This window comes from Halostella salina (genome assembly GCF_003675855.1).
Taxonomy (GTDB): Archaea; Halobacteriota; Halobacteria; order Halobacteriales; family Natronoarchaeaceae; genus Halostella; species Halostella salina.
In genome coordinates this window covers 55,700-111,417 of record NZ_RCIH01000008.1, presented here as the reverse complement: position 1 = coordinate 111,417, position 55,718 = coordinate 55,700, and the positions used below count along the sequence as shown (strand labels likewise).

At 67.3% G+C, this 55,718-nt stretch carries 56 protein-coding genes (2 of these 56 running past the window's edge); 38 read left to right on the top strand and 18 right to left on the bottom strand.

Annotated features, from left to right (window positions below; genetic code table 11):
• Both D8896_RS15655 and D8896_RS15650 read left to right on the top strand, forming a co-directional pair.
• A protein-coding gene (locus D8896_RS15655; RefSeq protein WP_205596851.1) for an ABC transporter permease crosses the window boundary here: on the top strand, window positions 1–76 show its 3' end. 1,133 nt of this gene lie to the left of the window's left edge; only the last 76 of its 1,209 coding nucleotides appear in the window; the start codon falls outside the window, past its left edge; it ends in the stop codon at window positions 74–76.
• Window positions 69–1,121, top strand: a complete 1,053-nt coding sequence (locus tag D8896_RS15650) for an ABC transporter permease (RefSeq protein WP_121823055.1) — start codon at window positions 69–71, stop codon at window positions 1,119–1,121. Before D8896_RS15655 ends, D8896_RS15650 begins: the two co-directional genes overlap by 8 nt.
• 36 nt (window positions 1,122–1,157) lie before the next feature.
• Here D8896_RS15650 and D8896_RS15645 read toward each other — a convergent pair whose 3' ends face one another.
• Window positions 1,158–2,063, bottom strand: coding sequence for an NAD-dependent epimerase/dehydratase family protein (locus tag D8896_RS15645; protein WP_121823054.1), 906 nt, complete (start codon window positions 2,061–2,063; stop codon window positions 1,158–1,160).
• An 85-nt stretch (window positions 2,064–2,148) separates the two neighbouring features.
• On the opposite strand from D8896_RS15645, the gene D8896_RS15640 reads away from it, so the two are divergent.
• Window positions 2,149–3,084 carry a nucleoside hydrolase gene (locus D8896_RS15640; protein WP_121823053.1) on the top strand — a complete coding sequence of 312 codons (936 nt, stop codon included), beginning with the start codon at window positions 2,149–2,151 and terminating at the stop codon, window positions 3,082–3,084.
• On the opposite strand, the gene D8896_RS15635 is transcribed toward D8896_RS15640, so the two are convergent.
• The 4 genes from D8896_RS15635 to D8896_RS15620 all read right to left on the bottom strand — a co-directional run bounded on the left by D8896_RS15635 (window position 3,081) and on the right by D8896_RS15620 (window position 6,381).
• Complete coding sequence (locus tag D8896_RS15635) at window positions 3,081–3,986, bottom strand: EamA family transporter (RefSeq protein ID WP_121823052.1); 906 nt, start codon at window positions 3,984–3,986, stop codon at window positions 3,081–3,083. The two genes, D8896_RS15640 and D8896_RS15635, sit on opposite strands and share 4 nt — an antisense overlap.
• Window positions 3,987–4,074: 88 nt before the next feature.
• Window positions 4,075–5,001, bottom strand: coding sequence for a nucleoside hydrolase (locus D8896_RS15630; RefSeq protein ID WP_121823051.1), 927 nt, complete (start codon window positions 4,999–5,001; stop codon window positions 4,075–4,077).
• Window positions 5,002–5,653: 652 nt separating this feature from the next.
• Window positions 5,654–6,070: a hypothetical protein gene (locus D8896_RS15625; RefSeq protein ID WP_121823050.1), complete on the bottom strand. Its 417-nt coding sequence runs from the start codon at window positions 6,068–6,070 to the stop codon at window positions 5,654–5,656.
• Between the two features lie 95 nt (window positions 6,071–6,165).
• Window positions 6,166–6,381, bottom strand: a complete 216-nt coding sequence (locus tag D8896_RS15620; protein WP_121823049.1) for a hypothetical protein — start codon at window positions 6,379–6,381, stop codon at window positions 6,166–6,168.
• Window positions 6,382–6,464: 83 nt separating this feature from the next.
• Here D8896_RS15620 and D8896_RS15615 point away from each other — a divergent pair, with 83 nt between their 5' ends.
• Complete coding sequence (locus D8896_RS15615; RefSeq protein WP_121823048.1) at window positions 6,465–6,704, top strand: hypothetical protein; 240 nt, start codon at window positions 6,465–6,467, stop codon at window positions 6,702–6,704.
• A gap of 24 nt (window positions 6,705–6,728) precedes the next feature.
• Here D8896_RS15615 and D8896_RS15610 read toward each other — a convergent pair whose 3' ends face one another.
• Window positions 6,729–7,922 (bottom strand): CobW family GTP-binding protein, encoded by a 1,194-nt coding sequence (locus D8896_RS15610; protein WP_121823047.1) that lies wholly within the window; start codon window positions 7,920–7,922, stop codon window positions 6,729–6,731.
• 99 nt (window positions 7,923–8,021) lie between these two features.
• Here D8896_RS15610 and D8896_RS15605 point away from each other — a divergent pair, with 99 nt between their 5' ends.
• The 3 genes from D8896_RS15605 (at window position 8,022) to D8896_RS15595 (ending at window position 11,394) form a co-directional block, all read left to right on the top strand.
• Entirely contained in the window at window positions 8,022–8,318 is a 297-nt protein-coding gene (locus D8896_RS15605; RefSeq protein WP_121823046.1) for a hypothetical protein, read from the top strand.
• An 86-nt stretch (window positions 8,319–8,404) separates the two neighbouring features.
• Window positions 8,405–9,379 carry an ArsA family ATPase gene (locus D8896_RS15600; RefSeq protein ID WP_121823045.1) on the top strand — a complete coding sequence of 325 codons (975 nt, stop codon included), beginning with the start codon at window positions 8,405–8,407 and terminating at the stop codon, window positions 9,377–9,379.
• 140 nt (window positions 9,380–9,519) lie between these two features.
• Window positions 9,520–11,394 (top strand): carbon starvation CstA family protein, encoded by a 1,875-nt coding sequence (locus tag D8896_RS15595; protein WP_121823044.1) that lies wholly within the window; start codon window positions 9,520–9,522, stop codon window positions 11,392–11,394.
• Window positions 11,395–11,537: 143 nt separating this feature from the next.
• Here D8896_RS15595 and D8896_RS15590 read toward each other — a convergent pair whose 3' ends face one another.
• From D8896_RS15590 to D8896_RS15575, 4 genes are all read right to left on the bottom strand, one after another.
• Entirely contained in the window at window positions 11,538–12,152 is a 615-nt protein-coding gene (locus D8896_RS15590; RefSeq protein WP_121823180.1) for a hypothetical protein, read from the bottom strand.
• Between the two features lie 194 nt (window positions 12,153–12,346).
• Window positions 12,347–13,192, bottom strand: coding sequence for an ABC transporter permease subunit (locus D8896_RS15585; protein WP_121823043.1), 846 nt, complete (start codon window positions 13,190–13,192; stop codon window positions 12,347–12,349).
• Complete coding sequence (locus D8896_RS15580; protein ID WP_121823042.1) at window positions 13,189–14,175, bottom strand: ABC transporter ATP-binding protein; 987 nt, start codon at window positions 14,173–14,175, stop codon at window positions 13,189–13,191. Before D8896_RS15580 ends, D8896_RS15585 begins: the two co-directional genes overlap by 4 nt.
• Window positions 14,176–14,254: 79 nt before the next feature.
• The gene (locus D8896_RS15575; protein WP_162991597.1) at window positions 14,255–15,106 is read right to left on the bottom strand and encodes a hypothetical protein; all 852 of its coding nucleotides are present in this window, start codon (window positions 15,104–15,106) and stop codon (window positions 14,255–14,257) included.
• Between the two features lie 111 nt (window positions 15,107–15,217).
• Between D8896_RS15575 and D8896_RS15570 the strand changes: the two genes are divergently transcribed.
• Window positions 15,218–15,670, top strand: coding sequence for an ArsR/SmtB family transcription factor (locus D8896_RS15570; RefSeq protein ID WP_121823040.1), 453 nt, complete (start codon window positions 15,218–15,220; stop codon window positions 15,668–15,670).
• Between the two features lie 24 nt (window positions 15,671–15,694).
• Here D8896_RS15570 and D8896_RS15565 read toward each other — a convergent pair whose 3' ends face one another.
• Window positions 15,695–15,964: a DUF7576 family protein gene (locus D8896_RS15565; protein WP_121823039.1), complete on the bottom strand. Its 270-nt coding sequence runs from the start codon at window positions 15,962–15,964 to the stop codon at window positions 15,695–15,697.
• A 433-nt stretch (window positions 15,965–16,397) separates the two neighbouring features.
• On the bottom strand, window positions 16,398–17,231 hold the full coding sequence (locus D8896_RS15560) for an aldo/keto reductase (protein ID WP_121823038.1): 834 nt from the start codon (window positions 17,229–17,231) through the stop codon (window positions 16,398–16,400).
• 350 nt (window positions 17,232–17,581) lie between these two features.
• Here D8896_RS15560 and D8896_RS15555 point away from each other — a divergent pair, with 350 nt between their 5' ends.
• From D8896_RS15555 to D8896_RS15545, 3 genes are all read left to right on the top strand, one after another.
• On the top strand, window positions 17,582–18,184 hold the full coding sequence (locus tag D8896_RS15555; protein WP_205596850.1) for a metal-dependent hydrolase: 603 nt from the start codon (window positions 17,582–17,584) through the stop codon (window positions 18,182–18,184).
• Between the two features lie 84 nt (window positions 18,185–18,268).
• Window positions 18,269–18,712 (top strand): universal stress protein, encoded by a 444-nt coding sequence (locus D8896_RS15550; RefSeq protein ID WP_121823037.1) that lies wholly within the window; start codon window positions 18,269–18,271, stop codon window positions 18,710–18,712.
• A 131-nt stretch (window positions 18,713–18,843) separates the two neighbouring features.
• Window positions 18,844–19,398, top strand: a complete 555-nt coding sequence (locus D8896_RS15545) for a hypothetical protein (RefSeq protein WP_121823036.1) — start codon at window positions 18,844–18,846, stop codon at window positions 19,396–19,398.
• A 3-nt stretch (window positions 19,399–19,401) separates the two neighbouring features.
• Here D8896_RS15545 and D8896_RS15540 read toward each other — a convergent pair whose 3' ends face one another.
• On the bottom strand, window positions 19,402–20,316 hold the full coding sequence (locus D8896_RS15540; protein WP_121823035.1) for a DUF7551 domain-containing protein: 915 nt from the start codon (window positions 20,314–20,316) through the stop codon (window positions 19,402–19,404).
• A 323-nt stretch (window positions 20,317–20,639) separates the two neighbouring features.
• On the opposite strand from D8896_RS15540, the gene D8896_RS15535 reads away from it, so the two are divergent.
• On the top strand, window positions 20,640–22,019 hold the full coding sequence (locus tag D8896_RS15535) for an aspartate aminotransferase family protein (RefSeq protein ID WP_121823034.1): 1,380 nt from the start codon (window positions 20,640–20,642) through the stop codon (window positions 22,017–22,019).
• A gap of 24 nt (window positions 22,020–22,043) precedes the next feature.
• Window positions 22,044–22,436, top strand: coding sequence for a Rid family detoxifying hydrolase (locus D8896_RS15530; RefSeq protein WP_121823033.1), 393 nt, complete (start codon window positions 22,044–22,046; stop codon window positions 22,434–22,436).
• 23 nt (window positions 22,437–22,459) lie between these two features.
• Here the strand turns inward: D8896_RS15530 and D8896_RS15525 are convergent, their stop codons facing one another.
• Window positions 22,460–23,923 carry an ATPase domain-containing protein gene (locus D8896_RS15525; RefSeq protein WP_121823032.1) on the bottom strand — a complete coding sequence of 488 codons (1,464 nt, stop codon included), beginning with the start codon at window positions 23,921–23,923 and terminating at the stop codon, window positions 22,460–22,462.
• A gap of 73 nt (window positions 23,924–23,996) precedes the next feature.
• Between D8896_RS15525 and D8896_RS15520 the strand changes: the two genes are divergently transcribed.
• The 20 genes from D8896_RS15520 (at window position 23,997) to D8896_RS15425 (ending at window position 46,213) form a co-directional block, all read left to right on the top strand.
• Window positions 23,997–25,475 carry a PAS domain-containing protein gene (locus D8896_RS15520; RefSeq protein ID WP_121823031.1) on the top strand — a complete coding sequence of 493 codons (1,479 nt, stop codon included), beginning with the start codon at window positions 23,997–23,999 and terminating at the stop codon, window positions 25,473–25,475.
• A gap of 88 nt (window positions 25,476–25,563) precedes the next feature.
• Window positions 25,564–26,598, top strand: a complete 1,035-nt coding sequence (locus D8896_RS15515) for a two-component system sensor histidine kinase NtrB (protein WP_121823030.1) — start codon at window positions 25,564–25,566, stop codon at window positions 26,596–26,598.
• A gap of 95 nt (window positions 26,599–26,693) precedes the next feature.
• Complete coding sequence (locus D8896_RS15510; RefSeq protein WP_121823029.1) at window positions 26,694–27,173, top strand: hypothetical protein; 480 nt, start codon at window positions 26,694–26,696, stop codon at window positions 27,171–27,173.
• 314 nt (window positions 27,174–27,487) lie between these two features.
• Window positions 27,488–28,105, top strand: coding sequence for a hypothetical protein (locus D8896_RS15505; protein WP_121823028.1), 618 nt, complete (start codon window positions 27,488–27,490; stop codon window positions 28,103–28,105).
• Entirely contained in the window at window positions 28,102–28,809 is a 708-nt protein-coding gene (locus D8896_RS15500) for a QcrA and Rieske domain-containing protein (RefSeq protein ID WP_121823027.1), read from the top strand. The genes D8896_RS15505 and D8896_RS15500 overlap by 4 nt, the downstream gene beginning before the upstream one ends.
• The gene (locus tag D8896_RS15495) at window positions 28,806–30,317 is read left to right on the top strand and encodes a cytochrome b (RefSeq protein WP_121823026.1); all 1,512 of its coding nucleotides are present in this window, start codon (window positions 28,806–28,808) and stop codon (window positions 30,315–30,317) included. Before D8896_RS15500 ends, D8896_RS15495 begins: the two co-directional genes overlap by 4 nt.
• The gene (locus D8896_RS15490) at window positions 30,314–30,511 is read left to right on the top strand and encodes a hypothetical protein (protein WP_121823025.1); all 198 of its coding nucleotides are present in this window, start codon (window positions 30,314–30,316) and stop codon (window positions 30,509–30,511) included. The genes D8896_RS15495 and D8896_RS15490 overlap by 4 nt, the downstream gene beginning before the upstream one ends.
• Entirely contained in the window at window positions 30,504–33,401 is a 2,898-nt protein-coding gene (locus D8896_RS15485; protein ID WP_121823024.1) for a nitrate reductase subunit alpha, read from the top strand. The genes D8896_RS15490 and D8896_RS15485 overlap by 8 nt, the downstream gene beginning before the upstream one ends.
• Window positions 33,398–34,456 carry a nitrate reductase subunit beta gene (gene narH, locus D8896_RS15480; protein ID WP_121823023.1) on the top strand — a complete coding sequence of 353 codons (1,059 nt, stop codon included), beginning with the start codon at window positions 33,398–33,400 and terminating at the stop codon, window positions 34,454–34,456. The genes D8896_RS15485 and narH overlap by 4 nt, the downstream gene beginning before the upstream one ends.
• Window positions 34,453–35,271 carry an ethylbenzene dehydrogenase-related protein gene (locus D8896_RS15475; protein ID WP_121823022.1) on the top strand — a complete coding sequence of 273 codons (819 nt, stop codon included), beginning with the start codon at window positions 34,453–34,455 and terminating at the stop codon, window positions 35,269–35,271. Before narH ends, D8896_RS15475 begins: the two co-directional genes overlap by 4 nt.
• Window positions 35,272–35,273: 2 nt before the next feature.
• Window positions 35,274–35,984 carry a molecular chaperone TorD family protein gene (locus D8896_RS15470; RefSeq protein WP_205596849.1) on the top strand — a complete coding sequence of 237 codons (711 nt, stop codon included), beginning with the start codon at window positions 35,274–35,276 and terminating at the stop codon, window positions 35,982–35,984.
• Window positions 35,977–36,933, top strand: a complete 957-nt coding sequence (locus tag D8896_RS15465) for a phosphate ABC transporter permease (RefSeq protein WP_121823020.1) — start codon at window positions 35,977–35,979, stop codon at window positions 36,931–36,933. Before D8896_RS15470 ends, D8896_RS15465 begins: the two co-directional genes overlap by 8 nt.
• On the top strand, window positions 36,930–37,766 hold the full coding sequence (locus tag D8896_RS15460) for a HEAT repeat domain-containing protein (RefSeq protein ID WP_121823019.1): 837 nt from the start codon (window positions 36,930–36,932) through the stop codon (window positions 37,764–37,766). The genes D8896_RS15465 and D8896_RS15460 overlap by 4 nt, the downstream gene beginning before the upstream one ends.
• Complete coding sequence (locus D8896_RS15455; protein ID WP_121823018.1) at window positions 37,763–39,064, top strand: P-loop NTPase; 1,302 nt, start codon at window positions 37,763–37,765, stop codon at window positions 39,062–39,064. The genes D8896_RS15460 and D8896_RS15455 overlap by 4 nt, the downstream gene beginning before the upstream one ends.
• A gap of 137 nt (window positions 39,065–39,201) precedes the next feature.
• Window positions 39,202–40,500: an amidohydrolase gene (locus D8896_RS15450; RefSeq protein ID WP_121823017.1), complete on the top strand. Its 1,299-nt coding sequence runs from the start codon at window positions 39,202–39,204 to the stop codon at window positions 40,498–40,500.
• A 188-nt stretch (window positions 40,501–40,688) separates the two neighbouring features.
• Window positions 40,689–41,339 (top strand): hypothetical protein, encoded by a 651-nt coding sequence (locus tag D8896_RS15445; RefSeq protein WP_121823016.1) that lies wholly within the window; start codon window positions 40,689–40,691, stop codon window positions 41,337–41,339.
• A gap of 387 nt (window positions 41,340–41,726) precedes the next feature.
• On the top strand, window positions 41,727–43,370 hold the full coding sequence (locus tag D8896_RS15440; RefSeq protein ID WP_121823015.1) for a BCCT family transporter: 1,644 nt from the start codon (window positions 41,727–41,729) through the stop codon (window positions 43,368–43,370).
• A gap of 227 nt (window positions 43,371–43,597) precedes the next feature.
• On the top strand, window positions 43,598–44,938 hold the full coding sequence (locus D8896_RS15435; protein WP_121823014.1) for an aminotransferase class III-fold pyridoxal phosphate-dependent enzyme: 1,341 nt from the start codon (window positions 43,598–43,600) through the stop codon (window positions 44,936–44,938).
• 104 nt (window positions 44,939–45,042) lie between these two features.
• Window positions 45,043–45,723 carry a nucleotidyltransferase domain-containing protein gene (locus D8896_RS15430; protein WP_121823013.1) on the top strand — a complete coding sequence of 227 codons (681 nt, stop codon included), beginning with the start codon at window positions 45,043–45,045 and terminating at the stop codon, window positions 45,721–45,723.
• Window positions 45,716–46,213, top strand: a complete 498-nt coding sequence (locus tag D8896_RS15425; RefSeq protein WP_121823012.1) for a hypothetical protein — start codon at window positions 45,716–45,718, stop codon at window positions 46,211–46,213. The genes D8896_RS15430 and D8896_RS15425 overlap by 8 nt, the downstream gene beginning before the upstream one ends.
• Before the next feature lie 56 nt (window positions 46,214–46,269).
• On the opposite strand, the gene D8896_RS15420 is transcribed toward D8896_RS15425, so the two are convergent.
• Entirely contained in the window at window positions 46,270–46,902 is a 633-nt protein-coding gene (locus tag D8896_RS15420; protein ID WP_121823011.1) for an HAD family hydrolase, read from the bottom strand.
• A gap of 164 nt (window positions 46,903–47,066) precedes the next feature.
• Here D8896_RS15420 and D8896_RS15415 point away from each other — a divergent pair, with 164 nt between their 5' ends.
• A complete protein-coding gene (locus D8896_RS15415) occupies window positions 47,067–48,323 on the top strand; it encodes an RNA-guided endonuclease InsQ/TnpB family protein (protein WP_121823010.1) in 1,257 nt (418 codons plus the stop codon).
• 168 nt (window positions 48,324–48,491) lie between these two features.
• On the opposite strand, the gene D8896_RS15410 is transcribed toward D8896_RS15415, so the two are convergent.
• A complete protein-coding gene (locus tag D8896_RS15410) occupies window positions 48,492–49,625 on the bottom strand; it encodes a serine hydrolase domain-containing protein (protein ID WP_121823009.1) in 1,134 nt (377 codons plus the stop codon).
• A gap of 126 nt (window positions 49,626–49,751) precedes the next feature.
• Between D8896_RS15410 and D8896_RS15405 the strand changes: the two genes are divergently transcribed.
• The gene (locus tag D8896_RS15405) at window positions 49,752–51,173 is read left to right on the top strand and encodes an amidase (protein ID WP_162991596.1); all 1,422 of its coding nucleotides are present in this window, start codon (window positions 49,752–49,754) and stop codon (window positions 51,171–51,173) included.
• Window positions 51,174–51,315: 142 nt separating this feature from the next.
• On the opposite strand, the gene D8896_RS15400 is transcribed toward D8896_RS15405, so the two are convergent.
• A complete protein-coding gene (locus D8896_RS15400; RefSeq protein WP_121823007.1) occupies window positions 51,316–51,729 on the bottom strand; it encodes a DUF302 domain-containing protein in 414 nt (137 codons plus the stop codon).
• 7 nt (window positions 51,730–51,736) lie between these two features.
• The gene (locus tag D8896_RS15395; protein ID WP_121823006.1) at window positions 51,737–53,371 is read right to left on the bottom strand and encodes a SufS family cysteine desulfurase; all 1,635 of its coding nucleotides are present in this window, start codon (window positions 53,369–53,371) and stop codon (window positions 51,737–51,739) included.
• Between the two features lie 395 nt (window positions 53,372–53,766).
• On the opposite strand from D8896_RS15395, the gene D8896_RS19885 reads away from it, so the two are divergent.
• The 3 genes from D8896_RS19885 to D8896_RS15380 form a co-directional block, all read left to right on the top strand.
• Window positions 53,767–54,582 carry a hypothetical protein gene (locus D8896_RS19885; RefSeq protein ID WP_121823005.1) on the top strand — a complete coding sequence of 272 codons (816 nt, stop codon included), beginning with the start codon at window positions 53,767–53,769 and terminating at the stop codon, window positions 54,580–54,582.
• Between the two features lie 25 nt (window positions 54,583–54,607).
• The gene (locus D8896_RS15385; RefSeq protein WP_121823004.1) at window positions 54,608–55,075 is read left to right on the top strand and encodes a GNAT family N-acetyltransferase; all 468 of its coding nucleotides are present in this window, start codon (window positions 54,608–54,610) and stop codon (window positions 55,073–55,075) included.
• 219 nt (window positions 55,076–55,294) lie between these two features.
• On the top strand, window positions 55,295–55,718 hold the 5' portion of the coding sequence (locus tag D8896_RS15380) for a hypothetical protein (RefSeq protein ID WP_205596848.1). 131 nt of this gene lie beyond the right edge of the window; 424 of the gene's 555 nt are visible here — the first part of the coding sequence; it begins with the start codon at window positions 55,295–55,297; its stop codon lies beyond the right edge, outside the window.

Genomic DNA, 55,718 nt, shown 5'->3' with positions numbered 1-55,718 from the left:
CATGATCGGACGCAACCTGGGGCTGGGCGACTCCTCGTCTACGGCCCCTGCGGGAACGGAGGCTAACGATGATTGAGAGCGAACGACTGACCCGGCGGCGTATCGGTCTGCTAGCCATCGCGGTGCTCCTCGTCGGCGGGCTGCTGGCCACGCCGTACCGGAGCGAACTGATCGGGATCCTCGGCGTCGGCTTCTTCAACACGGCGCTGACGCTGTCCGTGCCGATCACCCTCGCCGGCGTCGGTGGCCTCTATGCGGAAAAAAGCGGCGTAATCAACATCGGCATCGAGGGGCTGCTGATCGCCGGCGCGTTCACGAGCGTGCTGGTCACTGGCATCAGCGTGGACGCCGTCGGTGCCGGTAGTGCGGTGTGGCTCGGAATGCTGGCAGCAGTCGTCGTCAGCACGCTCGGGGCGCTCCTGTTCGGCGTCATCTGCATCCGCTACAAGGCCGACCAGATCATCGCGGGGCTGGCCGTCTGGTTCGTGTTCCTCGGCCTGGCACCGTTCTTCAGCCGCGTGTACTGGGGGCAGATCAACAGCCCGACCGTGGCGACGTTCAGCGAGGTGCCGATCCCGGTCCTCTCGGAGATCCCGGTGCTCGGCCGGATCCTGTTCACCAACTACCCGACCACGTACCTGATGCTGGTCATCGTGCCCGTCGCGTGGTACGTACTGAAGTTCACCTCCTTCGGGATGTGGGTCCGCGCGAGCGGCGAACACCCGGAGGCGCTGGACACCGCCGGCGTCAACGTGAACCGCGTCCGGTACATCAGCATCATGATCTCCGGCGCGCTCTCCGGGATCGGCGGGTCGGCGCTGACCCTCTCGACGGTCGGCCAGTTCATCGGCCAGGGGCAGACCATCGTCAGCGGCGACGGGTTCATCGGCATCGTCGCGTACCTGATGGGCAACTACAACCCGCTCGCAACGTTCGGCGCGGCGGCGCTGTTCGCCGGGCTCGACGCGTACCAGGTCCGCATGCAGCAGATCGGGCTCGACATCGCCCCGGAACTGTTCGGGGCGATCCCCTACGCGGCCGTCATCGTCGTGCTGGTGCTGTTCGGCTACACGCGGATCCCCGAACGCGCCGGCGAGAACTACGAGAGCGGCGACGAGTAGCGCCGGATTCCACCCCCTTTTCGCTGTGCGGTTGGTTCAGTCGAACGAGGGCGGCGCAACCGACTCGTCCTCGGCGGAGCGCCACCCATGTCTTGGCTCCCAGCCGAGGACCGACCGCGCCTTCGCCGACGAGAACGCGGACTCGTCGCCCTCGATTTCGCAGTCGTCCGGGAGGTCGCCGTAAACCGATTCGATAGCCGACGCAGTCGGGCGGTCGAGGCAGTTGTCCGCGGCCGCGACGAGGAACGCCTCGTGCCCCCCGAGGTCGGTCGTGAGCGCGGCCTCGACGGCGCGGGCGACGTCACGGACGTCGACGTAGGACCAGTACTCGCCGTCCCGCTCGGCCGTCTCGGGGTCGAACGCGGCCCGTCGCTCGGCGCTCCGGTACTCGCCGGGGACCTCGATGAGCGGCGGGCGGAGCGACGCCACGTCGACGCCGTGCTTTCGCGCCGTCATCGCGGCGACGTTCTCGCCGACCTGCTTCGACGTGCCGTACGGGTCCGTCGGCCGGCACGGGTGGCCCTCGTCGACCGGGAGGTAGTCGGGGAGCCACGGCGGGTCCGCGAACACCGACCCGTAGACGGCGTCGCTGGAGGTCCAGACCACGTCCGCACCCACCCGGCCCGCCGCAGTCAGCACGTTGTACGTGCTCGTCACGTTCGTCTCGAAGGTCCGGCTCTCCGACACGATCCCCGCCATCGGGACGGCGGCCATGTGGACGACCGCGTCGGGGTCGCTCTCGGCGACCAGCTCCCACGCCTGCCCGTGGTCGGTCAGGTCCCCCTTCCGGAACTCGACGCCGTCGACGACGGTGCCGCCCGGCCCCGCGCCCGCCGGGGTCCCGAGGTCGATACAGGTGACGTTCCAGCCGGCCCGGTTCAGGTGGTCGACGACCCACGTTCCCGCAGTGCCGAGCCCGCCGGTGACGACGACGTTGCGCATGCCGATCGGGTTCTCGGAGGGGGTACAAAGGGGTTCGGCCGTCGCCGACCCACAGAGCAATGTGGCTCGCGCGTCTCGGTGGCGTATGGCAACGAACGTCGTCCTGGACGTGGACCCGGGCCACGACGACGCGATCGCGCTGCTGCTGGCGCTGGGCCACGAGGCGGTCGAGGTGGACGCAGTCACGACTGTGGCGGGCAACGGGACGCTCCCGAAGACGACGCGGAACGCCCGGCGCGTGCTGGCGCTGGCCGACCGGGCGGACGTGCCGGTGGCCGCCGGGATGGCCGAGCCGCTGGTCCGCTCGGACGACGTGATCGCCACCCCGGAGGTGCACGGCGAGTCGGCGCTCGACGGCCCGGACCTGCCGGAGCCCGACCGCGACGCGGTCGATGACCACGCCGTCGACGTCATCCGCGACGCCGCGAGGGAGGGGTCGGTGACGCTCGTACCGACGGGCCCCCTCACTAACGTCGCCACGGCGCTCCGCCAGTACCCCGCGGTCGAGGACGGCATCGACGGGATCGTGTTGATGGGGGGCGCGGCCGGGACGGGGAACTACACGCCGGCCGCGGAGTACAACATCCTCGTCGACCCGGAGGCCGCCGCGGTCGTGTTCGACGCGGACGTGCCGGTCACGATGGTCGGCCTGGACGTGACCCGGGAGTCGCGGCTCGGCCGCGCCGACATCGAGCGCATCCGCGGGTTCGGCGACCCGGTCGGTCCCACCGTTGCCGCGTGGCTCGACTACTTCATCGGGTGGCACGAGGAGCAGTACGGCCGGGAGAGCGTCCCGGTCCACGACGCGCTGGCGGTCGGGGCGGTCATCGACCCGGGCCTCGTCGAGACGGAGCACCTGCACGTCGCCGTCGAGACCTCCGGGGACCACACCCTCGGGCGGACCGTCTGTGACCGGTACGGCGTCCGCGACGCGGAGCCGAACGCCCACGTCGCCCTGGGCGTCGACAGGGGCGGGTTCGTCGACCTGCTGTGCGGGACGCTGGAGGCGTACTCCGCTTAGCCGGAGAGGGAGACGATGGTCGCGCCGAGGATGATGATCACGGTGGAGACGAGCACCGCGGGCGTGACGCGCTCCAGCCGCGACGAGAGGAACAGCGCCGAGAGCCCGATGACCAGCAGCGGCGAGGTCTGGATGAGCGGGACGGCGATGACGACGGGGGCCGTCTGGAGCGCCGTGAAGGCCGCAAGGAGACCGAAGGTGGTCGCGACCCCCGCCGCGATGTACCACTTCATGTAGGGCTGTCGGACGATCGAGGGCGAGGGCAACCCCGTCGTCGCGCGGGTGTACACCGTGAATCCGATGAACGCGGTCGTGACGACGACCGCCGTGCCGGGGATGATCGACCCGCCCGCCCCCAGCGCGAGGGAGATGAAGATCGGTTCGATGCCGAGAAACACCGCGCCGAGGATCGGCACGAAAAACAGCAGCGCCAGTTCGCGCCGCGACACCTCGACGCGCTGGCTCTCGGCGGTCTCGTAGGAGATCACCGCGACGCCGGCGACTATCAGCACCACGCCGAGGAAATGCACGGCGGTCAGCGACTCGTCCAGCACGACCACCGCCAGCAGCGTCGCGAACAGCGCGTTCGACGCCACGATCGGCGAAGTCCGGCTCGCCCCGAGTCGCTCGATGCTGGTGAACATACAGATCCGCGCGAACAGCGACCCCGACAGCCCCGCGCCGGCGAAGGCGAGCAGGGCCTCCGTGGACATCGAAACGTCGTAGAGGACCAGCGCGGGCGGGACGAGGATGACGACGTTGCTCAACAGCGACACCCAGATCACCTCGGACACCGACCCCTCCCGGGTCCCGAGGCGGACGAACAGGTACTGGAAGGCGAACATCAGGGAGGCCGTGGTCGCGAGTATCGTCCCTAGCAGGGCGTCGGAGAGCTGAAGCATTCGGTTACTGTCACCACGGTTCGGCACCCAATAAGGCCATCCTTTCCGGAGCCTCCAGCCGGGACGGAACGGCGGACCCGACGGCCGGTCAGTACTTCGCGACCGCGTCGACGACAAGGTCGACGAACGCTTCGCGGTCGATGTCGACGCCGACGCTCGCGTTCGGCTCCGTGTCGAGCACGTCCCACTGGTCGCAGACGGTCCGACCGGCGGTGTGGTCGCCGGCGGTTTCGACGGCGACGTGCATCGCCTCGGTCTCGACGATGTCGTCGTCGATCAGTTCGGCCACCGCGCAGGCGTCGTGAAGCGGGACCCCGTCCCAGCCGAAGCGGTCCTCGTGGAAGCGGAGGAAGTAGTCGAGCCACTCCGCGACGGTCACGCCGACGTCCGTCCCGAGGTCCCGGAACCGCTCGAACTCGTCAGTGCGGACCCGGGCCGCGCGGGTCACGTCAAGACCGACCATCGTGACCGGCACGTCCGACCGGAAGACGATGTCGGCCGCCTCCGGGTCGACGAGGATGTTGAACTCCGCGGCCGGCGTGTAGTTCCCCATCCCGACCGCACCCCCCATCAACACGATCTCGTCGACGTATCGGTCGATGTCGGGATACCGCTTGAGCAGCATGCCGACGTTGGTGAGCGGTCCCGTCGGCACGAGCGTCACGCCGCCGGCCTCCCGCGCCGTGCGGGCGATGCAGTCGACCGCGTGCTCGTCGAGCGTGTCGACGGCCGGGTCGGGGAGGTCGGGACCGTCGAGGCCCGACTCGCCGTGCACGTCCTCCGCGACCATCAGGTCGCGGACCATCGGCTCGTCCATCCCGCTGGCAACGGGCACGTCGGTCCGGTCGGCGAGCGTGAGCACCTGCCGCGCGTTCTCCGTGGTCTTCGCCAGCGTCTGATTGCCCGCCACCGTCGTGACCGCGCGGACGGAGAGGTCGGGGGCAGTCAGCGCGAGCAGCGCCGCTATCGCGTCGTCGTGTCCCGGATCGCAGTCGAGAATGACATCTGTCGTCATGTGTGAGTTCCGTACCCGGCTGTTCGCCGAGCGGGGATTAATAGTATGGGATCTTCTGACAGACCACACCCGTCGGTCGACGGGCAGCCGCCCGATCCGAAGTCGACGAAGGGAGGCGTCAGCAGCGACCAGACGAGGAGAGCCGGCAACACGGCAGCCGAAGGACGTGGAGAATGTATTTCTGTTTTACTACAATATTGATCCGTCCGGGACGGCGTGTTCGTGCCCAGCGGTCGAAGCACGGCGGCCGACCCGGAGCGCAGCGGTTCGTGGCGAACGCTCCACAGTCGGCGTCGTGTTCCCCTGCTCGTCGGGTCCGTCTCGAACTCCTGTGTTCGCTGGTCTAGCCCGGCGTACCAGTCGTTGAGCAATCATTGCATGTCGTCGGCGATGTTCGCCGGATGGGTCGCCGATACGCGTGGTAGACGCCGGCCTGTTCGTAGTAGACCTGCTCTACGAACGCATTCGCGGTTGGGTCGCTCGAACCGGGCTCTCGCGGGACGTTCTTTAGTAATGTTCGAAACCCCCAATATACATCACGAAAGCAGAACGACAGACGCGCTGGTTTCGACAGTCAGGAGGGCCTGTGAACCGGCGTATCCTGTCGGACCCGGTACCACGAACTGCCGGCTCACCTTGCGAAGCCTGCTGTTCACCCACCCATCAGTTCGGACGCCACGACCGGGACCGTAAGCGCGACTGCGACGGCCGCGACGGTGCCCGATACGAAGTCCGGTTCGGCGAGGGCGAACCCGATAGCGAGCATGGTGATCCCGCCGAGTTCGAGGCCGAGTCCGACCAGACCCAGTCGGGAGGTGTCGCCGTCCCCACCGCCGGTTTCGGTGGGCAGGTCGTCCGCTGACTGGTTCTGTGCGGCCGAGTACTGGAGGAACCATGGGAGGAACAGGCCCGTGCCGATTCCCGCGAACACGCCGGCGAGGGCTCCGTAGGCGACGTTTTCCAGGGCGATGTAACCGATCACGGTGAAAGCGGCGAGGTTCATCACCGCCGACGACCCACCGATGATCTTCCGGACGTTGTCGTTGAGGTTCGAACCGTCGCTCGACATACAGTGAGACGGGGTCCACGGGCCGAAAGTAGCTGACGGATCTCTGTCGGGATTCGGACCGCCCTGCTGCAAGGGGACGACCCGGCGTGGCGTCGCTACGACGTGACGAGGTACGTCACGGCAAACAGGAGGATCGCGAGCGTCGCCACGTTCACGGCGGTGAACTCCCACACGTCGACGAACGCCAGCCCCCACGTGATAAACAGCGCAAAGCCCGTCGACAGGACGGCGTTCATCGCAAACAGGACTCGGGGGTCGCCCGCCGACCGGTCGACGCCCTCGCCGAACCCCTCCTCCGGGTCGTCGCTCATGGGTCACATGCCGGGCGACTGGTACTTATCTCTTGCCGGAACGCAGCCACAGAGTTAATATCGTTCGGTTGGTAGCACGTGACATGGGACTGCTCAGTACCGTTTCGTCGGCGCTGTCCGCGGGGGAGACGGACGACGGGGAGGCGGGCAACGGGACCGACTCGAAGGGCGCGTACTGGTGTGACGACTGTGCTGTGCGCGTCCGCGACGTCGCCGTCGACGACGAGGGGCTGGACCGGGACGGGGACGACACCCCGCTGTGTCCGGACTGCGGCGACGCGATGCGCTTCGAGCGGAACCACGCGGACGGCTGCGCCTGCTGACCGCGCGGCCGGCGGGAACGACGCCTACGGCTCACGGAGCACGGCGTCCTCGCCGGTGCTCCCCGGGAACGGGCCGGCCGGAAGCGACGCCGACTCGGACCACTCCGCGTCCGTGACGAGCGCGTCGTCGAGCCTGTCCCGGACGTTCGCCTCGTCCATGTCGACGCCGATGACGACGAGTTCGGTCCGCCGGTCGCCGTGCTCGTCGTCCCAGTCCAGGTCTGGCCGGTTCGACCGGTAGAGGTCCTGTTCGACCGCCGGGAGCGACGCGACCCACGGTCCCTCGGCAGTGACTCGCACCGACGACCCGGCCTGGCCGAGCGTCTGTCGCTGGTCGTTGTCAGCGACCCAGAGCGTGCCCTTCGAGCGCACGACGCTCTCCGGAAGCGAGCGCAGGAGGTCGGCGACTCGCTCGGGGTGGAACGGCCGACGGCGGCGGTAGGTGAACGACGAGACGCCGTACACCTCGTCGGGGTGGCGGTGGTCGCCGTCCCCGCCGTGACCGTCGTCGTCGAGCGCGCGCTTCCAGCCGGGCAGGTCGCTCACGGCGTCGGGGTCGAACCGCTCCACGTCGAGCAGCCACGCCGGGTCGACGGCGGAGAACTCCGTCCGTGCCGTCTCGGCGTCGGGCTGGAGCGCCGCCACGAGGCCCTCGGCGGTCTCCAGTTCGGCCTCGGTACAGAGGTCGGCCTTGTTCAGCAGGACGACGTTCGACACCTCGACCTGTTCGACGAGCAGGTCCGAGAGGGGGCGCTCGTCCTCGCCGGCCGCGCGGCGCTCGGGCACCTCGTCGCCGCCGAACGCGTCCACGAACAGCCGGGCGTCAACGACCGTCACGAGACCGTTGACGCGGTACCGGGCCGCCGCGCGGGACTCCGTCGTGAACAGGCGTGCGACCGGAGCCGGCTCGGAGATCCCGGAGGACTCGACGACGAGGTGGTCGAAATCGCGCTCGCGGGCGAGCCGGGTGACGGCCGATTCGAGGTCGTCCTGTAGCTCACAGCAGATACAGCCGTTCGACAGCTCCGCCACGCCGTCGTCGACGTCGAGGTCCGAGCCCGCCGCGACGAGGTCGGCGTCGACGTTCACGTCGCCCATGTCGTTGACCAGCACGGCGAGTTCGCGGTCCCCGGAGCGTTCGAGGAGGTGGTTCACCAGCGTCGTCTTCCCAGCACCGAGGTTCCCCGAGAGCACCGTGACCGGGATCCGATCGCCCATGCCCGTGGGTTGGTACCGGGTAACTTGAACGTCCGGGTCCCGGCCAACCCCGACCACCCACCCGCAGCTTTTTGTCGGCGAACGCATTCGTGGGACACGATGACGCTCGCCAGCCGAATCAGCGCCTACCGGGAGGTCATCGACGAGTGGCTCCGCGGCCTGTACCACGGCATGATCAGCCACCCCGCCTACGAGAAGATCGAGGACGAGGCCGAGGACCTGGAGGACGCGTTCATGCTGGCCTGCTTCCCGGATGCGTTCGGCATCCCGTCGCCGGTGTCGTACTACACGGCCGAGCTACTGCCGTTTCTCGAAGACGAGTTCGAAGCCTGGGAACGCCGCCTCTGGGACCGCGAGACGCCGCTCGCCGGGAAAGCGGAGGGGTATCACTTCTGATGACTGCGACCAGTCATCGGCCGCGATTCCGGGGTCGTTCGGGCGTTCGGGGCCGCCCGACCCCGCGGGACGGAGGTGCCGTGTAGATGGAGCCGTTCGTGTTCTTCGGAGGGAAGGGCGGCGTCGGCAAGACGACCGTCTCCTGTGCGTACGCCCGAAAATGCGCCGACGAGGGCGTGGAGACGCTGGTCGTGTCGACGGACCCGGCCCATTCCGTCTCGGACGTGTTCGACCAGTCGTTCGGTGACGAACCGGAACCGGTCGACGGTATCGACCGGCTCTCGGCCCTGGAGATCGACCCGGAGGCCGAAGTGAGCGAACACCTCGGGGAGATCCGCGGTCGGCTCTCCGACCAGGTGTCGACCCCGATGGTCAACGAGATCGACCGACAGCTGGAGATGGCCCACCAGACGCCCGGCGCGTACGAGGCCGCCCTGTTCGACCGGTTCGTGGACGTGATGCGGGAGAGAGACCCCTACGACAGGGTCGTCTTCGACACCGCACCGACGGGGTCGACGCTGCGGCTGTTCGCACTCCCGGAGTTCCTGGAGTCGTGGATCGAGCGGCTGATGCACAAGCGCAAACAGAGCATCGACCGCTTCGAGAAGGCTGCGATCGGCAACCGGGAGCCCCGTCGCGTGATGGACGGCGACCCGGTGCTGGCGCATCTGCAGGACCGCAAGGAGTTCTTCGAGTTCGCCGGCGGTGCGCTCCGGAACGACGCGGCGTTTTTCATCGTGCTGAACCCCGACCAGCTCTCGGTGAACGAAACCGGCCGCGCCATCGAGGACATGCAGGGAGAGGACCTGGGCGTTCGCGGCCTCGTCGCGAACAAGCTCACGCCGAGTCCGGACGCCGACGAGGACGGCCGCGGGGCGCGCTACCTCCGCGACCGCGTCGAGACCGAGCGGGAGCGGCTCGACGCGGTCCGCGACCGGTTCGACCCGCCGCTGGTCGCGGAGATAGAGACCAGAACGCGGGAAGTGAAAGGGGACCTGCTGGCGGAGGTGGCCGCGGAACTCGACGTGGAAGTGCGCGCGGACGCCCCCTCGTTTGTTTAGTTCTGATCAGATTGACCCGCAAGCATGCCAAAACTAGTTGGACAGCTTGCGTTTTCCCGCCGAAAACCCGCAGTTCGATTCGCCGCGAGGGAAATAATTAACTAGTTGAATATAATGGCTATTGATGAGCGTGTTTACCAATGACACAGGTCATCTGGATCGTCGCGGCAGTCCTCGTAACGTTTACCGCCGGCTACATCGGGTATTCGAGCTACCTCTCGCGGTTCGTCGACCTCGACGACTCGCGTGAGACGCCGGCACACAAGTACGAAGACGGACAGGAGTACGTCCCGGCGAAGAAGCCGGTGTTGCTCGGTCACCACTTCTCCAGCATCGCGGGAGGTGCGCCGATCGTCGGTCCCATCACCGCGGGTGCGATCTGGGGGTGGGTCCCGGCGCTGGCGTGGGTCGCCATCGGCAACCCGCTGATGGGCGCGGTCCACGACTTCATCTCACTGTCCGGGTCGATGCGCCACGAGGGGAAGTCGATCGGCTACATCATCGGCGAGTACGTCGGCGAGCGCGGCAAGGACATGCTGCTGTGGTTCGCGTTCCTCACCATCATCCTCGTGGTGGCGGTGTTCGCACTCGTCGTGGGCATCGTCCTGAACGCGTATCCGCAGGCCGCCACGGCGAGCCTGCTGTACATCGGGCTCGCCGTGCTGTTCGGCGTGTACCTCTACCAGCTCGACGGGCCGTTCATCCCCGGGACGGTCGCGTTCGTCGCGGGCGTGTTCGCGAGCGTCTGGGTCGGCGTCCAGTACCCGGTCGCACTGTTCCCGGCCGTCGAGGCGGGGACCTACCCCGAGGGGACGATCGTTCTGCTGGAGTTCCTCGGCGACGGCGCGTGGCTCCCCGGCGCGGTGATGGACGCCAGTGCGACCATCACGCCGAACGTCGGCGCGTGGGTGCCGGTGATCCTGCTCTACGCCGCGGCCGCCAGCGCCCTTCCGGTGTGGGTGCTGCTCCAGCCCCGTGACTACCTGTCGTCGTTCCTGCTGTACGCGGGCGTCGGCGGCGCGCTGCTGGCGATCATCGTCGGTACGCTGTTCGGCACGGCCAGCCAGCCGCTCGTCGTCGCGGACAGCATCGAACCGTTCACCGGGTTCCTCGGCGTCGACGCCGTGTCGCCGTACCCGCTGTTCCCGCTGCTGTTCGTCACCATCGCCTGCGGGACGATCAGCGGGTTCCACTCGCTGGTGTCCTCGGGCACCACGGCCAAGCAGTTGAACAAGGAGAGCGACGCGCGGCTCATCGGCTACGGCGGCATGCTCGGTGAGGGCCTGCTCGCCTCGGTCGCGCTCTCGACGCTCGCGGTCGCCGGCGTCGCCTCCGCCGCTGCGGGCGGCGGCATCGGCGGCGCGCTCCCGAACTTCGCGGCCGGCGGCGGGATCATCCTGACGAGCCTCGGTCTCTCGACGGAGTTCGGCGGGCCGTTCATGGCGCTGGTGCTCGTGAGCTTCCTGCTCACGTCGACTGACACGGCTGCGCGCCTCGGCCGCTACATGATGGAGGAGATCGTCGGCACCGAGGGGAGCGGCACGGAGACCGGCTTCGGCGGCGGCATCGGGTCGCTCGCCCGTGGCCGGTACACGAACCCCGTCATCCAGATCCTCCCGGCGTACGTGCTCATCATCTCGGGCGAGTGGGCGACGCTCTGGGCGCTGTTCGGCGGCGCGAACCAGCTGCTCGCCGCACTGGCGCTGCTGACCGCCACGGTCTGGCTCGCCAACTGGGACGAGTCCAAGCAGCTGATCAGCACGGGCGTGCCGATGGCGATCATGGTCACCATCACCGTGCTGGGGCTTGGCTGGGTCGCGTTCTACGAGAACCTCTACAGCAGCCTCATCCAGGGCGGCGCGACCGGCATCGGCGGACAGGCCTCGGCCGTCGTCCAGCTCGTGCTCGGGGTGGTGCTTATCGGCCTCGCGCTGTCGCTGGTCCGGATCAGCTACGGGAACATCACGGACGCCCGCGGCGGCACCGGGCCGGCGGCCGAACCGAGCGACGACTGATGGTGTTCGCTCTCACCGGTAACCGGTGAGAGCAACCACTACGAACGACTGCCCGTCAACGGTCCCCCGGAACACGCTTCCTCCGCATCACGTCGCCACACAGTTGCGTAGCGGCGTCGCCGTCCTCGTGACGGCGGTCCCGGCTACGTCCAGAACCGCTTAGCGAACCGCGAGAAGAAGCCCTCGGGGTTGCGTTCCACCTCGCCCCAGAGCGCGAACGCGTCAGCGATGTCCGCCGCTTCGCTCTCGACGGCGCGCTCGGGCTCCGGCGCGACGACGACGAGGTTCACCTCGTAGTGGCCGTAGTAGCCGAACTTGAGCAGGGTCCGGTCCCGGAAGCCGTCGACGAACGACCGCACGGCTTCGGGGATGGCGTCCGCGACGACCACGAACGTGAAGTTCGTCTCGAAATGCTGTTCGTCGGCGTCGACCCAGTCGTCCGCCAGGTCGTTGCCGAAGTCGGCGAGGCGCTCCAAATCCGCCACCGTCACGTCGCTGTTCCGGCGCGCGAACAGGTACTCCTCGGTGTCGTGGTCCGCGTAGGAGAGCGCCGGGTGGAGGAACTGCTTCTGGTTGCGCATCCGGAACTCCCCGTAGAGGTCGAACCGCTCGCCCCGGACCCGGTGGTCGCGTTCGAGGTCGTAGCTGTACATCAGCCGGTCGCTGACGCGGTCGATGTACTCGTCGTCCCAGTCGGGGACGTTCTCGCGGATCTCCGCGGGAAGCTCCTCCGGCTCCCGGGGTTCGGCGTCGGTCATCGTCGCCCGTTGCCCGCACTCGCCGTCGGCGACGGTGCCCCCTGCGGCGGTGCCCCCTGCGGCGGTCGAGGCGCTGCCGGCCGGTTCGACGCGGTATCGCGTGCGCTCCGTTGGGTTCCGGAGTGGACGACACGGTATCCCATACCACCAGATACAGTACGTGCCGTATAAATTCGTCGCGTCACCGCCCGCCGTCATCCCTGGGACCGCCGGAACGCCACGTAGCCGACGAGAGGGGCGCCGACGACCCACGCCAGCAGGACGGGCACGGCAGCCGCGTCGGACAGATAGAACGGGACGTCGCCGGCGACCTGCGCGGCGGTCGGCCGATTGGAGACGTACGCCCCGTTCCGCATCCACTCGAACTGCGCGACGGTGAGGTCCCCGATCGCCGCGCCCGGGTTCAGCCGCTGCAGCAGCGCGAACCAGGCCGGACGCGTCCCGCCCGTGGGAACGGTCCCTTCGACGAGCCAGTACACGGCTTGCGGAATCCGCTCCCAGAGGAAAAACAGGAGGGCGTACGCGCCGAAGGCCCCGCCGACGGCTTTCGTGCTCGACCCGACGCTCGCGGAGATCGCCACGCCGACGACGGCGTAGACGACGCCCATCGTGGCGAGACCGAGCACGACGACGAGGGGGCCGGCGAGCGCGGTCCCGTCGTAGAGCGCCACGAGCGCCACGAGTCCGGCAGCGCCGCCGACGGCGACGACGGCGAGCGTGGCCGCGACACGCGAGAGCACGCGGCCGACGACCACGTCCAGTCGCCGGTTGGGGAGGCCGAGCAGGAACCGCATCGTTCCGGACTCCCGCGCGCCGACGACCGCACGGTACCCTAGCCCGAGCGCGACGAACGGAACGACGGTTCCGAGGGCGATGAACAGGGTCTCGACCCCGAGCGTGTACGCCGGGTCCTCCCTGACCAGGGACGGAACGGCCGCACCGGCCGCACACAGGATCCCCACGACGGCAGTCGCCAGCCACAGGAGTCGGGAGCGACAGAGTCCGAGCAGGTCGGTGCGGGCGACGTAGCGCCAGTTCATGCGTCACCCTCCGCGTTCGCTGATGCCCGGTCAGGCTCGTCGGCGGCGGCCTCCGTCCCTGCCCCGCCGTCGGTCGTCGCGGCCGCGAAGACGTCCGCCAGCGACGGCTCGCGCACGCCGATGTCCACGACCGCCGCGCCCGCTGACTCGACGGCGTCGACGACCGCGGCTTTCCCCCGAGTCGTGGTCAGCGACACGATGACGTCCCGGTCCTCGATGGACACCCCCGAAACGGCATCGACGCGTTCGAGCCGGTCGGCGAGGTCGTCCGAGACACGGTCCACGGTAACGACCAGCCGCCGGTCGTCCAGTTCCCCGATCAGGGTGTCGACGGTGCCCTCGGCGACCAGCCGACCGTCACGGAGGACGCCGACCCTGTCACAGACCGCCTCCACCTGGGACATGCTGTGGCTGGAGAAGAAGACGGTCGTGTCGCGCGCGGCCGCCTCGCGGACGATCGACCGCACCTCCCGAGCGCCGTTGGGGTCCAGGCCACGCGTCGGCTCGTCGAGGATCAGCAGGTCCGGGTCGCCGGCGAGCGCCATCGCGAGCGCGAGCCGGCGCTGCATCCCGGTCGAGAACCCCTTCGTCCGCCTGTCGGCCGCGTCGGCGAGACCGACGCGGTCCAGCAGCGCGGCTGCTTCGCCGGACGCGCGCTTGCAGTCCAGCGCGAACCGGACGTGCTCCCGTGCGGTCAACTGCTCGAACAGCCCGAACTCCCCCGGCAGGAGCCCCGTCGATGACCTAACTGCGCGGGAGTCGGTCGCCACGTCGCGGTCGAGGACCGTCGCGGAGCCGGCGGTCGGCTCCAGCACGCCGACGAGCACGTCGATCGTCGTCGACTTGCCGGCCCCGTTCGGGCCGAGGAAGCCGTACACCTCGCCGGCGGCGACGGACAGGTCGAGGTCGTCGACCGCGAGCGTCCCGTCGGGATACCGTTTCGTCAGCTCGTGGGTCTCGATTGCCGGTGTTCGGTCCGTCATCACCCGGATCGTGGGTGTCGGTGGAAGTAGCGGTACCGTAAGCTCAAAACCGATTTTGAACGACGGGCGTGCGGCCGGGTCAGTCGACGGTGGACCGGGCGTACACCTGAACCCCGACGCCGTACCAGACGACGGTCGACAGCCACTGCCAGAGGTCGACGAGGACATTCGTCCCCGGGACGGCGGAAACGGACCCACCGCCGAGAGCCGCGAGCGCGGCGGCGACGGCCGGCGGTCCCCCGACCGAAACGACGAAGCTCAGAAGGAGGACACACACCCGTCGCCAGTGTGCGGTCGTGACCCGCCAGCTGACCCGGAGCGCGGTCACCGGTCCCGTGCCGCCGACGACGCAGACGTCCGGGGCCATCCAGCACTTGTAGAACACGACCGCCAGGATCGAACCGAACAGCAGCGTCGGCGTCAGCCCGTCGAACACGCCCGGCCCCAGCAGGCCGACCTGAAACACGAGGAGCGAGACGACGGCGATCGCAAGCACGAACGCGAGCAGCAGGACGAGCAGTATCGCGAGGACCGTCGCGAACAGCGGGACCCCCCGTCGACCGGTGTGTGCCAGTGCGTCGCGAACGCTCGGCCGGTGGCCGGTCAACTCGCCGGCGACGACTGCACCGACGTACCCCCGGAGGAACACGCCGAGCAGCAGGACGGCGAGCGCGGTGTGGGCCGGCGCGCCGATCCAGCTCGCCGGCCCCGTCGACGGCTCGACTGACGCCGTGACGGGCTTGATCGCGGCCATTCCGGCCACCAGTCCCACGACGATGACGGGGACGGAAGGGTGTCGCTGCAGGAGCCGGACCGTCCACCAGACGTCGTCGGCGACGGAGTGCCGGACGACCGCCGCGTCGAGGTCGCGACACCTGACACAGCCACAGCCGTCGGCCGCGTCGCGCCGCCGTATCGTGTCCACCGTCATCGTGCCGACGGGACGGGCGGACGGAACCAGGGGACTGCGGTCGGTGAAAACGAGTTTTGAGCCTCCCGAACCCATAAACGGCCCTCGGCTGTTGATCGAACTAATCGGATCATGTCAGGGCTGTTGCCCACGGAATCGGACGTTGCGATCGATCGAAACGAGGATCCAAAACTGCTGTGCATCGACGACGACCGGACGGACGAAGTCCTCGCGACGCTGTCCTCGGACACGAGTCGAGCGGTGTTCCGGGCGCTGAATGATGAACCGCGGACGGCGACCGACGTGGCGGCCGAACTCGACACGTCGGTCCAGAGCGTCTCGTACCACATCGAGAACCTGCAGGAGGTCGGTCTCATCGACGTGCTGGACACGTGTTACTCCGAGAAGGGGCGCGAGATGGCCGTCTACGGAGCGGCGGAGGAACCGTACCTCGTGTTCCTCGGACCCGCCGACGACCAGCCGGGGTTGACCGCCGCGTTCAAGCGGTTCGCCAACGCGCTCGGACCGGTCGGCATCGTCTTCGCGGTCGGCGGAGCGGTGTCGCGACTGATCGGCGGGGAGTAGCCGGGTCGGCGTCGCGGAACCCGATCAGACGAACCCGGCGGAGAGACACTCCTCGTTGCAGAACGCGTAGTCCGATATCTCGCCGGGACGTTCACGGACGGTGACGTTTCGGTACCGGGTTCCTTCGTTGATCTCCTCGCCGCAGTGGTCACACCGGTGGGAGGCGTTGGAGTCGAGCAACACCCGGATCGACCGGTTCACCACGCGTTCGGCGGCCCGGTCGCGGGGGGTGTTCGTGTCCGGCGTCGACGGTGATCGTACGTCTCGGTTCTCCTGCGTGTTTTCTGCGTTCATTGGTGGTGGGTGGGATGTCGTAGCTGGTGGTAGATCAGTGCGATAACCTTCGGCCCTGCCGGAACGGCGCAGTCGGAGGACTCCGGGGCTGGGCCACGACTGACGTTTTCTGCCCGGGCGCGGGCGGTCACCCGCGCTGTGGCAGTCTACGCCAGTTTAGATGTGAAAAATGTGAAAAATTTAAACTGCGCAGAAAAGGAACTCGTGTCGGTCGGGCGCCGGGACTGGTGGCTTGAATCACAAGCCGATCGGTCGGGACCCGGATGCATGTTCCCACAGTGTCGTACCGCTCACTTAGTGTTTGTGCGATATTCGTTGACACACTCTGCCGGGACCCGTCCGGGAAGCGACCGGCCGCGGGGAGCCGCCGATACCGGGTCCGAACACCGGACGGAACCACAGAACGCTGCCGAACGAAGTCTCAAGGGAGGGCTCAGAGCGGGAGGCGGCGCACGAGCGACGGGAGGCGGTTGCGGAGTCGGACGCCGAGGCTACCGCTGCGGTCGTCGATCCGCGCCATCTCGGCGTCGGTAAGGGAGATCTCGAACGCCGCGAGGTTCTCCTGCAGGTGGTCGCGGCTCGTGGACTTCGGGATAGCGACAACGCCGTCCTGCTGGACCAGCCAGCGGAGCGCGACCTGCGCGGCGGTGCTGTCGTATCGCTCGCCGATCCGCGCCAGCAGGTCGTCGTCGAGCACGCTGCCCCTGGCAAGCGGGCTGTACGCGGTCAGCGCAACGTCGTTTTCGACACAGTACTCGCGGAGCGCCGACTGGTCCTTGTACGGATGGTACAGCACCTGATTCGCGACGATGGGGGCGTCGGCGACGGCCATCGCCTCGCGCAGCTGCGACCGGGTGAAGTTGCTGACGCCGATGTGGCGAACCAGCCCGTCATCCCGCAGGTCTGCCATCGCCTGGAGCGTCTCGGCGACGGGGACGCGAGGATGGGGCCAGTGGATCAGGAGGAGGTCGACGTAGTCGACGCCGAGTTCGTCGAGGCTCCCGCGGAGGGATTCGCGGACTTCCTCCCCCCGAAGGTTCGAGCGCCACACTTTCGTCGTGAGGAACACGCTCTCGCGGTCGACCGATGACGCGGCGATCCCCTCGCCGACCGCCGCCTGGTTGTCGTACGCCTCGGCCGTGTCCACGTGCCGGTACCCCAGTTCGAGTGCGGTCCGCACCGTCTCCGTGCACGTCTCCCCGGTGTTCTGCCAGGTTCCGAGGCCGAGTTTCGGAATGCTCGCGCCGCCCGCGTCCACGGTCTCCATAGTCCGGCCTCGGGGGGCAGTGTAAAGAAAGCGTGCGGTCGAGGCTTCCGGCTACGTCGAGGCCGCCCGCTGAGCTTCGGGACCGACGCTGTCGGCGGTTCAGCCGCGGTGGTCGAAGTGACCGAATACCCCGGGGCATCGCCTGCAGGTATCGAGTCGTGGCGACGCTACTCCCGTTTCGAATCCGATTTCGCTGCCCCGAGCGGGGAGACGCCACCGGCGACGCTCCGCGGCACCGGCGGGCGATTCCTCGGCCCGGGACGGCGGGAATACGGGTCCGCTCGTAGTTCCGGCTCCGGGGCGGTTTACGAGAAACCATTATATCGTCCCGTCCTCTACGAAAGGTCACGATGATGGCAACGACCCATGCGCTGTGGGGAATGGTGCTCGCCGTCCCCGTCCTCGTCGTCGCTCCGGAGTACGCGCCGTCGGCGTTCGTGGCGGGTCTCGCCGGCGGGCTGGCCCCCGACCTCGACCTCTACGCCGGCCACCGGAAGACGTTGCACTACCCCGTCTACGCGACGCTCGCGACCGTCCCTGCGGTCGGGTTCGCGATCGCGTCACCGTCGGATCCGTCCGTCGCACTCGGCGTGGGACTCGCCGCCGCAGCACTGCACGCGGTGACCGACGCCGCGGGTGGCGGCCTGGAGTTGCGGCCGTGGCTAGCCAGTTCCGAGCGGGCTGTCTACAGCCACTACCACGGCCGCTGGATCGAGCCGCGCCGATGGATTCGCTACGACGGTGCCCCCGAAGACCTTGGACTCGCCGGTGTCGCAGCGGTCCCGCTGGTCGTAGCGGGAGACGGCCCCACTACCGCCGCCGTCGCGCTCCTCTCGGTGTCCGCGCTCTACGTCCTGCTCCGAAAGCCCCTCGCGGCGCTCGCCGAGTCCCTCGTTGGCCTCCTGCCGGGGCCCGTGCTCCCGTACGTCCCCGAGCGCTATCGGGACGCCTGACCGACGGGTCGCACCATCGTGGAACACCCCCGATCGGTGGAACGGCACCCCGATTTATCACGCTCCCGTGAGACGATCTAGGTGATGTACGACCGATTGCTTCTCCCCACCGACATGAGCGCCGGCGTCGACCGAGCGATCGAGCACGCGATCGACGCCGCCCGGCGGTACGATGCCGAACTGCACGTGCTGTACGTCGTCGACGCCGACGCGTACAGCTCGTACCCCGGCGACGAGTACGTTCACGAGTTCGAGGGGCTCGAACACGCCCTCGAAGAGGCGGGGCGGGACGCCGTCGAGGCCATCGTCGCCCGGGCCGACGACGCCGGAATCGACACGGAGACGGAGATCCGACACGGCACCCCGCACGAGGAGATCCTCGCGTACGGTGATGAGGCGGACATCGATCTCACGGTCGTCGGGTCGAAGAACCGGTCCGGCGAGTATCGTCGGTTGCTCGGCAGCGTCGCCGAGCGCGTCGCTCGGCTGTCCGAAAAGCCGGTGACGGTGGTGAAAACGCCCGTCTGACGGGTATCGGAACGCGTGGAACGGCCGTGGTACGGCTGGTTCGGCTGTCGCCGGGAGCTGGCGAGCGCCGGAACCGGGGTTTCGGTCTCTGTCGCGACACCCCTATGTATCTCGGCTGAGCATCCCCTACAATGGCAGGTACTGAACGCGCGGCAAAGCGGGGCATCCGATACGCGCTCGTGACGGTTTTTCTCGTCGGCGTCCGCCGTCGGGACCCCGGTGCGGCCGCGAACGCCGTCCTCGCGGCCGTCGGTACCTACCTCACCGACTTCGTGGAGCGGACGTACGGGCTGGAACTCCGGCCGTGGCAGCGCCTGTACGTCGATACTGCGATGGTCACGCACGCCGTCGGCATGCTCGGGCCGTACGACGACGTGGGGTGGTGGGACCACCTCACACACACCCACTCCGCGACGATCCTCGGCGGCGCCGTGTTCGCTATCTGCCGTCGCACGGGCCGTGACCCCCGCCCCCGGGTCATCGCCGCCGTCGCCTGCTGTGGCATCCTGTGGGAGCTCGCCGAGTACGGGATCCACGCCACGGCCGACCGCCTCGGCGTCGAACCGATACTCGTGACGTACGGGCGGACCGACACCGCCCTCGACCTCCTCTTCGATCTCGTCGGCGCGGTGCTCGTGCTCGCGGTCGGCGACCGGCTGCTCCCGGACCTCGCGACGGCCGACTAGCGGCTACTCCACCGACCCGATCGGGGCGCTGGCGAACCCGTCCGACTCGGACTCGCCTGCCCGGCGGAGCGTCAGTTGCCACCCGTCGTCGACGGCGGCGGCCCGGACCGACACCGGGTCCCGGTCGGGCCGGTGGCGGCGGAGTTCGAGCACGATCGGCAGTACGGGGAGCCGGCCGTCTTGCGGGGAGAGGGCGTACTCGGACAGCCAAAGCACGACCGGACCCAGGCCGTCGCCGGAATCCGCCGTCGCAGTAGACTGCCCGTGACCGTCGAGCAGGCCACATTCCGCCAGCGACGCGAGCACCGCCGAAACCGGTCGCTCCCGTGATTCGGGTGACGGCAACCGGGCGGCGGCCGCCGACAGGAGCTCCGCCTGTTCGGAAGGGGGGAGCCGCCGGTCGAGCTCGGTCGCCATGCTTTCGAGCAGGCACAGACAGAGGTCGTCGGAGTCGGGGGTCGTCTCCGCGAGGTCGAAGTACGCGTCCATGACCGCCCGCTCGACGGCGTCGTGGCCGGCGTCCGACAGCGTCTCGAACACGGCCCCGGCGACACGGTGGGAGAACTCGACGAGGCGTCGGCGGGCAGTGCCCGCGGACCGGCCATCGGCGCGGTCCAGCGGCGTCCCGCCGTCCGAATTCCGGTCGCGTCGCGACCCTGCCACGTCGGTCAGAGGTCCAGTATCCTGACAGACGATCAGGTCGTAGAAGGGGAGTTGCGGGTCGTACCGGCGGAGCGCCGTCCGGTACTGTTCGGTCGCCCGGGCGGCGCTGCGCGCGGTCGCTCGGTCGGCGAACCGCTCCCCGGCGGCCGGGACCGGCCGTTCGCCGGTCCGGCCACAGAGAACGTAGTACTCGCCGTCCTCGCTGGCGAGCGACTCGATGTGGTCCCTGATATCGACGAGCGTCATGCCGACCATGGCTCCCCTCCGTTTCCGAAACGCCCGCGAACACGGGGACGTTCAGTGGCCGAACGCGTCCACGCCGGGTCGGGACGGCGTCTCCTCGACAGTTCCACGGGTCTCACCCGCCGTCGGCTGCGGGGACGTTCGTCGAGCGATCGTGCCTGCACTGCTCCATACATTTTAGGCCAGCCTAAATCAAAATAACGTTGTCGGTTCCGACCCGGACGGGCGTCCGGAGCAGGTCGGTGTCGGTCACCGCTGTGAATATCAGTATCTGTGTACAACACACGTACTTTCCGTGGACAAACTATTTATTACCGTTCCACATGGTGTCGGGTATGACGGCAGGACCACCGATAGCGGACCTTCACTACGACGACGCACCGAACGTCGGCAGCGTGCCCGGGCCGGAGTCCCGGCGGCTGCTCGAACGGCAGCGCGAGATAGACAGCAGCGCGGTCGCCTACCCCGAGGACATCCCGGTCGCGTTCGAGGAGGGCAAGGGCGCGACGGTGCGCGACGCCGACGGCAACACCTACATCGACATGTTCGCGGGCATCGGCGTGCTGAACGTGGGGCACGCGAACCCGTACGTGCTGGAGGCCGTCCACGAGCAGGCGGACAAGCTCGTCCACACGGTCGACTTCCCGAGCGAGGCTCGCCTCGACCTGATCGAGAAGCTGAACGAGATCGCGCCCGCTGGCCTCCGTGACAACAACCGCGTCGTGTTCGGCGGTCCGACCGGCAGCGACGCCGTCGAGGCGTCGATCAAGCTCGCCAAGTACAACACCGGCGGCGACGGCCTGATCGCCTTCCGCGGGTCGTACCACGGCGCGACCAGCGGCGCGATGAGCATCACGTCGAACAAGGGGTTCAAGGACGACTACACGCCGCTGCTGCCGGAGACGGTCCACGCGCCGTACCCCTTCCCGTTCCGGCAGGACAAGGAGCCGGACGCCGCGGTCGAGCACGCGCTGGAGGAGGTCAAGGAGATCGTCGAGGACCCGTACGGCGGCCTCGCCAACCCGGCGGGCATCTTCGTCGAGCCGATCCAGGGCGAGGGCGGCGTCGTCACCCCTCCGGAGGGGTTCCTGTCGGGGCTGCGCGACATCGCCGACGACAACGACCTCCCGCTGATGTTCGACGAGATCCAGAGCGGGATGGGCCGCACCGGCGAGTGGTGGGCCTGCGACTGGGAGGGGGTCACGCCGGACATCATGACCTCGGCGAAGGCGCTGGGCGGCACCGGGTTCCCGCTGTCCGCGACGATGTACCGCGAGGAACTCGACACGTGGGGGTCGGGCGACCACGCCGGCACCTACCGCGGCCACGTCGTCGCCATGCGGGCCGGGACCCGCACCATCGAGTACGTGCAGGAACACGACCTGCTGGCACACGCCCGCGACCTCGGCGACCACATCCGCGCTCGCCTGCGGGCGATCGGCGAGAGCAACCCCCGCCTCGGCGAGGTCCGCGGCAAGGGGCTGTTCATCGGCGCGGAGTTCGTCGACGGCGAGGGCGCGCCCGACGGCGACGCCGTCGACGCGATCCAGCAGTACTGCTTCGAGCACGGCGTCCTCGTCTGGACGGCCGGCCGGCACGGCAACGTCCTCCGACTGCTCCCGCCGCTGGTGCTCACGCGGGACCTGGCCGACACCGCGCTGGACGTGATCGCCGACGCCGTCGAGCACGCGACCGCCGACACGCAGTCGGCCTGAACGCCCTCCGGCCCGACTCCACCCATGAGCGACACCGAACGCATCCGCACGGACGACGCGCCGAGCAACGACAACCCATACTCCCAGGGCGTCCGGGCCGGCGACACGCTGTACGTCTCCGGCTACGGCCCGGTCGACCCGGACACCGGCGAGGAGGTCGAGGGGGACATCGAGACACAGACCGAGCAGGTGCTCGACAACATCGTGGGCGTCGTCAGGGCGGCCGGCGGCGACGGGCTCGACGACGTGGTCAAGGTGACGGTGTATCTCACCGACCTGGACGACTACGACCGCGTCAACGCGGCGTACGGGGCGCGCTTCCCGGGGGATCCGCCGGCGAGGGTCTGCGTCGAAGCCGCCCGGCTCCCCGGCGACGTGCGCGTCGAACTCGACGCGGTCGCGTACCTCGGCGAGTAGTCACGCGGGAGCGTGGACCGCTGCTACCGGTCCGACGGCCGGTCCTCGTCGACCAGTTCGGGGGTGCCGCTCAGGATGTTTCGCATCCCCGTCAGCGGCTCGCCCACCTTGATCCCGTGTTCGGTGATCTCGTACTCGCGGAGCGTGCGCTCGAAGTCGCTGGTGCGCTTTTTCAGCACGGCGATCGCCTTCCGCAGTTCGCCCTGGAGTTCGAGATGCCGCAGGAACACGATGTTGTCCGCGAGGTAGCTGATGTTGTCCTCGGTCGCGGTGAACTCCCCGGTGATGTTCCGCGTCTCGTCGATGAACACCGTCGTGACGCCCATGTTCTTGAGGTAGCGGCCCAGCCTGTGGAGTCGCTGGAGCAACGTCTCGTCGTCCCCGCTCAGGGTCAGCCGATAGCCGGCCAGTCCGTCGACCATGACGATGTCCGCGCCCTCCGTTTCGACCTCGTCGCGCACCATCCGGGCGAACTCCTGTGGCGACCGGTCGATCGGTTCGATCTCCCGCACCTGCAGGCTCCCGCGTTCGATCATCTCGTCGACCGGGATGTTGACCGCCTTCGAGCGAGCGAGGAACGTCTCCCGGTTCTCCTCGAACAGGTAGATCACCGACCGCTCGCCGCGCCCGGCGGCCTCCTTCATGAACTGCGTCCCGAGCGTCGTCTTGCCGACGCCGGTGGGCCCGCTGATGACGCTGACCGTTCCCCGCGCGATACCGCCGTGAAGGAGTTCGTCGACCTCGGGCACCCCGGATGAGATCTGTTCGGATCGGAACTCCCGGTCGTGGCGGCTCGGCTCCAGCGCGGGGTACACCTCGATGCCGTCGTCCGTGACCCGGTAGGCGTGTTCGCCGCTCCGGGTCGCCGACCCGCGGAACTTCGGTGCCCGGATCGTCTTCCCGTACGGCGTATTGTCGAGCCGGATCGTCCCGTCAGTGATGAACTCCAGGTCGTCCGTCGGCAGGCTGTCGGTGTCCTGAACGGTGAACGCGACGGTCGCCCCCTGGTCCTTGAGGAAGCGCATGAACCCGACGACCTGCTTGCGGAACTGGTAGTCGCCGGACGTGAGATACCGGAGCTGCGTCACCGGGTCGACGACGACCCGGTCGGGGTCGGTCTCGGACACAGCGTCGACTATCTTTCCGGTGAGCGGCTCCTGTTCGACCTCGGAGGCGCTGAACACCTCGTAGGACTGGTCCTCCGTGAACACGTCCGCCGACGGACTCAGGTCCAGAAACTCGATCGGCTCCGTGTCGAACCCGAGCGCCGCGGCGTTTGCCCGCAGGTCGTCGAGGTCCTCCTCCAGATTGATGAACAGCGCCGTTTCGCCGTCGTCTATCCCCGCCGCCAGGAAGTGCAGGCCGAGGATCGTCTTGCCGCTCCCGGCCGGTCCCCGGAGCATGTAGCTCCGGTCGGGGATGAATCCGCCCTGAAGGATCTCGTCCAAGCCCGCAACGCCCGTCGACAGCCGGCCGGTCCGTGACATCGTGCGCGTACGTTATCGGGGGGGACATATAAATGGACAATGCTTAAGAAGTAAACGGGGATAGGTACAACGAATGTCACCGGACAGGGACGCCACGACGGCGGATATCCGATCCGGTGACGACAGCCCGGCCGGCGACGAACCCGGCGTTCTGTTGTTCATGCGGCCCGGCCGGGACCGGAGCCTGCTGGTCGACACGCTCGGGGAACGGTACGAGGTCGAAACGACGACCGACGTGGCGACGCTCGAGACGGCGTACGACTGCTGTATCTTCGACGCCCACGAGTTCGACAGGGTCGCCGGAACCGTCCAGTCCCGGCGCGACACCGGTGAAGCGGTGTTTCTCCCGTTCGTACTGCTTGTGGGGGAGGAGTCGGGCAACGTATCGAAGACGGAGGCGTGGCAGTACGTCGACGACGTCATCGAACTCCCGGTGAAGCGGACGGCGCTGCTCTCCCGTATCGGGAACCTGGTCGAGCGCCGGCGGACCGCCGCCGAACTCGCCGAGCGCGAGGCGGAACTGGAGCGGACGGTCGAGGACCTCAAACTGAAAGAGCGGGCGATGGACGAAGCGCCGATCGGGATCACCATCACCGAACCGGGACCGGGCGACAACCCGCTGGTGTACGCGAACGACCAGTTCAGGGAGCTGACCGGCTACAGCACGGGCAGGGTCGGCGAGGACTGCCGGTTCCTGCAGGGCGAGGAGACGGACCCCGAGACGCGGGCGACGATCCGGGAGGCCATCGACAGCCGTCAGTCGGTTTCGGTCGACATCCTCAACTACCGGAAGAACGGCCAGAAGTTCTGGAACAGGCTCAGCATCGCGCCGATCCACGACGGGGACGGCGGCGTCCGGAACTTCGTCGGCTTTCAGGTCGACATCACCGACCGGAAGATCCGTGAGCGGCGGCTCGAAGTGCTGAACCGGGTCCTCAGCCACAACCTGCGGAACAAGATGAACGTCATCGAGGGGTACACGTCGATGCTTCGCTCCGACGGCGACGGGGAGCCGTCGGAGTACGTCGTCGAGATAGAGAAGGCGACGCGGGAACTCATGGGCCTGGCCGAAGCGGTTCAGAAGATCGACGCGGTGTCCGCGCCGGGGGAGAGCACGAACCCGATCCGCCTCGACGAACGGCTGGCGATGCTGGTGAGCGCCTTCGACGACCGCTATCCGGACGCGGCGTTCGACGTGACGCTCCCCGAGGACGGACCGACCGAGGTCGCCGTGACGGGGCTGATGACGGCCGTCAGGGAGGCGGTCGAGAACGCCGTCGAACACAACGACGACCCCGAGCCGTCGGTCGAGATCGCAGTCGACAGCCGGGCCGACGGCTGGGTCGACATCGACATCACGGACGACGGCCCGGGGATCCCGGACCGGGAGGTGGAGGTCCTCCGCGGCGGCGAGACCCCACTCAACCACGCCGACCGGCTGGGACTCTGGCTCATCTACTGGGTGATCAACAAGGTCGGCGGCGAGTTCGACGTCTCGACCGGCGAGTCCCGTGGCACGACCCTTCACCTTTCGGTCCCCGCGTGCGAGTGACCGGCGTCGGCCCACACCGGCGTGAACAACCGGGAAGGATACCAGCAGAGCTATACTGAACGAGTTCGTACGGAGTTGGATACAACGAATGGAGCCGGGAACGTTACCGGGGGACAACGACGAGTTCTACCGGACCCTGGTCGAGCACGCCGCGGAGGGGATGCTGACGATCGACGCGGAGAGCCGGATCGTCTACGCGAACCCCGCCGTCGAGGGGATCCTCGGCTACGAACCCGAGGAACTCGTCGGGAGTTCGAAGATGAAGATCATCCCGGAGCGGCTCCGCCCGGTCCACGCCGAGGCGCTCGAAGCGTACGTACAGACAGGGGACCGAAACATCGACTGGGACGGGATCGAGCTTCCGGCGCTCCACAAGGACGGCCACGAGGTGCCGACGCTGATAAGCCTCCGGGAGCACGAACACGACGGCGAGCAGTTCTTCACCGGCATCATCCGCGACATCTCGGAGCGCAGACGGCGCGAGGACCAGCTTCACGACCAGAAGGAGCGACTGGACCAGTTCGCGGACCTCCTCGCTCACGACATCAGAAACCCGCTGTCGGTCGCCCGGGGGTACACGGAACTGGTACAGGCGGAACACGACGTGCCGGAGGTCGACAGGGTCGCCGAGGCGCTAGACCAGATCGATACGCTCGTCGACGACGTGTTGACCCTCTCGAAGGACGGGCAGTCCATCGGCGCGACGGAGACGGTCGACGTGGAGGACTGTGTCCGCGACTCGTGGCGGAACACCGACACGGGCGATGCGACCCTGGTCGTCGAGTCGGACCTCGGCACGGTCGAGGCCGACCGGAGCCGGTTACACGACCTCCTCGGGAACGTGTTCCGCAACGCGGTCGAACACGGCGGAAGCGGGGTCACGGTCCGGGTCGGGACGCTTCCGGGCGGGTTCTACATCGCCGACGACGGCCCGGGGATCCCCGAGTCCGCCCGGACCGAGGTGTTCGAACACGGGTACTCGAGCCGCGAGGACGGGACGGGATACGGGCTCTCGATCGTGGACCAGATCGCGGAGGCGCACGGCTGGGATCTCTCGATAACGGAGAGCGAGGCGGGCGGAGCGCAGTTCGAGATACTGGGTGTGAAGCCCGCGGGCGATTGACCCCGCGTGGGGTCAGCCTGAAGGCAGCGGGCGGTGTGTGCCGAGCCGACCGACACAGGGGAGCTATCAAGGGGGAGTGGCACGACTGCACTCGCATGGCCCACCGCAACGCCACGACCGCAGGGATCGAAGCGGTCGTCGTCGACCCCGCGGACATCATCGCCGCCTTCGAGCGCAACCGGGACGAGGACGCCGAGAGCCGTCGGCACGTCCTCCGCGTCGCGCCGCCGTTCGACGGCGACGTTCGCGCGGAGTTGCACGAGCGTGACGGGCCCGTCGCCACGCCGACGCCGGACTCGACGCCGTGTGACCTGTCACCGACGCTGTTCGTGGAGAACTACCGGGGCGACGACCCCGAACGGACCACGGTTCGGATCCCGACCAGAGAGGGGTCGCGGCGCGCCGCCCGCACCGACCACGGGGACGGCGTCGACGAGGAAACCGTGGCGACGTACCACGAGCGCGAGATGGCGGTCTGGCGGGACTGCGTCCACGATTCGCTCGTCGAGCAGGTCCGCCTCGCCGTCGACCCCGACACGGGAGACGGCGTATGGGTCGACGTCCGGTATCGGTAGCTGGCGAAGAAACCCGCCTCGTCGAGCAACGGGCGTAGCCGAGAACGAGACGGTCCGTGCGCAACGGGTCAGTCGACACAGGTATCCTCCGGATCGGGCGGCCGGCAGCGGAGAGATCCCGGAGCTATTCGGGCCCGTATCGTGGGTGACGGCCCTGATCTCCACCTGTTAATAAAATCCCGAACAGTGTTCGGGTGACAATATTTACCAAAGTGGCACCAACTGTCCTGATCGTCGGGGAACGATCCTCCCGTGATCCGTACCATGATACGACGTACGAATACACGCGAGCGACCGAGTGGACGTGATGTCCGATGAGACGGGGAACGCTGGTCGTGGTCCTCGTCGTTTCGGCGTTCCTGCTCCCGACCTGGTACGTCGCGAGCCAGGGGGAACCGCCGAGCGAGGAGGTCCAGATAGACGGTAGCGTCAGCGAGATCCGGCCGCTCGACGGCTTCGTCGACACGCCGAACAAGCTCTCCCCGAGCCAGGTCGGCGTCATCGTCTGGGTGGCGCTGCTGGTCCTGCTGGGTGTGCTGGCGTTCTTCCACCGGTTCATGAACCGCGCCGCCAGACCGTCCCGGGGAGCGACGCAGGCCCCGGCCGAGGGGAGTGGCGACGGCGACGTGCCCGAGACCGCCGCTGACGGGGGCAGAGCGACGTTCTCGTGGCTGGAGACGGAGGACCGGTGGATCGTGGAGTACGTCCCCGCGAGCGACGCTATCGAGGGCCTGATCGCGATGGGGACGCTGACCGTGTTGACGATCACCTTCGCCGCCCTGTTTACCGGCGAGTACCTCACGCTGGCCCGGACGCAGTACTTCGGGATCTACGCGTTCGGCATGTTCATGTCGCTGGCCGGGCTGACGGTGTCGTACTACGCCTGGTTCATGCCCCACGTCGAGGTGGCCGAACGGAGGGATCACCGATGACCGGCGACGACCACGCCGACGGCACGGACGAGGAAGCCCCACGGGTCGGCTCGCTACCGGAGTCCGGCGCGGCGGGCAACGGCTGCGAGTGTGCCGGCGGTCCGGCCGAATCGCCGAGCATCTACCAGGAGTTCTGGCGGGACGACCGTGCCGAGATCGCACGGCGCGACTACGCGAAGGCGCTCGCGACCATCGGCGGCCTGACGGCCGTCGCCAGCCTCGCGGCCCCGGTCGTCAGCCTCACGCAGGTGTTCGAGCGCAGCTACACCGGCCCGGTGTACTCCGACGGCGTCGCGCTCGTCGACGGGGAGGGCGAGCGCGTCACGGAGGGCCGCCTCGCCGAGGGCGAACAGCTCACGGTGTTCCCCGAGAGCCACCCCGGGATCAGCGACGCGCCGACGCTGCTCGTGCGGTTCGGCGAGGACCAGTACGGTGAGGGGACCAACATGGAGTTCACCGTCGGCGGCTACGCGGCCTACTCCAAGGTCTGCACCCACGCCGGCTGCATGGTCGCCGACCGGCAGGGCGAGACGCTGGTCTGTCCCTGTCACTCGGGGCGGTTCGATCCGCTGACCGGAGCCAGCGTCACCGGCGGGCCGCCGCCGCGGGCGCTGCCCCAGCTCCCGATCACGCTGTCCAGCGAGGGTCATCTGATCGCCACGGGCGACTTCGAGGGGTCGGTCGGCCCCGGGGGTGGAGGATGAGCCGCATCGAGCGCCTCTACGGCTGGTTCGACGACCGGCTCGGGCTGGAACGGTCGAAGTCGTTCCTGGGCAAGGCGTTCCCGGCCGAGGACTCGTACCTGCTCGGGGAGGTCGCGCTGTTTTGCTTCCTCGTGCTCGTCCTGACAGGGATCTTCCTCGGCTTCTTCTTCGAGCCGTCGACCAGCGACGTGGAGTACGAGGGCAGCGTCGCCGAGTATCAGGGCGAGGAGATCCCCGAAGCGTTCGCCAGCGTCCTCAACATCACGTACGACGTGCCCTTCGGGATGCTGATCCGGCGGATGCACCACTGGGCGGCCCACCTGTTCGTGGCCTCCATGGCGTTGCACATGTTGCGGGTGTTTTTCACCGGCGCGTACCGCAACCCCCGCGAGGTCAACTGGCTCGTCGGGACCGCACTGGCGGGCACCTCGATGTTCGCCGCCTACACCGGCTACGCGCTCCCCTTCGACGAGTTCGCCAGCACTGCGGTCGGGATCGGCTACAACGTCGCGCTCTCGATCCCCATCGTCGGCGAGACGGCGGCGTATCTCGTCTTCGGCGGGAACTTCCCGTCCAGCGCCACGATACCGCGGTTCTACTTCCTGCACGTCCTCGTCTTGCCGCTGGTCATCGCGGGCCTCCTCGGGCTGCATATGGCCATCCTCATCCGACAGAAACACACCGAGGCCCAGCGGGACGAGGACCTGCCGGGGCCGGAGCGTCGGGCGGACGACGACGCCACCGGCGTCGCGGCCGACGGGGCGGGCGTCGAGCGCGTCGACCGGGACGACGACAGCATCGTCGCCGGCCTGCCGGCGTTCCCGAACCAGGCGGCGGTCAGCGCCGTCGTGTTCTTCCTGACGCTCGCGACGCTGTCGCTGCTGGCGGGGTTCCTGCCGGTCCACAACGTCGCACAGTACGGGCCCAACGACCCCGCGTCGACGCCGTCGCTCATCATGCCCGACTGGTTCCTGATGTGGGGGTACGGGTTCCTGAAGCTCGTCCCCGCCTGGATGAGCTTCGACCTGCTCGGGGTCCACGGCAGTTCCGAGTTCATCGGCGGCATCGTCCTGACGGGGCTGGTGTTCGGCGTGGTCGCCGTCTGGCCCTTTATCGACTACGAGGAGGAGCCGGTCCACTTCGCGGCCGACCCCATCGAACGGCCGTTCCAGACGGCCGTCGGCGTCGCCGGCGTCGTGTTCATCCTGCTGGCCTCGCTGGCGGGGATGGACATCATCGTCGCCGACATCCTCGGGATGACGACGGCCGAGCTGAAACCGTACTTCATCGCGGCGCTTTTCGCCGGGCCGCTCGCCGCCGGGCTGACCGTGTACGCCGGGCTCGGCGGCTTCGGCGACGACGCGCCGGCAGGCGAGGGGTCAGCAGACGAACCCGCAGCGGATGGGTCGGCGAGCGACGCGGCGGCGGAGTCGCCCGTCGACGCCACCGACGGGGTGACCGACAGTACGACTGACGACGCGAGCAACGACGAGGGGGGAGACCGATGAGCGCGCCCGGCCCGAGCGACGACGTGGCGCTCTCCGCGCGGCAGTACCGCTGGGTGGACCGGATCACGAAACTACTCGGCGTCGGTCTGATCGCCGCCGGGCTGGAGGCCGGCGGCTCGACGCCGACCGGCATCGCGCTCGCGGCGCTGGGCGTCGCGTGCGGCCTCACGACCGTTATCATCGACAATGAGTGAACACGACAACGACCACGACAGGACGGCCGCCGACGGCTCGATCGACCGTCGGGACTTCCTGAAGGGTATCGGCACCGCCGCCGCGGTCGGCGCGACCGGGGTCGGGTTAGGACAGGAGTTCGGCGGCATGGACGGGCTGGAGGTCGTCGACGACCCGATCGGCTCGTACCCCTACCGCGACTGGGAGGACCTCTACCGGGAGGAGTGGGACTGGGACTCGACGGCCCGCTCGACCCACAGCGTGAACTGCACCGGCTCCTGCTCCTGGGAGGTGTACGTCCGCAACGGCCAGGTGTGGCGCGAGTCACAGGCCGGGGACTACCCGCAGTTCGACGAGGACTCGCCGGACCCGAACCCCCGCGGCTGTCAGAAGGGGGCCTGCTACTCGGACTACGTCAACGCCGACCAGCGCGTCCTGCACCCGCTCCGCCGGACCGGCGAGCGCGGCGAGGGGAAATGGGAGCGCATCTCCTGGGACGAGGCGCTGACGGAGATCGCCGAGGAGGTCATCGACGCGGTGCAGGACGAGGAGTACGACGCGATCAGCGCGTTCACGCCGATCCCCGCCATGTCGCCGGTGTCGTACTGCAGCGGCAGCCGGCTGACCAGCCTGCTCGGCGGCGTCGGCCACTCCTTCTACGACTGGTACTCGGACCTGCCGCCGGGCCAGCCGATCACCTGGGGAACCCAGACCGACAACGCCGAGAGCGCCGACTGGTACCACGCCGACTACATCATCGCGTGGGGCTCGAACATCAACGTCACTCGGATCCCGGACGCGAAGTACTTCCTCGAAGCCGCGTACAACGGCACCAAGCGCGTCGGCGTGTTCTCCGACTACTCCCAGACGGCGATCCACTGCGACGAGTGGATCGGCCCGGACCCGGGCAGCGACCCCGCGCTGGCGCTGGGGATGGCCCGGACCATCGTCGACGAGGGGCTGTATGACGAGGCCCACCTCAAGGAGCAGACCGACATGCCGCTGCTCGTCCGCGAGGACACCGGGAAGTTCCTGCGGGCCGACGAGGTCCCGGGCGTCTCCGTCGACGCTGACAGGCCCAACCACGTGTTCCTCATGGTCGACGCCGAGGGCGACCTGCGCGCCGCGCCGGGATCGCTCGGCGCACGCGACGGCCAGCACGACGAGACGGCCAGCATCGAACTCGACTTCGACCCGCAGCTCGCCGTCGACCGGACCGTGTCGACGACGGACGGCTCCGTCGCCGTCCGGTCGGTGTGGAACCGGCTCCGCGAGGAGCTGTCGACGTACACGCCGGAGTTCGTCAACGAGGAGACCGGCGTCGGCCGACAGACCCACCAGGAGATCGCCCGGGAGTTCGCCGAGGCCGAGCGCGGGAAGATCATCCACGGGAAGGGCGTCAACGACTGGTACCACAACGACCTCGGCAACCGGGCGATCCAGCTGCTCGTGACGCTGACCGGCCACATCGGCCGTCAGGGAACCGGGCTGGACCACTACGTCGGGCAGGAGAAGATCTGGACCTACGAGGGGTGGAGCAAGCTCAACGCCCCCGTCCCGTTCCGCAGCGTGCCGACGACGCTGTGGACGTACTACCACTGCGACGTGCTGGACAACGCCGACGCCGAGACCACCCGCCGCGTGCGGGAGGCCATCGACGAGGACTGGATGCCCCTGTACCCCGAGGAGCGCGAGGACGGCTCGCGGCCCGACCCGCGGGTCATGTTCATCTGGCGGGGGAACTACTTCAACCAGGCGAAGGGCAACGTCGCCGTCGAGGAGCAGCTCTGGCCGAAGCTTGACCTCGTCGTCGACATCAACTTCCGGATGGACTCGTCGGCGCTGTACTCCGACATCGTCCTCCCGTCGGCCAGCCACTACGAGAAACACGACCTCTCGATGACGGACATGCACAGCTACGTGCATCCGTTCACGCCCGCGGTCGAACCCCTCGGCGAGTCCAAGACCGACTGGCAGATCTTCCGGGAGCTCGCGGCGAAGATCCAGGAGCTGGCGCGCGACCGCGACGACGTGGAGCCGGTCCAGGACCGGCAGTTCGACCGGGAGATCGACCTCGAATCGGTCCACGAGGACTTCGTCCGCGACTGGGAGTCCGGCGAGGACGGCCGCCTCGCCGACGACCGGGAGGCTTGCGAGTTCATCCTGGAAAACTCCGAGGAGACGAACCCGTCCGGCAGCGACGCGCAGATCACCTTCGACGACATCGACGGGACCGACGAGGACAACCCGGAGCGGCTCCGGGCCGTCGGCGACCACTGGACCTCCGACCTGGAGGAGGGCGAGCCGTACACCCCCTGGAAGCGCTACGTCCAAGAGAAAAAGCCGTGGCCGACCTTTACCGGCCGCCAGCAGTACTACATCGACCACGACTGGTTCCTCGAACTGGGCGAGGAGCTGCCGACCCACAAGCAGCCGCCGACGCTCCAGGACAAGGCCGAGTACCCGCTGAACTACAACACGCCGCACGGCCGCTGGTCGATCCACTCGACGTGGCGCGACAGCGAGAAGATGCTCCGCCTCCAGCGGGGCGAGCCCGTCGTCCACCTCAACCCGGAGGACATGGCCGAGCGCGGCATCGAGGACGGCGACACGGTCCGGATCTACAACGACCTCGGCGAGGTCGAGGTGCAGGCGAAGCGGTACCCGAGCGGCGAGCCCGGGACCGCCCGAATGTACTTCGCGTGGGAGCGGTTCCAGTTCCCCGACCGCGGGAACTTCAACTCGCTCGTCCCGCTGTACATGAAGCCGACACAGCTCGTCCAGTACCCGGAGGACACCGGCGAACATCTCTACTTTCGCCCCAACTACTGGGGGCCGACCGGCGTCAACAGCGACGTTCGCGTGGAAGTGGAGCGGATCGCCGGCGGCGAGGGGGGTGAGGGCGGATGAGCTCCCAGTCCGACGAGGGTGACGGGGTCGACCTCGCGGAGGGGATCGACCATCAGGTCGCGATGGTGATGGACCTGAACAAGTGCATCGGCTGTCAGACCTGCACCATCGCCTGCAAGACGAACTGGACCGACGGCGGCGGCCGGGAGTACATGTACTGGAACAACGTCGAGACCAAGCCCGGCGCGGGCTACCCCCGCGACTGGGAGGAGATGGGCGGCGGCTGGAACGAGTCGGGCGAGGAGCGCACGCCGGGCGACCTGCCGGAGCAGGAGGACTACGGCGCGCCGTGGGACTTCAACCACGAGGAGATCATGTACGAGGGCAGCGACGAGCCGCTGCGGCCGATGGACGACGCGGCCGAGTGGACGCCCAACTACGACGAGGACGAGGGGGCCGGCGAGTACCCCAACTCCTACTACTTCTACCTCCCGCGGATCTGCAACCACTGCACGCACCCCTCCTGCGTCGAGGCCTGTCCGCGGTCGGCGCTGTACAAGCGCGAGGAGGACGGCATCGTCCTGGTCGACCAGGACCGCTGTCGCGGCTACCGGTACTGCGTCGAGGGCTGTCCGTACAAGAAGGTGTACTACAACGCGATGAAGAAGACCTCCGAGAAATGCATCTTCTGCTACCCGCGGATCGAGGGCGAAGGACCGGAGGGCGAGGTGATGGCTCCCTCGTGTGCCGAGGACTGCCCGCCACAGCTCCGGATGGTCGGCTACCTCGACGACGAGGAGGGACCGATCCACAAGCTGGTCAACGAGTACGAGGTGGCGGTCCGGCTCCACCCCGAGTACCGGACCGAGCCGAACGTCTACTACATCCCGCCGTTCGCGCCGCCCCAGCACTCCGAGTCCGGCGAGTCGCTGGACGCCGAGCGCATCCCCCGGTCCTACCTCGAGGAGCTGTTCGGCCCGGCCGTCAACGACGCGCTGAACACGATCAGCCGGGAGCGCGACCGCGTCAACCGGGGCGAGGAGAGCGAGCTGATGGACCTGCTCACGACGACGGACACGGCCGACCAGTACCGGCTGGAGGTGTTCGACGAGTGACCGACCGCCGTGACCTCCTGATCGCCGGGGTCCTCGCCGCCGTGTTGCTAGCGACCGCCGCCGTCGGGCCGACGCTCGTCGACGCCCGGCCGGCGTACGAGATTCCGGTCCACGAGGCGGCGGCCGGCGACGACCTCTCGAACGCCAGCGGGTCCGAGTGGAACGAGGTGTCCGCCGCGTCGGTGTCGCTGTCGAGCGCCGGGGCGGCCGTGCCGGCCGCCGACAACGTGACCGTCGAGCAGGTGCGGGTCGGGGCCGCCCGGACCGAGGAGCGCCTGTTCCTCCGGGTATCCTGGGAAGACGCCACCAACGACTCGGGGACCGGCGACGTGCGTGAGTTCGCCGACGCCGTCGCCGTCCAGCTTCCGGCGGACGCGGACGAGCGGCCACCCATCGCCATGGGCGGGACGGACAACATGGTCAACGTCTGGTACTGGTCCGCCGACGGGAGTTCGGAGGAACTGCTCGCCGGCGGTCCGGGCACCACGACCGGGTTCAACCGGACCAGGGTGGCCACCGACGCCGCGTACGACGACGGCCGGTGGTACGTGGTGCTCTCCCGGCCGCTGGACGCGAGCGGGAACCGGACGGCGGTCCCGACCGACGAGGACATGGACATCGGCGTCGCCGTCTGGAACGGGTCGAACGCCGAGCGCTCGGGACAGAAGGCCGTGAGCGAGTGGTACTACCTCGCGCTCGGCCCGGGACCGGCGGGACCGCCGTACGAGACGATCCTGTGGGTCGTCGCCGGACTCGCCATCGTCGTGTCGGCGCTGGTAACGGTCGAGGGCGTCCGGCGGACGCGGGGTGAGTGACCGTGGCAGCCGACGACACTCCGCCGACGGACGCCGCGGTCGACCGGTTCCCCGAAGACGTGCGGACCGACCCGGCGGCGCGTGCCGGCGTGTACGAACTGCTCGCGACGGCCTTCGACCAGCCCAGCGAGGACGGCTACCGGGCGCTCGCCGACGGGCGGGTCACCGACCGGTTCGCCGCGCTGGTCGAACGGACGGGGCTCGACGTCGAGCCGCCGGACGCGACCGTCGACGAGGACCGGGAGACACTGGCGGCGCGGTACAACGACCTGTTCGTCGTGGGGTACTCCGAGGTCGTCGACCGGACTGACGGCACCGTCGACAACACCGGTCCGCCGGTGTCGCTGTACGAGTCGGACTACCGGCCGGAAGTGTCCTGGAACGACGTGAACCTCGACCTGGCGCGTGTCTACGAGTACTTCGGCGTGCAGGTCGACCAGGAGACGCGACGGAACCACGACCACCTCCGACTCCAGCTCGAGTTCATGGGCTACCTCTGCCGGCGCGAGGCGGCCGTGGACCCGGACGTTGCGGCCGCCCGGCTGGACTTCCACGACCGGCACCTCCGGGTCCTCGCCGACGGCCTCGCTGACGCGGTCGCCGCCGAGCCCGGAACCGGCCTGTACGGTCGGCTCGCAGCGTTTCTGGACCGGTTCAGCGAGGCCGACGTGTCGGACCTGGCGGCCCGAACGGACGGTGATGCCGATGAGTAACGAGGCGGCGAACGGGGAGCCGGCGGCCGACGCGTCGGACCGGGGCACCGACGCGACCGGGGTGCCCGGTGTCAGGGGCCGCCTCGCCGACACGCTCGCCGGAGACGAGGTATCGGCCGTGTTCGTCGCGAGCACCGTCGCCCTTGCCGCGGTGATCGTCGGCGTCGCCGTCCGGATCCTCGCCAACCTCCCGTTCGACCCGGTTGTCGTCGCACCTGCGGTTCGGACCGCCACGGCCGCCGCCGCGCTGCTGTCCGTGACCGCCGCGCTCGCTGCCGTCGCGGTGACTATCCCGTCGGCACGCGTCAGGGTCGGCCTCCTGTTCGCCGCCGTGTTCGGCTGTCTCGGCGTTGTCGCGCCGGTAGTGACGCTTCCCGCAGTGGTCGCCGTCACGGCGGGCGGCGGGGTCGCCCTCGCCGGCGCGGCGGGCACAGCCACGTCGTGGTCCTCCCACGTCGTCAGCCAGCGGCTCGTCGCCGCAGGGGTCGCACTCGCCGTCGCCGTGTCGCTGTCCAGCGCCACCGGCGTCGTCGACGGGAGTCTGCGGAGCGCGGGGGAACTGCTCGCGGTCGCATCGGTCGCGGCGGTCGGCGCTCGATCAGCGGGGGACGCCGTCGCGGTCGGCGCGGGGCTGGCGGCCGTCGTGGCGTTCGTCGTGGCGAGCATCGCGAGCCCGTTCGTCGTCGGAAGTGCGTTGCTGGTCGGCTTCGCCATCACCGGCGTCCCCCACGTCCTCGTCGCCGTCGCCGGCGGCGGCGGCGTCGCGGCGGCCGTCGCCGGCCTGCGCCGGGGTGAATGGCGGCTGGCCGTCGGTGCCGGCCTCCTGCTGTTTGCAGGCGCGCCGGTGACGCTGCCGGGCGCGATGGCGCTGCTGCTTGGAGCCGCGCTGGTGCTGCTAGCCGGGACGGGCAAGGGAACCGACGGAACCGAACGGACGGTGGTCCCATGAGGGACGAGGAGGAAGCGACCGACGGGCCGACGGACCCGCGGGTCCACCCCGAGGAGAGCCCGGGGTTCGACGAGGACCCGGACGGACTCGAGGACATCGAGGTGAGCCGCGACGTGACGATCGGCGAGGCGACCCAGCGGGAGTTACAGGCGACTGACACCACACCCGTCGCGGACGCCTCGGTCGCCGAGACCGTCGTCGACCTCCGGGACGGCGACGCAGTCGAGCAGCGGCGGGCCGCGCTCGCGCTCGCCGAGGGGCCCCGGTCCGAAGCGGCCGTCGAGGCGCTGATCGAGTTCGGGCTCGCCGACGACGACGCTGACGTCCGGCAGTTCGCCGCGGAGGCGCTCGGCGAACTCGGCGGCGAACGGGCCGGCGAGGCGGTCGTCTCGGCGCTCGACGACGACGACCCGTGGGTTCGATCCGAGGCCGTCGTCGCGCTGGACCGGATCGACCGGCGCGGGTACGAGTCGCGTATCGAGCGGGCGCTGGAGGACGACCACCACGCCGTTCGCCGGAACGCCGCGGTATCGCTGTTCAAACACCGCGGCGAGGACCTGCTGCCGGTCCTCCTCGAACAGTCCCGGGCCGACAGCGAGCGCCTCCGGGAGTGGGCCGCCCACCTGCTCGCGGGGGTCGACGACGAGCGGGCCGACGAACGGCTCCGCGAACTCGCGGACGACGAGAGCGAGCCGAAGGTGGTTCGCAGCACCGCCGCGCGGTCGCTGGACGCCGACCCCGGGAAGTTCCGACGGCAGTTCACCGGCGGCACCGAGAACGACAGCGCCGACAAGCCGGGCGAGAGCAGACTCAACCGACGACCGGACCTATGACTGAGAACCAACCGACGGACGGACGCGCGGACGACGAGCGAGCACAAGGCAACGATACCGAGAAACCGGAGGTCGACGCCGACGACGTGGAGGCGGCGCTCCGGCAGGTCGAGGACCCCGAGGCGGGCGTCACGGTGTTCGAGGCGGGGCTGATCGAGGACATCCTCGTCGACGGCGGGCGCGTCACCGTCGAGGCCGACCTGAGCGACTTCCCGCCGGGGGACGCGGAGGCGGTGACGGCGACGATGATGCGCGCCGTCTCGGCCGTCGACGGCGTCGAGCGAGCGTACGTCGAGCAGGTCCACTCGACGCCCGAGGTCGAGGGGCGGGAGCTCGGGCTGGGTGCTGCCGACCGCGTGATCGCCGTCGCGAGCGCGAAGGGCGGCGTCGGCAAATCCACGGTCGCCACGTGGCTCGCCTGTGCGCTCGCCGCGGACGGCGAGTCAGTCGGGATCTTCGACGCGGACATCCACGGCCCGAACGTCCCCGACCTGCTGTCGGTCAGCGGGCCGGTCCACTCCGACGAGGACGACAACCCGATCCCGGTCGAGACCCACGGGATCGAACTGATGAGCGTCGGCCTGCTCTCCTCCAGCGCGCCGCTGGCGTGGCGCGGTGCGATGGCCCACGACGCGCTTCAGGAGCTGTACGAGGAGACGGCGTGGGACGACCCCGACACGGTCGTCCTCGACCTGCCCCCGGGGACGGGCGACATCGCCCTGACGACGCTGCAGGACGCGCCGGTCGACGGCGTCGTGTTCGTCACCACGCCGTTCCACGCCGCCGTGTCGGACACCCACCGGTCGATGCAGCTGTTCGCGGAGAACGACGTGCCCGTTCTCGGGGTCGTCTCGAACATGGGGGAGTTCGTCTGTGAGGACTGTGGCCACGTCCACGACCTGTTCGACGGGGCGGACCCGATCGACGCGCTGGACGCGCCCGTGCTGGCCGAGATCCCGTTCACCGATGAGATGCAGGCGTCACCATCGCCCGGGGACCTGCCCGACCACGTCCGACAGCTCGGCCGCGCGGTCGACGACCGGTACGAGGCGATCTGGTCGGTCGACGTGCCCGAGGACGCCGTCGACATCCGCGGCCTCCCGTCCGAGGAGCGCTACGACCGGGTGGAGGCGGGCTGGACCGACACGCCGGCCGGGGAGACGTTCCACCTGGTCAGCGACCGGGACCCGACGCCGGTTCGGAACTACCTCGGCGAGTTGACCGACGCCGAACTCGGCCCGGTCGAGGTCAAACAGCCAAACCCGCGGACGTGGCTGCTGCGGACCACGCGTCCGTGACGGCGTCGTCCGCCGGGAGCGCCGTCGCGGCCGGTTCGGACGCCACCACTTCCCGGCGATGTCTCAACTTTAACCGACAACAGACTACACAGTAGCTGGTTATAGTTAAGTAGCTCCGGGCGAAACCACCGTCGAAGATGTTCTTCGACGTGCGAAACCGGTTGCGGGATCTGCGGCGCGAGTTCCACCGGCGGCCCGAACCGGGGTGGCGGGAGTTTCAGACGACTGCTCGTATCGTCGAGGAGGTAGAGCGGATCGGCGTCGACGACCTGGCCGTGGGACGTGAGGCCCACGCCACCGAGGAGCGGATGGCCGAGCCGACGCGGGCGGAGGTCGAGCCCTGGCTGGAACGCGCCCGGCAGGCCGGCGTCGACCCCGACCTGCTGGACAGGACCGCCGGCGGTCACACCGGCGCGATCGCGACGCTTGAGGCGGGCGAGGGGCCGACCGTCGCGCTCCGGGTGGATCTGGACGCCATCTCACTGACGGAGGCTGACGAACCGGGCCATCGGCCGGCCGACGAGGGGTTCCGGTCGGAGCACGAGGGGCACATGCACGCCTGCGGCCACGACGCCCACGTCGCGATCGGTCTCGGCGTGCTGGCGACGGTGAAAGACAGCGGGTTCACGGGGACGTTCAAGGTGGTGTTCCAGCCGGCCGAGGAGATATCCGGCGGCGGCAAGTCGATGGCCCGGAGCGGCCACGTCGACGACGTGGACTACCTGTTCGCGCTCCACGTCGGCCTCGAACACCCGACCGGCACCGTCGTCGCCGGCGTCGACAAGCCGCTGGCGATGGCCCACCTGACGGCGACGTTCGAGGGTGCTAGCGCCCACGCCGGGAAGTCGCCCAACGAGGGGGCAAACGCCATGCAGGCGATGGCGGCGGCGGTCCAGAACGCGTACGCCATCCCGCGCCACGAGGACGGAATGACGCGGGTCAACTTCGGCCACGTCGAGGGCGGCACCGCGAGCAACGTCGTCGCCGAGGAGGTAACGCTGACCGGCGAGATACGCGGCGAGACGACCGCGCTGATGGAGTACACGCGGACCGAACTGGAGCGGGTACTGTACGGTGCGGCAGAGATGTACGACTGCGACGTGACCGTCCGGGTCGTCAGCGAGTCGCCCCGCGCCGACAGCGACCCGGCGCTCCGGGAGCTAGTCTCGGAGGTGGCGGCGGACGTTACAGGCGTCGACACCGTGGTGCCGTCCGCGGAGTTCGGCGCGAGCGAGGACGTGGCGTACCTCATGGAGCGCGTCCGTGAGCGCGGCGGCCTGGCGTCGTATCTCATCGTCGGGACCGACCACCCGACGAACCACCACACGCCGACGTTCGACGTGGACGAGGCGAGCCTCCCCATCGGCGTCGAACTGGTGAGCGACGCCGTCGTCGAACTGTCGCGGCGCTACCGGGACGGCGACCGGATACGATAATCGTGGACCGGCGGCCGACGGCGACGGTCGGCCGCCCGAGACAGTGAGACCGTGACCCGGGCAGACCGCGCCGCGGGGGGCGATCTGGAGCGCTATCTCGCCGGACAGCGGTTGACTGAACGCCACCGGTTGTCCCACCGTTGCACCGATCACAACCATTAATCCGATCGGGTACGCGCTTTTCGTGTATGGACGGGAACGACGTGCCGGAGCAGCTACGGACGGCGGCCGACTCCGACCGACCCCGCGGGATACTCACGCCCTCCGACCGCGACTTCCTGCTCGGCCGGAAGACCGACTACACCGAACACTCGAAGAAACAGAAGCGGAATCGGATCCGCCGCCGGATCCAGAACGCGATACTCGATTTCAGCATCATCTTCGAGTATCTGGAGGAGCGGGACCGAAACACCGTGTTCGACCCGGACGACGACGAGCGCGAGGCGCTGACCCAGGGGATCACGGACATGCTCGCCTTCCTCCACCTCGGGACGATGGGGTACTACACGCCGTTCAAGGACATGCTGTCGGAGGGCGTCGGGAAGGCCGAGCAGACGCTCGCGGGGTCGAACTACCGGATGGTCAACGTCGAGTTCAACGTCGACCCGGTCGGCCAGATAGACGTCGACGAAGTCGTCGACAAGCTGGAAAACGACGAGTTCGCCCAGATAACCGACGAGGAACTGCGGGCGTTCGTCCGACTGCTCACGATGTCGGACGAGTTCTCGCCGGAGGCGACCCGCGAGGAGATCAAAGACAGCGTCGACGAGTTCGCGTCGCGGGTCGCGGAGAGCGAACAGGCACGCGACCGGACGGTTGAAGAACTGACGAAGCAGTAGCCGACGAGTCGCCGGCAAGGTCCCCGCTCGCGATCCGCGGACCCCCGGAGCCGGGAGCCGCCGAACTGACATCGATCGGGGCCGGTTCGTCCCGATGTAAGCGAATATTGAGAGGTCGCTTGAGTGGTCAACCGCAGGGATTTTTCTCCCGTTACCGCCCGTTCGTGAGATGCACGGGCGACGACGGCCCGACATACACCCGTTTTACCGATAGCAGCGTGCTTCCCGGTTTCACATCGGGTAAACACAATGCGTGGATCGATTCGCTACTAGAGAAACACTTATTGTATACGCCGTTAATGGTGGCGGTATGCCATCACGCAGCATGGCGAACGGTACGTGGAGTCACGGTCGACCAGTTCACCCGATCTCCGGGGGTGAAACGGGATGAGCGACGGAAGTCAGGGGATGGTCGAGGAGTTCCTCGACGAGATCGACCCGATCGTCTTCGCGTTCGGGGCGTTGCTGACCGTCGGCGTGATCGGCGCGTTCTTCGTCAACGAGACGCTCGTCACGGAGACGATCGGAACGGTCTACAGCTGGGTGGTCACGTACCTGAACTGGGCGCTGCTGGTGATCGTGTTCCTGATCGTCCTCTTCCTGCTGTTCTTGATCGTCGGACCGTGGGGGAAGATCAAGATGGGGGACTCGGACCCCGAGTACAGCTTCCTGTCGTACTTCGCGATGCTGTACTCCGCCGGGTTCGCGGCAGGTGTCGTGTTCTGGGGCCCGACGGAGGCGCTGTTCTACTACGACAACCCGTCGCCGCTGTTCGGCGTCGAGGGCGGCACGAGCGAGGCGATCCCGATCGCGATACAGCAGACGCTGTTCCACTGGGCGCTCCCCCAGCTGGCCGTGTTCACGATCATGGGGCTGGCGATCTCCTACTTCGCGTACAACTACGATAACGTCCCGCTCCGGGTCTCGTCGGCGCTGACGCCGATCATCGGGAAGGAGAACCTCGACGGCCCGGTCGCGAAGGTCGTCGACATCCTCGCCGTCTTCGCGACGATCGGCGGCGTTGCGACCTCGCTCGGCTTCATCGGCAGCCAGTTCATCGCCGGGCTCAACTACCAGTGGGGGATCGACCTCGGGAACGTCGGCATCCTCCTCGTGGTGACGACGATGACGCTCTTGTTTACGATCTCGATGGTGCTGGGCGTGGACAGGGGGATCCGCCGGCTGTCGAACTTCAACATGGTCCTGTTCGTCATCCTCATGGGGGCGACGTTCATTCTGGGACCGACGCTGTTCCTGCTCCTGCTCGGTTCGCAGGCCATGGGCGGCATGATCGCCGACTTCACGTCCATGAGCCTCTACACGGGGACCGGCTCCGACGGCGGGACGACGTGGATGAACTCGTGGACCGTCTTCTACTGGGCGTGGGCGCTCTCGTGGTCCCCCTTCGCGGGCCTGTTCATCGCCCGCATCTCGAAGGGCCGGACCGTCCGCGAGGTCGCCTTCACCGGGATCGGCGCGACCTCGGCCGCGACCATCCCGTGGTTCACGATCGTCGGCGGCACCGCGCTGCAGTACCACCACACCGGAACGGCCGACTTCAGCAGCGTCATCGCCAACAACACCCCGGAGGTCTCGGGCTTCATCCTCTTCGAGGCGTTCCCATTGGGAACGGTGTTCATGATCGCGTTCATGATCCTCGTGACGACGTTCTTCGTCACGTCGGCGGACTCCTCGACGCTCGCCGTCTCGATGATGACCACCGGCGGGAAGGCGCGGCCGTCGACGATCAACCGGGTCTTCTGGGGCATCGTCCTCGGCCTGACCGCCGCGATCCTCATGATCATCGGCGGCAGCGACGGAACGGGCGCGCTCCAGGACGCGGTCATCATCACCGGCGCGCCGTTCGCGTTCGTCTGCTTCGCCGCGATGCTCTCGCTGATCAGGGACTTCAGTTCGAAGTACGGCCGGGTGTTGCTGCAGGACGAAACCGTCCTCATCGGGTCGAGTCGGAAGACCGAGCGCGATTCGCCGTCCGGCCCCGGCGGTCCCGTCGAATCCGACGACGACTGATAGTGGTTGCTCTCGCCAAGTACCGATGGTCGCCGGTAACGGTGCGGGCGACCGCCGGTCCACAGTGAGAGCAACCACTATGACCAGTCCGTCCTCCACCTCGCCGGCCGGCGACCCGCGTCGGCCGTCGTGCCGTTCGATTCTTTCCTGTAGCTACACTCCCCCAGCCGACGCTCCTCCGCCAATCTATAACAAGTTTTAATGTACTATGTACACGTATTCCGTGTATGGATAGGGACACGGCCGAGCCGGCCGCGGACGCGCTCCCCGGGCCGAACGCCGAGAAGTGGGTCGAGTTCCACGGCGAGCACGCCGCGCCCAGCGAGTACTCCCACGAGTTCGTCTGGGACGTGACGCGGGAGGCGGACGGCCCCTTCGTCACGGACGTCGACGGCAACGTCCTCCTCGATTTTACCTGTCACATCGGGGCCGCGCCGCTCGGCTACAACAACGAGAAGGTCACCGAGAAGCTCCGCGAGTTCGACCTCGTCGAGCCGATGAAGATCGCCGGGCAGGACATGTACTTCGGTGCGGGGCCGGACCCCGAGGACGCGCCGTTTCCCGGCTCCAGCCACCTGATGGAGAAGCTGGTCGACGTGTCGAGCCAGTACGGGATGGACACCGTGTTCCTCTCGAACTCCGGCGCGGAGGCGGTCGAGAACGCGATGAAGATCACGCACGACTACACGCCGGCAGCGAAGTACGGGCTCGCGTTCAAGGACAGCTTCCACGGCCGCACGCTCGGCACGCTGTCGCTGACGAAGTCCAAGGAGGTGTACACCCGTCACTACCCCGAGATCTCGGGCATCCAGACCGTCCCGTTCTGCGACGACCGCGGCTGCTCGGCCGAGACCTGCGACTGCGGCTTCTTCACCGGTGGCGGCTCCCAGCTCCGCGACATGCTCGCGCCGCGCGGGCACGTCAACCCCGAGGAGGTCGCGTTCCTGGTCCTCGAACCGGTCCAGGGCGTCGGCGGCTACCGCTTCCCCAGCGAGGCGTTCATGGCCGAGGTGGCGGACGTCTGCGACGCCCACGACATCCCGATCGTCGTCGACGAGATCCAGTCCGGCGTCGGCCGCACCGGCGAGATCTGGGCGTCGGACCACTACCCGATCGAGCCGGACGTGATCGCCAGCGCGAAGGCGCTCCGCGTCGGCGCGACGATATCGAAGTCGGAGCTATTCCCCTCGGAGAAGAACCGCCTCGGCTCGACGTTCGGCGGCGGCGACGTGCTCGGCTCGATGATGGGCGCGTTCACGCTGGAGGCCATCGAGGAACACGGCCTGCTCGACAACGCCACCGAGCGCGGCCGGCAGGCCAAGGAGATGCTCCGGGACGGCGCACCCGAGTGTATCGTCGACGTGCGCGGCAAGGGGCTGATGCTCGCCGTCGAGTTCGACGCGCCGAGCCGGCGCGACGCCGTCGTGAAGGAGTCGCTGGAGCGGGGCCTGCTCACGCTGGGCTGTGGCAAGCAGACTATCCGTCTGCTCCCGCCGCTGGACGCCACACACCGTGAGATAGAGATGGGCGTGAGTATCTTCCTCGACGCCGCAGCGGCGGCCGGGTAACTGAGTCGGGAGTAGATAATCTGCAGATCGTGGCGAAGAGGTACTCACAGCAGGGCAGCACCATCTATTTATATTTCGTTGCACAAAATCAGACAGTGTCTGCCATGGCGAAACGGGATATAAAAGTCTGCATCGACGCGTATCCGGGTTCGGACACCGATATCTTTCGCATCGGGGCTGCAGACGAGATCCTCCGGCTTCTGGCTGACGCACACCGGACGGAGTTCACGATACCTGAACTCGTCGACGCCACCGGCGTCACCCGGTCGACGGTCTGGCGGGCCGTCGACCTGCTCGACAGTATCGGGGCCGTTCAGGTTCGCGAAACTCCACAACGAAACCACGTCTCCATCGATCCGGACCGACTCCGAAAAGACGACCCAGTCCTCGCCATCGAACAGACGGAGTTCCACGCACCGATCCGTGCTTTCGTGAATTGCGTCGAGACGGCGGTGACCGAAACCGACGACATCGATGCACTCCTCGGAATCGTCGTGTTCGGAAGCGTCGCCCGTGGTGAGGCTGACCGACAGAGCGACATCGATCTGTTCGTGGTTGTAGAGGGCGACCGGACGAGTGCCCGACGCGTCGTTACCGACGTCGTTGCCGAACTTCGGGAACGGCGGTTCGATGGCGACCGATTCGAATTCGAACCGTACGTCGAGTCCGCGGGGAGCGCACGCCGTGCCGGGGGAAAGCTCCGTGAAATCTTCTCCGAAGGGATCACGATAACTGGGAGCGAACAGCTCCAGTCGCTTCGAAAGGAGGTGTTCGTAGATGAGTAGTACCCGGATCGAACAGCTCGTCGCCGAGGCGCAGGCGACGTTCGACCGCCACCCAACCGAAATCGAGCCGGACCTCGACGTCAACGACGCAGCGATCCTCCAGCTCCGGAAAGCCTGTCGCCTCCTCGACGGTGCCGAAACACTGCGTGATGCAGCGTACTACACGCTCGTCATCGAAGCCTCGTTCGTCGCCATCGAGCGAACGATCGAATTTCGACTTCTCGAACGGGGGACGCTACAGCCGGACGACCTTCCCGGCACCCATCCGGGAGTGTACCAGGAAGCGGGAGCAGCAGGCGTCTTTCCGGAGTCGATAGCCGCGGATCTCGCCGATCTCTGGCGCGATCACCGAGCGAAGACGTACTATCGGGACGGCCTCGCTTCGGCGAATCGGGCCGAAGCCATGTACACACTCGCTGCGGAACTGCACGCCTACGTCATCGGTCGCTCTCGGCAGGGTCACGAATGTCGCTGTGCTGTGAGTGATTGAGTACGCTTGGCTTCGATCGAAGCTAATCGGGCGTCGGAACGAACCGAACTGGCGAACTATCGCCCGTGCAGCGGTCCGTTCGTGGAAAGTACGCCTGGAAGCTCACCGAACGTCGAAATCCGGGCGTCGGGGTCACGGTACGGCGTCTCGTCGTCGTGTTCGACCCACACTGAGGACATCCCGACCGCTTCGGCCATCATGAGGTCCTCGTTGTACTCGTCGCTGACCATGACGACCGACTCGTCGTTCTCGGGCAGGCACTCGAAATACCCCTTCGGGTGCGGTTTGGGCCGTTGCAGGTCCGAGGAGACGACCAGGTCGTCGAAGCAGTCGAGCACACCGTGTTCCGAGAGCACTGTCTCGATCCACGGCCGCGCCATGTTGCTGAAGAGAACGAGCGTGTGGTCGTTTGCGAGTTCCCGGAGTACGTCGACGTGTTCCTCGGGAAACGCGGGATCGATCCACGTCGTTTCGACGTACTCACGACACGCCTCGGGAGATGCCCCGGTGAGCGTCGACAGGAGATCGACGTACCCGGCCGTGGTCTGAACGAAGCCGTTACGAAACGCGAAGTAGGCGATCCAGCCGGGATAGGGATCGGTTTCCGGGTCAACGCCCAGCACGTGAGCCTGTTCGCGTTCGTCGCCGTGCTCGACGATGACGCCGCCGTAATCGAGGACGAGGTGCATTGAGAACGGTTGATGGAGATCCGGGCCACTGTTCAACTGAAGCGGTAGCGCGGAGTCCCCTTCCCTCAAGGAGCGACCAGCGGGAACGAGTAGGGAGGGGAGGAGCGCGTTCGTATTGGATACAAACACCTGTACATAAGTAGCCTCGCATCTCCATTGAATAGGTGGCAGACGACTACCTGCGTCGGACGGCGATCACTCGTCTCGAAGTTACGGACGAGCAATGCGACCTCCTCGAAGAGACCATCTCCGAGTGGAAGCGTGGTTGCCAACTCGCAACCGACATGGCATGGGGCACGTGCAACGCCAAAAGCGACATCCAGCCCCTCGCCTACGACGACGTGCGCAAACACACCGACCTCGGGAGTCAGCACGCGATTCTCGCCACCCACCAAGCCGCCCAAGCCATCACCGGCTGTCTCGAACGCCGGTCAAAAGGCAAGACGGTGAGCAAGCCCACCTTCACCGCACCGACCGTGAAATACGATACGCGGACCATGACGCTGTTCGACGACGACACAGTGTCCCTCTCCACCACGGAAAGTCGCGTCCGATGTGACCTTGCGCTGCCCGACGCCGACGATGGCTACCAACGACAGTATCTTGACTCCGACGAGTGGAGCGTCACGGAAAGTACGCTCACCGCCCGTGACGGCGAGTACTTCCTGCACATCGGCTTTCGCCGACCCAAGAACGACACCGAGCGGAACACCGCCGAGGACGGAACGGTCCTCGGGGTTGACCTCGGTATCGAAAACCTCGCCGTCACCAGCACGGCGTACTTCTTCAGCGGGCGAGAGCTAGCTCATGACCTCCGCGAGTTTGAGAAGGTGCGTGCCGGACTTCAACAGACCGGGACGCGAAGCGCCCACCGGACGCTCGAACGGTCGAGTGGCCGTGAACTTCGCTACGTTCGGGACGTACTCCACCAAGCGTCCAACGCTATCGTAGACGAAGCACTCCGATACGACTGTGACATAATTGCGTTCGAGGACTTGACGGACATCCGCGACCGAACGGGTGCATCGTGGGGGCACAAGTGGGCGTTCCGAACGCTCTACGAGCAAGTAGCGTACAAAGCCGAGGCAGAGGGTATCTCGGTGAAGCAAGTCGGTTCGGCGTACACGTCTCAGCGGTGCGCCGAGTGTGGGTTCACGGCGGATGAGAATCGCCCGACTCGAACCGACTTCCGGTGCGTGAAGTGCGAGGCGGAAGCGAACGCGGACTACAACGCGGCGAAGAACATCGGGATGCGGTACGTCCGTCGAGGCCAACAGTCGTCTCGGCGGACGGGCGACAGTCAACTTGCCCTGAAGTCTGGAACAGTGACGCCGAGCGACGGATTCACCGCCCACCCGGAAGGGTTCGAGGCCGAGTTCATGGACAAGCCCCGTCCTCAACGAGCGCGCCAGCGCGAGTAGGGCGGGGTAGTTGACTCTATCGCACGTCTAAGCTGGCTGAATCAAGCATGAGACGCAGGAGAATCGATCGGTTGGGTCCGGAGAGACAGCCGTAGTTCCGGAGGTGACGAGTACTGCCGAGTCGTCTGTGACAAACGCACAGCGTCGAGATTCCCAGCCAGCTGTGCGTTAGTCCAGCAGCGCTAACCGGACGGCGTCGGACAGTCCACTGACACGGGCGGCGTGTTCCCAGGACTCCTCGCGGATCCCGTTGGTGACGTACGCGAACCCGACGTTCAGTTCCGGGTCGCCCCAGCCGAAGATGCTCCCCAGGCCGGCGTGGCCGAACATCCGCTCGCGGCTGTATGAACCGAACATATCGTTCGCCAGCCCGCCGGTCCAGAACCCCAGCGCGTATCGCGCCGGGCGGGAGAGCGTCCCGTCGGACTCCGTCTCGGCATGGGTTCGGGTCGCCTCGTCGACCGTCTCCGCTTCCAGAAGGCGCGTGCCGTCGAGTTCCCCGCCGTTCGCCAGACACGCGTAGAACCGAGCCATGTCCTTCGCGGTCCCGATGCCGTTGCCCGCCGGGATCACCGCCCGATGGACAGCCTCCTCGTTGAACGCGGCCGCCGACTCCGAGGCGGAGATGCCGAGCCCCTCACCCGGGTCGCGACACCGGTCGAACAGTTCGAACCCCGAAAGGGTGGCAACGTCGTCCGCTTCGTCGTCCGCTAGCCCGATGGAGGTCCTGTCCATCCCGAGGGGGTCGAACACGTGCTCCTCGACGTAGTCGTCGACGTGTTGGCCGCTGATGCGACGGATCAGCTCGCCGACGACCCAGCCGTAGTTGAACGTGTGGTAGGCCGGCTGCTCGCCGGGTTCGAAGACCGGTTCGATCTCCTCCATCGCCCGGACGACCGCGTCCCAGTCGCCCCACTTCTCGGCCTCGTCATCGAACTCGCCGTACGGGATGCCGGCAGTGTGGCTGAGCACCTGTCGTATCGTGATCTCGGCCTTCCGGGACCCCGCGTCGGCAAACTCCGGCCAGTGGTCGACCACCCGGTCGTCATACGCTGCCTCGCCTTGTTCGATGAGCTGGTGGAGACCGACGCCGGCGTACGGTTTGGTACACGAGAAGACGAGGTGCCGTGTGTCCGTCGTGGTCGCGTCGCCGTCGGGGCCTGTCTCGCCCCCGGCGAAATTCACGACGAGTTCGCCGTCGACGTAGACGGCCAACTGGGCACCGTGATGCAGGCCGACCGCAAGCTGTCGGTCGAACTCCGCACGCAGTTGCTCCCGGTCGCTCTCGGTAAGTGTTGTCATGCCAACTGACCTACAGCACGCGCTATCATACGTTTTTGGTGTTCAGTTGACCAGTTACGACGCTTCCCCCGCTCACCCCACCGGAGCGGTAACGCTATGGTGATGTGTTGTTGTATAACTAACACCATGGGATACGAGGACCACGTCCGAAGTTTCGCCGCGCAGGTCGGTGTCGAACTCGACGATGCGGAAGTCGCCGCATACGCCGAGAGCGCGGGGGAGTTAGCCGAACAGTTCGGCACGCTCGACCCGTCACCGCCGGATCACGCCGGGGCGACAGCCGTTCGACCCGGCGACGACGAGTTCAATGCGTTCCAGTACCGTTTCACTCTGGAGGCGGAGGGTGGCGAACTCGGTGACCTCGACGTGGCAGTGAAGGAAAACCTCGCCGTGGCGGGTGTCCCGATGCACTGCGGGTCCGACGCGCTCGAATACGAGCCGGACCATCACGCTACCGTGGTCGACCGCCTGGGAGAAGCGGGCGCGAGCGTCGTCGGGACGACGAACATGGACGAGTTCGCGTACTTCACCACCGGCGAGACGTGCGCGTTCGGCCCGACCGACAATCCGCGGGTGGAGGGTCGCGTCCCCGGTGGTTCGTCGAGCGGCAGCGGAGCCGCCGTCGCCGGGGGGCTCGTCGACGCCGCCTTCGGGAGCGACACGGGCGGAAGCGTTCGCATTCCGGCGTCGTTCTGTGGCGTCGTCGGCCTGAAGCCGACACACCGCAGTCTCTCCCGATTCGGTCTGGCGGACCTCGCACCGTCGCTCGACCAGCCCGGTCCGCTCGCGGCGGACGTCGAAACGGTGGCACGGGTGTACGACGCCGTCGCCGGCCCCGATATTCACGCGCCAGCGACGTTGTCCAGTACACCCACCAGGGACGCCGAGGACGGCGTCGGCGATGAGGTCGACGGGTTGACGGTGGGCGTCATTGACTCGTCGATGACGGGCGCGGACGACGGCGTGGCGGACCGGGTCGACGAGGCCATATCGACACTTGCGACGGCCGGCGTCGACACGGAGCGAGTCGACGTACAGGGGTATCAGACAGCAACCGCGGCCACGCTGGCCATCGCCGCGAGCGAATTCGCGGCGCTCGGAGTTTTCGAGGGGCAGCTACCCGGCGCAGGAACGGGCTACAGCGACCCGTGGCGAACCGCCGTGTCGAACGCCCTCCAGTCGCCGGACCTCGGGGACAACGTCCGTGACCAGCTACTGACGGCCGGCGCGTTGAACCAGCGGAGCCTGGAACACTACGTCGCAGCGCAGGGCGTCGCTGCCGAGTTCACGGACATCATCGACGGTCTCCTGACGGAGTTCGACGCGTTGCTCACGCCCACGACACCGATGGCGGCTCCGGAGTTCGGTGAGATCCAAACGTCCGCTGACTTCGCTCGTACAGTCGAGAACACGGCGCCGTTCAACCTCTCCGGACATCCGGCCCTGTCCGTTCCGGCCGGGACGGTGAACGGTGCACCCGTGGGCGTCCAGTTCGTCGGGCCGCGAGACGGGGAGCGAACCCTGATGGCGCTTGGATCGGCGGTGTAGTCACGGCTCGTCGACGGCGACCCGGGGTGTAGCTGGACCCGGCTCAGACCGTTATGGAGACGGGACCGCTCCGGTTCGTTCGAGTCCGGGGAAGCGGCGTCGACAGGTCATGCCGAGACGCTCTTTCTCGTCGAGACTTCGATCAGGCAGCCGGGAGCGCATTCAAGACGTTCTGGAGTCGCGTTTTGACCTCGGTCGCGATCACATCGAGGTCACTGTCGTCGACCACGGACAGCATCGTTTCGGGATCGACGGCACTCACACCAACACTGCCGTCCCCCATCTCGTAGACGATCACGTTACAGGGAAGCAACGTACCCAGCAGGAATTCCTCATCGAGTGCCTGGTGAGCAAGCGGCGGGTTGCACGCGCCGAGAATTCGATAGCGTGGGAACTCCTCGTCCAGTTTCTCCTCGAATTTGTGCTGCACGTCGATGTCACAGAGGACACCGAATCCCTCCTCAGCAAGCGCGTCAGTCGTCTGGTCGACGACTCCCTCGAACGAGCCCTCCACCGATCTGTCGATCGTGTATGCGCTATTGGCAGGTACAGTCATGGTTCGATCACTCGAGACCTGTTGGGTCCGTTGCTTGATCGAGCTTGGCTCTGATTCCTTCTTTGATCACTTCTTCCGGTCCGACAACGCAGTCGTGCCGGAGTTCCGGGAACTGGCCATCGATCAGATCCCCGATGATATCGTCCCGTTCTGCTACGTTTTCGAGTTGCTGACCCTCCAGATAGGTCGCCAGAATACTTGCCACAGCTTGGCTGACTGCACAGCTCTCAGTCTCGAAGCTGAGTTTTTCGATCCGTCCGCTCTCAGTTACCCGTACGGCGAACTGTGCTTGGTCCCCACAGGTCATCTCCTGATACGAAATCAGGAACGTCGGCTCGTCGTCCATCGTACAGTTGTGCGGCTGCCGATAATGCTCAGCGATGCTGTCGTGATATCGGTCGGATGCGAGATACTGGGGAAGATCAGCAGCCGCCGTATCCAGAGCGTGCAGCAGTCGGTCGATCTCGTCTTTGGTGTTGTAGATATAGAACGACGCACGGACCGATCCCGGTATATCGAGCGCATCGTGCAGTGGTTGCGTGCAGTGGTCACCAGCCCGAACGGCAATGCCGCGGTCGTTCAGTAGCGAAGATACGTCGTGGCCGTGGACCCCGTCGATGTTGAACGCTACGAGACCCGAGCGTTCCGTCCCGGGTGGCGGCCCGTAGGTTTCGACGTCGTCCCGGCGTTCCAGCTGTTCCAGTGTGTATTGAGCCAGTTCGTTTTCGTGGCGACGAACGGCTTCCATGCCGATATCTTCGAGATAATCGATCGCCGCGCCGAGTGCGATCCCTTCCGCGATCGGCGGGGTGCCAGCCTCGAATTTCCACGGCAGGTCGTTCCACGTTGCATCGCGGAGCGAGACGTGCTGGATCATCTCTCCCCCGTAGAGGAACGGGTCCATTTCCTCGAGGAGATGCTGTTTCCCGTACAGGCCGCCGATACCAGTCGGGCCAGCCATCTTGTGCCCCGAGAACGTGAAGAAGTCGACATCCAGCGCTTCGACATCAACGGGGCGGGTGGGTGCCGACTGGGCTCCGTCGACGAGGATATAGGCGTCGTTTTCGTGGGCCAGTTCGGCGAGTTCCGGGATGGGATTGATCGTTCCGAGGACGTTCGACACGTGTGCAGCAACAACGATCGCCGTATCGTCACCGATCACCCCCTTCGCGTGTTCCATATCCAGGTGGCCGTCCTCGGTGACCTCGACGTATCGGATATCTGCGCCGGTCTCTTTGGCGACCTGCTGCCACGTGACCAGCGTGGCATGATGCTCCATTTCGGTCGTGACGATCACGTCGTCGGCGTCGAGTTCGTTCAATCCCAATCCGTATGCGACGAGATTGATGCTCTCGGTGGTGTTTTTCGTGAATATCAGCTCCTTTCGACCCCCGCTTGCACCGATGAACTCGGCTGCTTTGTCGTGGGCCTTCTCGTAGGCGACCGATGCCTCGTGGCTTAACGTGTGGATCCCACGATGGATGTTGGCGTTGTACTCGCTGTAGAACTCCTCGAAAACGCGGTACACCTGCTTTGGCGTCTGGGTCGTCGCAGCGTTGTCGAAGTACGTTAGTTGTAAATCCGCAACTTCACGGTCCAGTACCGGGAAGTCCTCGCGTATCGAAGGAATGTCACAGTGCATTCGCTACGCGGTAAATCCGACTCATATCATATGATAGTTATGAAACGGCCAACACAAACGCCGTGGATAAGCGGGTTCTGGACGGAGGACCCGCCTGAACGCGCGGGATCCACCAGTTCGAACGGAGGAGCTATGGTTGTAGTATCCGGGTCACGGCGGATGGATCGTCCGTCGTCGCGGTCCACCTCAGTGAATCGCAAGGGGTCTACTGTGTGATGACGGCAACTCACCGAGTCTAAGCGTGAAAAAGAGGAATTGTCGAGTACTGTCAGGGGAGCGTCCGTGAAGTGTAGTTTCAGGCCACCGTGCCCTTTCCGGATATCAACTCGTCCCCTGGGGCCCATCCACGGTCGCCTCCGAACGATTAATACATGTGAGCAAGCACTCAAAAGGCAATGAGTGAGTGGCGAGAGCGTCTGAAGTCCGGGGCGGAAATCCTGCGCCAGCAGGCAGTTCGGATCCCGCTTCCAGACGTTGCGGCGGAGCGGTCCCTCCACGAAAACATGATGCGGATTGCGGCCGCTGGCGACCGAAAGAGCAAGTTACTCGACGACCCGGACGTCCCGGTAACGGAGGTGTACGAGGACGAGTTGGCCGAAATGAGACGGAGCTTCGAGCACCGCCTGCAACAGGTCGCTGGGGAGAACTACTACGATGTCGCAACCGCGTATCTCGACGGCGAGCGAGATGACTGGATCGGAGCACTCGCGGCGTACTATCTGGAGTGCTACTATCGCTTGCAGGAACGATACACCGTCGACGAGGAGTTTTTCTTTCTGGTGATTCTGCGGTATCCGGACTGTTTCACTGTCAATCTGAGTTTCCTCACCGGCGATATCGGTTCCGAAGCAGTGCGGTACGAGTCGGCCAAACACGTCGGGGCCGACCTCGACGAACACAATCAGAAGCAGCTTTACGCCGATTGTCAGTACTCACAGCACGCAGCTGCGGAATACCTCGACAGGAACGTCGATTGCATCCGAGACGCGTTTCCGGATCCGGAGACGACCCCGTTCGAGCAGCGTCAGTACGGTGGGTTCGTCCATATTACAGGGAGAAACGGGTCGACGTTCGCCGAAATACTCGATTCACGCTCCCCGGATCCCGACCGATTCACTGACCCCGCATCGACGCCCGGACTCGTTTCAGAGGGGCCGGCGGCCAAACGGGCGAAGCGGGACTTCTTCGCCGATGCCGAAACTGTAGTCTAAAGAACGTGCGCCCGGGACTCGGCGCATGGACCTCGTCGAAGCCACGGCCGAAGACCTCGACGCCCTCGTCGATCGCTGGCATTCCCTCGCGGAGTCGGTGGAATCCCTCGACGAGTTGAACGAGCTCGTCGACACGGACACCGCCGCTGTCGTCGAGAATGGCTTCCGCGAGCATCTCGACGACGAGGCGGTCACCGTCTATCTCGTCGTTCACGACGACGAGACCATCGGCTACGTCACGCTCCGGGAAGGCCACCACCCGACGCGACAGTATTCACACTACCTCCGCATCGTGGACCTCTACGTCGACGACGGCCGACGAAACCGTGGACACGGGACGGCAGTCATCGAACGCGTGAAAGCGATGGCCCGCGAGCGAGGGTGCGACCACCTCAAAGTCGCCTGTGAGTGGCGGAACGACGATGCGCGTCGCTTCTACCGAGAGGCTGACTTCCGACCGAAACAGGTCGAATACGCCCAGCCACTGGAGTGAGTCGGGACACGCCTCCGGTACGATACGGAGACACCGACTGGACGCCGTCCAAGATATCGACCCAGTCGAACGGGGCGAGACGAACGCCGACAGCGTGTCGGTGCGGGATGCTGGTTGAGGTCACCTCGTTGCGCCACCGAAAGCGTAGCCCCGACCGCAACGCGTCTGCCTGTAACCACGTGACAAACCTCTTTAGATCCGCTACGAGTCCGATCAACTATGTTCCGGCAGGCTCGTGAGTTCGGTCCGGTGGTGTTGATACCGCTTGCATGGGGGTTCGTGACAGCCGCACATCTCGAAGTCGTCACGACGTCCACGCTGTTTATCGCCCACATCGTGATGGCCACCCTGCTGGCGGGGTTCGCTGTGACCGGCCGCCCGGACATGCGTGAGGGCGTTCTCCACACGTGGTGGGCAGTTATCGTCGCGGGGTTCGTCGCGACGGTGGTCGGTGCGGTCGGCTTCCGTGTCGGGTCAGTCGGACCGATCCTCCAGGGCGTCGCACTATTCAGCTGGATGCTCCTGCCCGCCGTCGGGTTCGTCGACACCGGACGGCAGGTGTCCGAACGGGGGTGGGTGTACTTTGGCGGCGTGGCTGCGTGCGTAGTCGGGGCGGGAGGGTACGCTCTCGGGCTGTTCGGTA

Excerpts from the sequence above, each read along its gene's own strand:
- D8896_RS15620 (WP_121823049.1), bottom strand. The coding sequence starts at position 6,381 with ATGAGCGACGACCCGGAGGAGGGGTTCGGCGAGGGCGTCGACCGGTCG.
- D8896_RS15485 (WP_121823024.1), top strand. The coding sequence starts at position 30,504 with ATGAGTGAACACGACAACGACCACGACAGGACGGCCGCCGACGGCTCG.
- D8896_RS15580 (WP_121823042.1), bottom strand. The coding sequence starts at position 14,175 with ATGACGGACCGAACACCGGCAATCGAGACCCACGAGCTGACGAAACGG.
- D8896_RS15630 (WP_121823051.1), bottom strand. The coding sequence starts at position 5,001 with ATGACGACAGATGTCATTCTCGACTGCGATCCGGGACACGACGACGCG.
- D8896_RS15450 (WP_121823017.1), top strand. The coding sequence starts at position 39,202 with ATGTTCTTCGACGTGCGAAACCGGTTGCGGGATCTGCGGCGCGAGTTC.
- D8896_RS15575 (WP_162991597.1), bottom strand. The coding sequence starts at position 15,106 with ATGACGGTGGACACGATACGGCGGCGCGACGCGGCCGACGGCTGTGGC.
- D8896_RS15535 (WP_121823034.1), top strand. The coding sequence starts at position 20,640 with ATGACGGCAGGACCACCGATAGCGGACCTTCACTACGACGACGCACCG.
- D8896_RS15605 (WP_121823046.1), top strand. The coding sequence starts at position 8,022 with ATGACGCTCGCCAGCCGAATCAGCGCCTACCGGGAGGTCATCGACGAG.
- D8896_RS15550 (WP_121823037.1), top strand. The coding sequence starts at position 18,269 with ATGTACGACCGATTGCTTCTCCCCACCGACATGAGCGCCGGCGTCGAC.
- D8896_RS15515 (WP_121823030.1), top strand. The coding sequence starts at position 25,564 with ATGGAGCCGGGAACGTTACCGGGGGACAACGACGAGTTCTACCGGACC.
- D8896_RS15440 (WP_121823015.1), top strand. The coding sequence starts at position 41,727 with ATGAGCGACGGAAGTCAGGGGATGGTCGAGGAGTTCCTCGACGAGATC.
- D8896_RS15585 (WP_121823043.1), bottom strand. The coding sequence starts at position 13,192 with ATGAACTGGCGCTACGTCGCCCGCACCGACCTGCTCGGACTCTGTCGC.
- D8896_RS15570 (WP_121823040.1), top strand. The coding sequence starts at position 15,218 with ATGTCAGGGCTGTTGCCCACGGAATCGGACGTTGCGATCGATCGAAAC.
- D8896_RS15520 (WP_121823031.1), top strand. The coding sequence starts at position 23,997 with ATGTCACCGGACAGGGACGCCACGACGGCGGATATCCGATCCGGTGAC.
- D8896_RS15615 (WP_121823048.1), top strand. The coding sequence starts at position 6,465 with ATGGGACTGCTCAGTACCGTTTCGTCGGCGCTGTCCGCGGGGGAGACG.
- D8896_RS15405 (WP_162991596.1), top strand. The coding sequence starts at position 49,752 with ATGGGATACGAGGACCACGTCCGAAGTTTCGCCGCGCAGGTCGGTGTC.
- D8896_RS15435 (WP_121823014.1), top strand. The coding sequence starts at position 43,598 with ATGGATAGGGACACGGCCGAGCCGGCCGCGGACGCGCTCCCCGGGCCG.
- D8896_RS15425 (WP_121823012.1), top strand. The coding sequence starts at position 45,716 with ATGAGTAGTACCCGGATCGAACAGCTCGTCGCCGAGGCGCAGGCGACG.
- D8896_RS15495 (WP_121823026.1), top strand. The coding sequence starts at position 28,806 with ATGAGCCGCATCGAGCGCCTCTACGGCTGGTTCGACGACCGGCTCGGG.
- D8896_RS15640 (WP_121823053.1), top strand. The coding sequence starts at position 2,149 with ATGGCAACGAACGTCGTCCTGGACGTGGACCCGGGCCACGACGACGCG.
- D8896_RS15400 (WP_121823007.1), bottom strand. The coding sequence starts at position 51,729 with ATGACTGTACCTGCCAATAGCGCATACACGATCGACAGATCGGTGGAG.
- D8896_RS15410 (WP_121823009.1), bottom strand. The coding sequence starts at position 49,625 with ATGACAACACTTACCGAGAGCGACCGGGAGCAACTGCGTGCGGAGTTC.
- D8896_RS15625 (WP_121823050.1), bottom strand. The coding sequence starts at position 6,070 with ATGTCGAGCGACGGTTCGAACCTCAACGACAACGTCCGGAAGATCATC.
- D8896_RS15600 (WP_121823045.1), top strand. The coding sequence starts at position 8,405 with ATGGAGCCGTTCGTGTTCTTCGGAGGGAAGGGCGGCGTCGGCAAGACG.
- D8896_RS15650 (WP_121823055.1), top strand. The coding sequence starts at position 69 with ATGATTGAGAGCGAACGACTGACCCGGCGGCGTATCGGTCTGCTAGCC.
- D8896_RS15420 (WP_121823011.1), bottom strand. The coding sequence starts at position 46,902 with ATGCACCTCGTCCTCGATTACGGCGGCGTCATCGTCGAGCACGGCGAC.
- D8896_RS15385 (WP_121823004.1), top strand. The coding sequence starts at position 54,608 with ATGGACCTCGTCGAAGCCACGGCCGAAGACCTCGACGCCCTCGTCGAT.
- D8896_RS15510 (WP_121823029.1), top strand. The coding sequence starts at position 26,694 with ATGGCCCACCGCAACGCCACGACCGCAGGGATCGAAGCGGTCGTCGTC.
- D8896_RS15500 (WP_121823027.1), top strand. The coding sequence starts at position 28,102 with ATGACCGGCGACGACCACGCCGACGGCACGGACGAGGAAGCCCCACGG.
- D8896_RS15445 (WP_121823016.1), top strand. The coding sequence starts at position 40,689 with ATGGACGGGAACGACGTGCCGGAGCAGCTACGGACGGCGGCCGACTCC.
- D8896_RS15555 (WP_205596850.1), top strand. The coding sequence starts at position 17,582 with ATGATGGCAACGACCCATGCGCTGTGGGGAATGGTGCTCGCCGTCCCC.
- D8896_RS15590 (WP_121823180.1), bottom strand. The coding sequence starts at position 12,152 with ATGACCGACGCCGAACCCCGGGAGCCGGAGGAGCTTCCCGCGGAGATC.
- D8896_RS15430 (WP_121823013.1), top strand. The coding sequence starts at position 45,043 with ATGGCGAAACGGGATATAAAAGTCTGCATCGACGCGTATCCGGGTTCG.
- D8896_RS15395 (WP_121823006.1), bottom strand. The coding sequence starts at position 53,371 with ATGCACTGTGACATTCCTTCGATACGCGAGGACTTCCCGGTACTGGAC.
- D8896_RS15560 (WP_121823038.1), bottom strand. The coding sequence starts at position 17,231 with ATGGAGACCGTGGACGCGGGCGGCGCGAGCATTCCGAAACTCGGCCTC.
- D8896_RS15595 (WP_121823044.1), top strand. The coding sequence starts at position 9,520 with ATGACACAGGTCATCTGGATCGTCGCGGCAGTCCTCGTAACGTTTACC.
- D8896_RS15465 (WP_121823020.1), top strand. The coding sequence starts at position 35,977 with ATGAGTAACGAGGCGGCGAACGGGGAGCCGGCGGCCGACGCGTCGGAC.
- D8896_RS15565 (WP_121823039.1), bottom strand. The coding sequence starts at position 15,964 with ATGAACGCAGAAAACACGCAGGAGAACCGAGACGTACGATCACCGTCG.
- D8896_RS15460 (WP_121823019.1), top strand. The coding sequence starts at position 36,930 with ATGAGGGACGAGGAGGAAGCGACCGACGGGCCGACGGACCCGCGGGTC.
- D8896_RS15490 (WP_121823025.1), top strand. The coding sequence starts at position 30,314 with ATGAGCGCGCCCGGCCCGAGCGACGACGTGGCGCTCTCCGCGCGGCAG.
- D8896_RS15545 (WP_121823036.1), top strand. The coding sequence starts at position 18,844 with ATGGCAGGTACTGAACGCGCGGCAAAGCGGGGCATCCGATACGCGCTC.
- D8896_RS15525 (WP_121823032.1), bottom strand. The coding sequence starts at position 23,923 with ATGTCACGGACCGGCCGGCTGTCGACGGGCGTTGCGGGCTTGGACGAG.
- narH (WP_121823023.1), top strand. The coding sequence starts at position 33,398 with ATGAGCTCCCAGTCCGACGAGGGTGACGGGGTCGACCTCGCGGAGGGG.
- D8896_RS15455 (WP_121823018.1), top strand. The coding sequence starts at position 37,763 with ATGACTGAGAACCAACCGACGGACGGACGCGCGGACGACGAGCGAGCA.
- D8896_RS15530 (WP_121823033.1), top strand. The coding sequence starts at position 22,044 with ATGAGCGACACCGAACGCATCCGCACGGACGACGCGCCGAGCAACGAC.
- D8896_RS15645 (WP_121823054.1), bottom strand. The coding sequence starts at position 2,063 with ATGCGCAACGTCGTCGTCACCGGCGGGCTCGGCACTGCGGGAACGTGG.
- D8896_RS15505 (WP_121823028.1), top strand. The coding sequence starts at position 27,488 with ATGAGACGGGGAACGCTGGTCGTGGTCCTCGTCGTTTCGGCGTTCCTG.
- D8896_RS15540 (WP_121823035.1), bottom strand. The coding sequence starts at position 20,316 with ATGGTCGGCATGACGCTCGTCGATATCAGGGACCACATCGAGTCGCTC.
- D8896_RS19885 (WP_121823005.1), top strand. The coding sequence starts at position 53,767 with ATGAGTGAGTGGCGAGAGCGTCTGAAGTCCGGGGCGGAAATCCTGCGC.
- D8896_RS15635 (WP_121823052.1), bottom strand. The coding sequence starts at position 3,986 with ATGCTTCAGCTCTCCGACGCCCTGCTAGGGACGATACTCGCGACCACG.
- D8896_RS15610 (WP_121823047.1), bottom strand. The coding sequence starts at position 7,922 with ATGGGCGATCGGATCCCGGTCACGGTGCTCTCGGGGAACCTCGGTGCT.